The sequence below is a fragment of the Nonomuraea sp. NPDC050790 genome, assembly GCF_044456745.1.
Lineage (GTDB): Bacteria > Actinomycetota > Actinomycetes > Streptosporangiales > Streptosporangiaceae > Nonomuraea.
Genome location: NZ_JBITGF010000005.1, coordinates 843,774 through 897,175 on the forward strand (window position 1 = coordinate 843,774; position 53,402 = coordinate 897,175).

The 53,402-nt window shown below is 69.8% G+C and carries 62 protein-coding genes and 1 tRNA gene (2 of these 63 cut by a window edge); 33 read left to right on the forward strand and 30 right to left on the reverse strand.

The genetic code is table 11. The features are described 5' to 3' along the window. Positions 1-79: the beginning of a putative hydro-lyase gene (locus ACIBEJ_RS29115; protein WP_397186016.1), read on the reverse strand. Its footprint begins 713 nt before the window's first position; 79 of the gene's 792 nt are visible here — the first part of the coding sequence; the start codon lies at positions 77-79; its stop codon lies beyond the left edge, outside the window. A gap of 29 nt (positions 80-108) precedes the next feature. Here ACIBEJ_RS29115 and ACIBEJ_RS29120 point away from each other — a divergent pair, with 29 nt between their 5' ends. Both ACIBEJ_RS29120 and ACIBEJ_RS29125 read left to right on the forward strand, forming a co-directional pair. Further along, on the forward strand, positions 109-1,551 hold the full coding sequence (locus ACIBEJ_RS29120; RefSeq protein ID WP_397186017.1) for a hypothetical protein: 1,443 nt from the start codon (positions 109-111) through the stop codon (positions 1,549-1,551). 34 nt (positions 1,552-1,585) lie between these two features. Next, positions 1,586-2,017, forward strand: coding sequence for a PaaI family thioesterase (locus ACIBEJ_RS29125; RefSeq protein ID WP_397186019.1), 432 nt, complete (start codon positions 1,586-1,588; stop codon positions 2,015-2,017). Between the two features lie 9 nt (positions 2,018-2,026). Here ACIBEJ_RS29125 and ACIBEJ_RS29130 read toward each other — a convergent pair whose 3' ends face one another. The 4 genes from ACIBEJ_RS29130 to ACIBEJ_RS29145 all read right to left on the reverse strand — a co-directional run bounded on the left by ACIBEJ_RS29130 (position 2,027) and on the right by ACIBEJ_RS29145 (position 5,626). Further along, positions 2,027-3,253: a sugar ABC transporter permease gene (locus tag ACIBEJ_RS29130; protein WP_397186020.1), complete on the reverse strand. Its 1,227-nt coding sequence runs from the start codon at positions 3,251-3,253 to the stop codon at positions 2,027-2,029. Beyond that, the gene (locus tag ACIBEJ_RS29135) at positions 3,250-4,020 is read right to left on the reverse strand and encodes an ATP-binding cassette domain-containing protein (protein WP_397186021.1); all 771 of its coding nucleotides are present in this window, start codon (positions 4,018-4,020) and stop codon (positions 3,250-3,252) included. The genes ACIBEJ_RS29130 and ACIBEJ_RS29135 overlap by 4 nt, the downstream gene beginning before the upstream one ends. A 1-nt stretch (position 4,021) precedes the next feature. Then, a complete protein-coding gene (locus ACIBEJ_RS29140; RefSeq protein ID WP_397186022.1) occupies positions 4,022-5,137 on the reverse strand; it encodes a sugar ABC transporter substrate-binding protein in 1,116 nt (371 codons plus the stop codon). A gap of 78 nt (positions 5,138-5,215) precedes the next feature. Beyond that, a complete protein-coding gene (locus ACIBEJ_RS29145) occupies positions 5,216-5,626 on the reverse strand; it encodes a winged helix-turn-helix transcriptional regulator (protein WP_397186023.1) in 411 nt (136 codons plus the stop codon). A 66-nt stretch (positions 5,627-5,692) separates the two neighbouring features. Between ACIBEJ_RS29145 and ACIBEJ_RS29150 the strand changes: the two genes are divergently transcribed. From ACIBEJ_RS29150 to ACIBEJ_RS29165, 4 genes are all read left to right on the forward strand, one after another. Then, positions 5,693-6,610 carry an NADP-dependent oxidoreductase gene (locus tag ACIBEJ_RS29150; protein WP_397186024.1) on the forward strand — a complete coding sequence of 306 codons (918 nt, stop codon included), beginning with the start codon at positions 5,693-5,695 and terminating at the stop codon, positions 6,608-6,610. A 66-nt stretch (positions 6,611-6,676) separates the two neighbouring features. Beyond that, positions 6,677-7,837 (forward strand): ATP-binding protein, encoded by a 1,161-nt coding sequence (locus ACIBEJ_RS29155; RefSeq protein ID WP_397186025.1) that lies wholly within the window; start codon positions 6,677-6,679, stop codon positions 7,835-7,837. A 124-nt stretch (positions 7,838-7,961) separates the two neighbouring features. Further along, the gene (locus tag ACIBEJ_RS29160) at positions 7,962-9,110 is read left to right on the forward strand and encodes a VWA-like domain-containing protein (RefSeq protein ID WP_397186026.1); all 1,149 of its coding nucleotides are present in this window, start codon (positions 7,962-7,964) and stop codon (positions 9,108-9,110) included. A 488-nt stretch (positions 9,111-9,598) separates the two neighbouring features. Then, positions 9,599-9,802, forward strand: a complete 204-nt coding sequence (locus ACIBEJ_RS29165; protein ID WP_397186027.1) for a hypothetical protein — start codon at positions 9,599-9,601, stop codon at positions 9,800-9,802. Here ACIBEJ_RS29165 and ACIBEJ_RS29170 read toward each other — a convergent pair. Further along, on the reverse strand, positions 9,796-10,029 hold the full coding sequence (locus ACIBEJ_RS29170; RefSeq protein ID WP_397186028.1) for a hypothetical protein: 234 nt from the start codon (positions 10,027-10,029) through the stop codon (positions 9,796-9,798). The genes ACIBEJ_RS29165 and ACIBEJ_RS29170 overlap by 7 nt on opposite strands. A 121-nt stretch (positions 10,030-10,150) precedes the next feature. Between ACIBEJ_RS29170 and ACIBEJ_RS29175 the strand changes: the two genes are divergently transcribed. Beyond that, complete coding sequence (locus ACIBEJ_RS29175; protein WP_397186029.1) at positions 10,151-11,083, forward strand: LysR family transcriptional regulator; 933 nt, start codon at positions 10,151-10,153, stop codon at positions 11,081-11,083. Between the two features lie 83 nt (positions 11,084-11,166). Then, positions 11,167-12,612, forward strand: a complete 1,446-nt coding sequence (locus tag ACIBEJ_RS29180) for a S1 family peptidase (protein ID WP_397186030.1) — start codon at positions 11,167-11,169, stop codon at positions 12,610-12,612. 53 nt (positions 12,613-12,665) lie between these two features. On the opposite strand, the gene ACIBEJ_RS29185 is transcribed toward ACIBEJ_RS29180, so the two are convergent. Then, the gene (locus tag ACIBEJ_RS29185) at positions 12,666-13,193 is read right to left on the reverse strand and encodes a histidine phosphatase family protein (RefSeq protein ID WP_397186031.1); all 528 of its coding nucleotides are present in this window, start codon (positions 13,191-13,193) and stop codon (positions 12,666-12,668) included. A 129-nt stretch (positions 13,194-13,322) separates the two neighbouring features. On the opposite strand from ACIBEJ_RS29185, the gene ACIBEJ_RS29190 reads away from it, so the two are divergent. Next, positions 13,323-13,396 (forward strand) — tRNA-Ile (locus ACIBEJ_RS29190). A 487-nt stretch (positions 13,397-13,883) separates the two neighbouring features. Here ACIBEJ_RS29190 and ACIBEJ_RS29195 read toward each other — a convergent pair. Continuing rightward, entirely contained in the window at positions 13,884-14,327 is a 444-nt protein-coding gene (locus ACIBEJ_RS29195; RefSeq protein ID WP_397186032.1) for a hypothetical protein, read from the reverse strand. Between the two features lie 534 nt (positions 14,328-14,861). Here ACIBEJ_RS29195 and ACIBEJ_RS29200 point away from each other — a divergent pair. The 10 genes from ACIBEJ_RS29200 (at position 14,862) to ACIBEJ_RS29245 (ending at position 24,633) form a co-directional block, all read left to right on the forward strand. Beyond that, complete coding sequence (locus ACIBEJ_RS29200; protein WP_397186033.1) at positions 14,862-15,164, forward strand: ArsR/SmtB family transcription factor; 303 nt, start codon at positions 14,862-14,864, stop codon at positions 15,162-15,164. Further along, positions 15,154-15,684 carry a YbaK/EbsC family protein gene (locus ACIBEJ_RS29205; RefSeq protein WP_397186034.1) on the forward strand — a complete coding sequence of 177 codons (531 nt, stop codon included), beginning with the start codon at positions 15,154-15,156 and terminating at the stop codon, positions 15,682-15,684. The genes ACIBEJ_RS29200 and ACIBEJ_RS29205 overlap by 11 nt, the downstream gene beginning before the upstream one ends. A gap of 48 nt (positions 15,685-15,732) precedes the next feature. After that, positions 15,733-16,104, forward strand: coding sequence for a cupin domain-containing protein (locus tag ACIBEJ_RS29210; protein WP_397186035.1), 372 nt, complete (start codon positions 15,733-15,735; stop codon positions 16,102-16,104). An 899-nt stretch (positions 16,105-17,003) separates the two neighbouring features. Further along, positions 17,004-17,528 (forward strand): RNA polymerase sigma factor, encoded by a 525-nt coding sequence (locus ACIBEJ_RS29215; RefSeq protein ID WP_397186036.1) that lies wholly within the window; start codon positions 17,004-17,006, stop codon positions 17,526-17,528. Beyond that, positions 17,525-18,007: a hypothetical protein gene (locus ACIBEJ_RS29220; protein ID WP_397186037.1), complete on the forward strand. Its 483-nt coding sequence runs from the start codon at positions 17,525-17,527 to the stop codon at positions 18,005-18,007. Before ACIBEJ_RS29215 ends, ACIBEJ_RS29220 begins: the two co-directional genes overlap by 4 nt. After that, the gene (locus ACIBEJ_RS29225) at positions 18,004-18,699 is read left to right on the forward strand and encodes an ABC transporter ATP-binding protein (protein ID WP_397186038.1); all 696 of its coding nucleotides are present in this window, start codon (positions 18,004-18,006) and stop codon (positions 18,697-18,699) included. Before ACIBEJ_RS29220 ends, ACIBEJ_RS29225 begins: the two co-directional genes overlap by 4 nt. Next, positions 18,696-19,334: a hypothetical protein gene (locus ACIBEJ_RS29230; protein ID WP_397186039.1), complete on the forward strand. Its 639-nt coding sequence runs from the start codon at positions 18,696-18,698 to the stop codon at positions 19,332-19,334. The genes ACIBEJ_RS29225 and ACIBEJ_RS29230 overlap by 4 nt, the downstream gene beginning before the upstream one ends. 17 nt (positions 19,335-19,351) lie before the next feature. Continuing rightward, positions 19,352-19,567: a hypothetical protein gene (locus ACIBEJ_RS29235; RefSeq protein WP_397186040.1), complete on the forward strand. Its 216-nt coding sequence runs from the start codon at positions 19,352-19,354 to the stop codon at positions 19,565-19,567. Between the two features lie 328 nt (positions 19,568-19,895). After that, complete coding sequence (locus ACIBEJ_RS29240; RefSeq protein ID WP_397186041.1) at positions 19,896-21,344, forward strand: MFS transporter; 1,449 nt, start codon at positions 19,896-19,898, stop codon at positions 21,342-21,344. Between the two features lie 307 nt (positions 21,345-21,651). Next, entirely contained in the window at positions 21,652-24,633 is a 2,982-nt protein-coding gene (locus tag ACIBEJ_RS29245; protein WP_397186042.1) for a BTAD domain-containing putative transcriptional regulator, read from the forward strand. Here the strand turns inward: ACIBEJ_RS29245 and ACIBEJ_RS29250 are convergent. Continuing rightward, entirely contained in the window at positions 24,602-25,222 is a 621-nt protein-coding gene (locus ACIBEJ_RS29250; protein WP_397186043.1) for a DedA family protein, read from the reverse strand. The two genes, ACIBEJ_RS29245 and ACIBEJ_RS29250, sit on opposite strands and share 32 nt — an antisense overlap. A gap of 242 nt (positions 25,223-25,464) precedes the next feature. Between ACIBEJ_RS29250 and ACIBEJ_RS29255 the strand changes: the two genes are divergently transcribed. Continuing rightward, entirely contained in the window at positions 25,465-26,763 is a 1,299-nt protein-coding gene (locus ACIBEJ_RS29255) for a glycosyltransferase (RefSeq protein ID WP_397186044.1), read from the forward strand. Here the strand turns inward: ACIBEJ_RS29255 and ACIBEJ_RS29260 are convergent. Together ACIBEJ_RS29260 and ACIBEJ_RS29265 are read right to left on the reverse strand one after the other, a co-directional pair. Then, a complete protein-coding gene (locus ACIBEJ_RS29260) occupies positions 26,760-27,788 on the reverse strand; it encodes a methyltransferase (RefSeq protein ID WP_397186045.1) in 1,029 nt (342 codons plus the stop codon). The two genes, ACIBEJ_RS29255 and ACIBEJ_RS29260, sit on opposite strands and share 4 nt — an antisense overlap. Beyond that, entirely contained in the window at positions 27,785-28,153 is a 369-nt protein-coding gene (locus ACIBEJ_RS29265; protein ID WP_397186046.1) for a TcmI family type II polyketide cyclase, read from the reverse strand. Before ACIBEJ_RS29265 ends, ACIBEJ_RS29260 begins: the two co-directional genes overlap by 4 nt. Before the next feature lie 222 nt (positions 28,154-28,375). Between ACIBEJ_RS29265 and ACIBEJ_RS29270 the strand changes: the two genes are divergently transcribed. Both ACIBEJ_RS29270 and ACIBEJ_RS29275 read left to right on the forward strand, forming a co-directional pair. Next, the gene (locus tag ACIBEJ_RS29270) at positions 28,376-29,869 is read left to right on the forward strand and encodes a peptide MFS transporter (RefSeq protein WP_397186047.1); all 1,494 of its coding nucleotides are present in this window, start codon (positions 28,376-28,378) and stop codon (positions 29,867-29,869) included. A gap of 156 nt (positions 29,870-30,025) precedes the next feature. Continuing rightward, positions 30,026-30,853 (forward strand): BTAD domain-containing putative transcriptional regulator, encoded by an 828-nt coding sequence (locus tag ACIBEJ_RS29275; protein ID WP_397186048.1) that lies wholly within the window; start codon positions 30,026-30,028, stop codon positions 30,851-30,853. A gap of 14 nt (positions 30,854-30,867) precedes the next feature. On the opposite strand, the gene ACIBEJ_RS29280 is transcribed toward ACIBEJ_RS29275, so the two are convergent. The 12 genes from ACIBEJ_RS29280 to ACIBEJ_RS29335 all read right to left on the reverse strand — a co-directional run bounded on the left by ACIBEJ_RS29280 (position 30,868) and on the right by ACIBEJ_RS29335 (position 40,059). Next, positions 30,868-32,223 carry an acetyl/propionyl/methylcrotonyl-CoA carboxylase subunit alpha gene (locus tag ACIBEJ_RS29280; protein ID WP_397186049.1) on the reverse strand — a complete coding sequence of 452 codons (1,356 nt, stop codon included), beginning with the start codon at positions 32,221-32,223 and terminating at the stop codon, positions 30,868-30,870. A 23-nt stretch (positions 32,224-32,246) separates the two neighbouring features. Beyond that, complete coding sequence (gene accB, locus ACIBEJ_RS29285) at positions 32,247-32,681, reverse strand: acetyl-CoA carboxylase biotin carboxyl carrier protein (protein WP_397186050.1); 435 nt, start codon at positions 32,679-32,681, stop codon at positions 32,247-32,249. 14 nt (positions 32,682-32,695) lie between these two features. Then, the gene (locus ACIBEJ_RS29290; RefSeq protein ID WP_397186051.1) at positions 32,696-34,360 is read right to left on the reverse strand and encodes an acetyl-CoA carboxylase carboxyltransferase subunit alpha; all 1,665 of its coding nucleotides are present in this window, start codon (positions 34,358-34,360) and stop codon (positions 32,696-32,698) included. A gap of 132 nt (positions 34,361-34,492) precedes the next feature. After that, a complete protein-coding gene (locus ACIBEJ_RS29295) occupies positions 34,493-34,801 on the reverse strand; it encodes an antibiotic biosynthesis monooxygenase family protein (RefSeq protein ID WP_397186052.1) in 309 nt (102 codons plus the stop codon). Further along, positions 34,798-35,133 carry an antibiotic biosynthesis monooxygenase family protein gene (locus ACIBEJ_RS29300; protein ID WP_397186053.1) on the reverse strand — a complete coding sequence of 112 codons (336 nt, stop codon included), beginning with the start codon at positions 35,131-35,133 and terminating at the stop codon, positions 34,798-34,800. The genes ACIBEJ_RS29295 and ACIBEJ_RS29300 overlap by 4 nt, the downstream gene beginning before the upstream one ends. A 1-nt stretch (position 35,134) precedes the next feature. Continuing rightward, the gene (locus tag ACIBEJ_RS29305) at positions 35,135-35,872 is read right to left on the reverse strand and encodes an SDR family NAD(P)-dependent oxidoreductase (protein WP_397186054.1); all 738 of its coding nucleotides are present in this window, start codon (positions 35,870-35,872) and stop codon (positions 35,135-35,137) included. Between the two features lie 44 nt (positions 35,873-35,916). Continuing rightward, positions 35,917-36,378, reverse strand: a complete 462-nt coding sequence (locus ACIBEJ_RS29310) for an anthrone oxygenase family protein (protein ID WP_397186055.1) — start codon at positions 36,376-36,378, stop codon at positions 35,917-35,919. Positions 36,379-36,385: 7 nt separating this feature from the next. Then, on the reverse strand, positions 36,386-36,853 hold the full coding sequence (locus ACIBEJ_RS29315; RefSeq protein ID WP_397186056.1) for an SRPBCC family protein: 468 nt from the start codon (positions 36,851-36,853) through the stop codon (positions 36,386-36,388). A 2-nt stretch (positions 36,854-36,855) separates the two neighbouring features. Next, complete coding sequence (locus tag ACIBEJ_RS29320; protein ID WP_184970427.1) at positions 36,856-37,110, reverse strand: phosphopantetheine-binding protein; 255 nt, start codon at positions 37,108-37,110, stop codon at positions 36,856-36,858. Then, positions 37,107-38,351 carry a ketosynthase chain-length factor gene (locus ACIBEJ_RS29325; protein ID WP_397186057.1) on the reverse strand — a complete coding sequence of 415 codons (1,245 nt, stop codon included), beginning with the start codon at positions 38,349-38,351 and terminating at the stop codon, positions 37,107-37,109. The genes ACIBEJ_RS29320 and ACIBEJ_RS29325 overlap by 4 nt, the downstream gene beginning before the upstream one ends. Continuing rightward, a complete protein-coding gene (locus ACIBEJ_RS29330; RefSeq protein WP_397186058.1) occupies positions 38,348-39,619 on the reverse strand; it encodes a beta-ketoacyl-[acyl-carrier-protein] synthase family protein in 1,272 nt (423 codons plus the stop codon). Before ACIBEJ_RS29330 ends, ACIBEJ_RS29325 begins: the two co-directional genes overlap by 4 nt. Further along, positions 39,616-40,059 (reverse strand): cupin domain-containing protein, encoded by a 444-nt coding sequence (locus tag ACIBEJ_RS29335; RefSeq protein WP_397186059.1) that lies wholly within the window; start codon positions 40,057-40,059, stop codon positions 39,616-39,618. Before ACIBEJ_RS29335 ends, ACIBEJ_RS29330 begins: the two co-directional genes overlap by 4 nt. 177 nt (positions 40,060-40,236) lie before the next feature. Here ACIBEJ_RS29335 and ACIBEJ_RS29340 point away from each other — a divergent pair, with 177 nt between their 5' ends. From ACIBEJ_RS29340 to ACIBEJ_RS29355, 4 genes are read left to right on the forward strand one after another with little or no spacing between them, the layout of a single operon-like run. Continuing rightward, positions 40,237-40,692 (forward strand): DUF1772 domain-containing protein, encoded by a 456-nt coding sequence (locus ACIBEJ_RS29340; protein WP_397186060.1) that lies wholly within the window; start codon positions 40,237-40,239, stop codon positions 40,690-40,692. A gap of 49 nt (positions 40,693-40,741) precedes the next feature. Further along, on the forward strand, positions 40,742-41,215 hold the full coding sequence (locus tag ACIBEJ_RS29345; protein ID WP_397186061.1) for a pyridoxamine 5'-phosphate oxidase family protein: 474 nt from the start codon (positions 40,742-40,744) through the stop codon (positions 41,213-41,215). Between the two features lie 37 nt (positions 41,216-41,252). Next, a complete protein-coding gene (locus ACIBEJ_RS29350; RefSeq protein ID WP_397186062.1) occupies positions 41,253-42,461 on the forward strand; it encodes a cytochrome P450 in 1,209 nt (402 codons plus the stop codon). A 34-nt stretch (positions 42,462-42,495) separates the two neighbouring features. Beyond that, on the forward strand, positions 42,496-43,509 hold the full coding sequence (locus tag ACIBEJ_RS29355) for a methyltransferase (protein WP_397186063.1): 1,014 nt from the start codon (positions 42,496-42,498) through the stop codon (positions 43,507-43,509). A 63-nt stretch (positions 43,510-43,572) separates the two neighbouring features. Here ACIBEJ_RS29355 and ACIBEJ_RS29360 read toward each other — a convergent pair whose 3' ends face one another. Then, positions 43,573-44,847, reverse strand: a complete 1,275-nt coding sequence (locus ACIBEJ_RS29360; protein WP_397186064.1) for an FAD-dependent oxidoreductase — start codon at positions 44,845-44,847, stop codon at positions 43,573-43,575. 117 nt (positions 44,848-44,964) lie between these two features. Between ACIBEJ_RS29360 and ACIBEJ_RS29365 the strand changes: the two genes are divergently transcribed. Both ACIBEJ_RS29365 and ACIBEJ_RS29370 read left to right on the forward strand, forming a co-directional pair. After that, entirely contained in the window at positions 44,965-45,519 is a 555-nt protein-coding gene (locus tag ACIBEJ_RS29365) for an FAD-dependent oxidoreductase (protein WP_397186065.1), read from the forward strand. A gap of 66 nt (positions 45,520-45,585) precedes the next feature. Continuing rightward, entirely contained in the window at positions 45,586-45,987 is a 402-nt protein-coding gene (locus ACIBEJ_RS29370) for a hypothetical protein (RefSeq protein WP_397186066.1), read from the forward strand. Positions 45,988-46,004: 17 nt separating this feature from the next. Here the strand turns inward: ACIBEJ_RS29370 and ACIBEJ_RS29375 are convergent, their stop codons facing one another. After that, the gene (locus tag ACIBEJ_RS29375) at positions 46,005-46,220 is read right to left on the reverse strand and encodes a tryptophan-rich sensory protein (protein ID WP_397186067.1); all 216 of its coding nucleotides are present in this window, start codon (positions 46,218-46,220) and stop codon (positions 46,005-46,007) included. Between the two features lie 108 nt (positions 46,221-46,328). Between ACIBEJ_RS29375 and ACIBEJ_RS29380 the strand changes: the two genes are divergently transcribed. The 5 genes from ACIBEJ_RS29380 (at position 46,329) to ACIBEJ_RS29400 (ending at position 50,170) form a co-directional block, all read left to right on the forward strand. Beyond that, the gene (locus ACIBEJ_RS29380) at positions 46,329-46,934 is read left to right on the forward strand and encodes a flavodoxin family protein (protein WP_397186068.1); all 606 of its coding nucleotides are present in this window, start codon (positions 46,329-46,331) and stop codon (positions 46,932-46,934) included. A gap of 28 nt (positions 46,935-46,962) precedes the next feature. Beyond that, on the forward strand, positions 46,963-47,190 hold the full coding sequence (locus ACIBEJ_RS29385; RefSeq protein ID WP_397186069.1) for a DUF2188 domain-containing protein: 228 nt from the start codon (positions 46,963-46,965) through the stop codon (positions 47,188-47,190). A 437-nt stretch (positions 47,191-47,627) separates the two neighbouring features. Then, a complete protein-coding gene (locus ACIBEJ_RS29390; RefSeq protein ID WP_397186070.1) occupies positions 47,628-48,755 on the forward strand; it encodes a glutamate--cysteine ligase in 1,128 nt (375 codons plus the stop codon). Next, entirely contained in the window at positions 48,752-49,777 is a 1,026-nt protein-coding gene (locus ACIBEJ_RS29395) for an iron-containing redox enzyme family protein (protein WP_397186071.1), read from the forward strand. Before ACIBEJ_RS29390 ends, ACIBEJ_RS29395 begins: the two co-directional genes overlap by 4 nt. 198 nt (positions 49,778-49,975) lie before the next feature. Next, positions 49,976-50,170, forward strand: coding sequence for a CDGSH iron-sulfur domain-containing protein (locus tag ACIBEJ_RS29400; protein WP_397186072.1), 195 nt, complete (start codon positions 49,976-49,978; stop codon positions 50,168-50,170). A 38-nt stretch (positions 50,171-50,208) separates the two neighbouring features. Here ACIBEJ_RS29400 and ACIBEJ_RS29405 read toward each other — a convergent pair whose 3' ends face one another. The 5 genes from ACIBEJ_RS29405 to ACIBEJ_RS29425 all read right to left on the reverse strand — a co-directional run. After that, positions 50,209-51,087 carry a MerR family transcriptional regulator gene (locus tag ACIBEJ_RS29405; RefSeq protein WP_397186073.1) on the reverse strand — a complete coding sequence of 293 codons (879 nt, stop codon included), beginning with the start codon at positions 51,085-51,087 and terminating at the stop codon, positions 50,209-50,211. Between the two features lie 93 nt (positions 51,088-51,180). Continuing rightward, complete coding sequence (locus ACIBEJ_RS29410; RefSeq protein ID WP_397186074.1) at positions 51,181-51,645, reverse strand: SRPBCC family protein; 465 nt, start codon at positions 51,643-51,645, stop codon at positions 51,181-51,183. A 73-nt stretch (positions 51,646-51,718) separates the two neighbouring features. Continuing rightward, complete coding sequence (locus tag ACIBEJ_RS29415) at positions 51,719-52,075, reverse strand: hypothetical protein (protein WP_397186075.1); 357 nt, start codon at positions 52,073-52,075, stop codon at positions 51,719-51,721. A gap of 434 nt (positions 52,076-52,509) precedes the next feature. Beyond that, the gene (locus tag ACIBEJ_RS29420) at positions 52,510-52,860 is read right to left on the reverse strand and encodes a CBS domain-containing protein (protein WP_397186076.1); all 351 of its coding nucleotides are present in this window, start codon (positions 52,858-52,860) and stop codon (positions 52,510-52,512) included. A gap of 316 nt (positions 52,861-53,176) precedes the next feature. Then, positions 53,177-53,402 carry the end of a cation:proton antiporter gene (locus ACIBEJ_RS29425; protein ID WP_397186077.1) on the reverse strand. 1,046 nt of this gene lie beyond the right edge of the window, so 226 of the gene's 1,272 nt are visible here — the last part of the coding sequence; the start codon falls outside the window, past its right edge; the stop codon is at positions 53,177-53,179.

The following is a 53,402-nucleotide window of genomic DNA, read 5'->3' on the forward strand; positions in this document are numbered from 1 at the left end:
CCCGCTCCCCCCGCCTGAACCTGGCCCGCGCCCGCTCCGGGCTCAGCTCCGATTCCCGCACGTCATCTCCCCTGGGCATTTGCGCCGGGCGCGAGTAGAAAGTGACTCGTGCCCCCAACGGACTGGAACCCCGCCGAGACCCGCCTCTGGCACGCGTTCCGCCAGGGCGCCGAACTCGACCTCGGCGCCCTGGACGAGGCCGAGCGCAAGGTCCGCGCCGACGTCGTCGCCGAACTCCTCCTGCACGGCCCCGAGGCGCTGCCGGGCCGGGTCACCGCGCTGAAGCTCGCCGGAGCCGAGATCCAGGGCCGCCTCGACCTGGAGGGCGCCGTCATCGAGCCCGCGCTGGCCCTGGTGGGCTGCACGTTCGAGCACGGCGTGAACCTGACCACCGCGAGCGCGGGATCGATCTGCCTCAACGACTCCCACCTCCCGGAACTGTCGGCGGAGCTGTTACGCGCCCGGACGTTCATGATGCGCGACGCCAAGCTCGACGGGAACCTCTGGATCCAGGGCGCCCGCGTCGAGGCCGACATCGACCTGGACCGTACCCGGGTCGCCGGGTTCCTCAACGCCAACCTCGCCGTCACCGGCGGCTGGTTCAACGGCCGCGGCTCGCCCCGCCACGACCACGTCGCGCGCGGCCTCACGGTCGGCGGCGAGCTCGACCTGGTCGGCGCCCAGCTCGCCGGCCTCGACCTGCACGGCGCCAGGATCGGCGACGGCGTGTGGGCCAGGGGCGCCGTCATCGGCTACGCCTGCCTGGCCACCGCCGAGATCGGCGGCCCGCTCAGCCTGCGCGCCGCCAGGATCACCGGGGAGCTCGACCTCGACGCCGTCGTGATCCGCCCGCCGTCCGGCGCGGTGATGATCGACCTGTCGGACGCGGAGGTGGTCAGCGCCGTCGTCACCCCCTCACCCGCCGGATCCGGCCGCCTGTCGCTGCGCAACGCCCGCATCACCGCGTACGCCGACGAGCCGGCCGCCGGGCACGAGAGCGACCTGGACGGCTTCGCCTACCAGCGGCTCGACCCCCTGTCACCGGAGCACGCCGACGAGCGCCTGGCCTGGCTGGAGCGCGGGAGCGCGCCGGGCACGCCGCAGCCGTACGAGCAGCTCGCCGCCGCCTACCGCGCCGCGGGCCTGCACCGGGAGGCCGGGCGCGTGCTGCGGGAGAAGCTGCGCCGCGCCGCGCGGGCGCGCGGCGGCCTGGCGCGGGCGTGGGGCGCGCTGCAGGACCTCGTGCTCGGGTACGGCTACCAGCCGTGGCGGGCGGTCGTCGCCTTCGCGGCGGTCCTGGTGGCGGGGACGCTCTACTTCGCCACGGTGAGCTGCCCGACCCTGTGCCCGATCAAGGCGGACGAGCATCCGGCCTGGGATCCGTTCCTGTACACGCTCGACCTGCTGATCCCGCTCGCCAACCTGGGCCACGACGGCGTCTGGAACCCGCTGGGCCTGGCCAAGGCGGTCAGTCTCGTGGTGGTCGTGGCCGGCTGGGCCCTGGTCACCACCATCGCCGCCGCGGCCGCCCGTGCCCTGACCCGGCCGTGAATTCTGTCGGTGGCCCGGTGTTCAATGGCGAACCATGCGACCTCGCACGGGCCCCTTCTGGGACTTCCTGGCCGGCCGGGCCAAGCCGCCGCCGGCCGCCGCGCTGCTGGGCTGGGAGCTGATCGCGATCGACGCCGACGCGGGCACCATCTCGGTGGCCTTCGAGGCGGGCGAGCGGTTCACCAACCCGGTGGGCGCGATCCAGGGCGGCTTCCTGGCCGCCATGCTCGACGACACCCTGGGCCCGGCGCTGGTCGCCACGCTCGCGCCCGACCAGTTCGCGCCCACGCTCGACCTGCACGTGCAGTTCCTGCGCCCGGCCCGTCCAGGCCGCCTGGTGGGGCACGGCCGGGTCGTCAGGCGCGGCGGCGGCGTCGCGTTCCTGGCCGGTGAGCTGCTCGCGCCCGACGGGGAAGCGGTCGCGGTCGCCACCGCCACCGCCCGCATCCAGACCGTCAGGAGCTGACCGGCGCGTTCAGGCCCGGCCGCTGGCCTTCTGGCTGCGGCGGCTGACCGAGTCGATGACCACGGCCGCCAGCAGCACCGCTCCGGTCACGATGAACTGGATCGCGTTGCTCACCCCCTGCAACGCCATCCCCGAGGCGATCGACTGGATGACCAGCATGCCGAGCAGCGCCGAGTACGTGCTGCCCCGGCCGCCGAACAGGGAGGTGCCGCCGATGACGGCCGCCGCGATGGCCATCATGAGCACGTTGCTCTGCCCGGTGGCCTGGCTGGCGCTGGAGATGCGGGAGGCGGCGAAGATGCCGCCGAGCGCCGCGAAGGCGCCGGAGATCGCGAAGACGGACATGCGGATGAAGGCCACGTTGATGCCCGCGCGCCGGGCGGCCTCGATGTTGCCGCCGACCGCGAAGACGCTGCGGCCGTACTTGGTGCGCCGCAGGACGAAGTCGGTGACGACCACGACGGCCAGGAAGATCAGCAGCGCCAGCGGCAGGCCCCGGTAGAGGTTGAGCACGTAGGCCACGCCGAAGGCCACGACCGCGAGCACCGCCGTACGCAGGACGATGTCGCCGGTCGAGCGGAACGGGACGCCGGCGGCGCGGCGGCGGGCGTTGCCCACGAGCGAGACGAGCAGGAACCCCGCGGTCGCGGCGGCGGCCAGGCCGTAGGCGGCGATGACGTAGGCGAAGTAGGTGTCGGTCAGGCCGGCGATCAGGCCGTCGGGCAGGTTGATGGTGCCGTTGGGGCCGAGCACCCACAGTTGGAAGCCGGTCCAGGCGAGCATGCCGGCCAGCGTGACCACGAACGACGGCACGCCGATCCTGGCGAAGAAGAAGCCGTGGAACAGGCCCATCGCGGCGCCGACCGCGACCGCGACGATCATCGCGGCCAGCGGGTCCCAGCCCTGGCCGACGCTGAGCACGGCCAGCACGGCGGCGCAGGCGCCGCTGACCGCGCCCGCCGACAGGTCGATCTCGCCCAGCAGCAGCACGAACACGATGCCGACCGAGATCAGGCCGGTGGCGACGATGTCGACGCTGAGGTTGGACAGGTTCTGCGCGGACAGGAAGCGGTCGTTGAGCGTCTGGAAGACGAGCCAGATGACGACCAGCCCGACGACCACGGGCAGCGGGCCGAGTTCGCCGCCCTTGATCCGCCGCCTGAACTCGCCGAGGTATCCGGCGAAGCCCTCCTCGCGTACCACCAGCCGCGGGTCCACCTGCGCGTCCCGCGTCATTCGTCCTCCTCGGAACGGGCCCGGCGGCGCGAGACCGCGTTGTCCGTGGCGCCGGTGATCGCGGCGATGATCTCCTCCTGCGTGGTGCTCCTCGCGTCGAAGACGCCGTTGTTCCTGCCGAGACGCAATACGGCCACGCGGTCGGCGACCGCCTTGACGTCGACCATGTTGTGGCTGATCAGGATGACGCCGAGTCCTTGGGCGCGCAGCCGTTCGACCAGGTCGAGGACCTGGGCGGTCTGCTCGACGCCGAGGGCGGCGGTGGGCTCGTCCAGCAGCACCACCTTGGGCTCGCCGAGCAGCGAGCGGGAGATCGCCACGGTCTGGCGCTGGCCGCCGGAGAGCGAGGCGACCGGGATGCGCACGCTCGGGATCTTGATCGACAGCGTGTTGAGCAGGTCGCGCGAGCGTTTCTCCATGGCGACCTCGTCGAGCACGCCGAGGCGCCTGATCTCGTTGCCGAGGAACAGGTTGCCGACCACGTCGAGGTTGTCGCAGAGCGCGAGGTCCTGGTAGACGGTTGCGATGCCGAGCGCCTGCGCCTCGCTCGGGCTGTGGATCGTGACCGGCCGGTCCTGCCAGCGGATCTCCCCCTCGTCGGGCGGGCCGACGCCGGCGATGACCTTGATCATCGTGGACTTGCCCGCGCCGTTGTCGCCCACGAGCGCGAGGACCTCGCCCGCGTTGACCTCCAGCGAGACGTCCTTCAGCGCCTGGACGGCGCCGAAGCGCTTGGAGACGCCCTCCAGGGCCAGGACCGGTGCCACGTCATTCCAGCCCGGCGGCCTTGCAGGCGGCCTGGACCTGCGGGGTGCAGATCTCCTTGACGGACCAGAACCCGTCCTTGACGACCGTGTCCTCGATGTTCTGCTTGATGACGACGATCGGCGGGATGATCTGGGCGGGGATCGAGGTGTTCGTACCGTTGTCGACCGTCGCGGTGCCCTTGACCGCCTGGCCGGTGCCGAGCGCGATGGCCATCTCGGCGGCGTTGCGCGCCTCCGGCCGGATCGGCTTGTAGATCGTCATGGTCTGGGTGCCGAGCAGGATGCGCTGGATGGCGGCGAGTTCGGCGTCCTGGCCGGTCAGCGGGGTGCCCTGCTTGACGCCCGAGTTCCGCATGGCCTTGGCGATGCCGCCGGCCATGCCGTCGTTGGCGGCGTAGACGCCGATGACGTTCTGCGCGCCGAGGGCGGTGAAGGCGCCGTTGGCCTCGGTGTTGGCCTGGTCGGGGCTCCAGTCCGGGGTGTCGTACTCCTTGCCGATGGTCACCTGGCCGTCGAGCACCGAGTGGGCGCCCTTCTTGAAGTCACCGGCGTTCGGGTCGGTGGGCGAGCCGTTGATCATGACGATCGGGCCGCGCTTGGGGTCGCCGCCCGCCTTGACGGCCTCCAGCAGCGCCTGCCCCTGCATCTTGCCGACTTGGATGTTGTCGAAGGAGGTGTACGCGGCGACGGGCCCGCCGGCCAGCCGATCGTAGGCGACCACCACGGCGCCCTGGTCGGTCGCCTTCTTGACCGCGCCCGCGATGGCCTTGGCGTCCACGGCGTCCAGGATCAGCACCTTCACGCCGTTGGTCAGCATGGTGTCGACCTGCTGCTGTTGCAGGTTCGGGTCCTGGTTGGCGTTGTTGTACACGACCTCGCACTTGGGGCACAGGGCCTTGATGCCGGCGGTGATGTACGGGCGGTCGAACTTCTCGTACCTGGCGGTCTTCGACTCGGGAAGCAGCAGGCCGATCCTGAAGCCCTGCTCAACCGTGCCGATCGCGGCGGGGCTGCCCGGAGCGGTGCCGCCTGTGCTGCCGCCGCCCGACTGGCCTGCCGTACCGCAGGCCGCCAATCCCAGGACGGCCAGGAGACCGCCGATGACCAGTGCTTTCACAGGGCGAGCCGTACCCAGGGCGGTTGCTAGGCGCGCGGTGGGTTGCCAATCCTTGGCCGGGTGATGTCGGGGTCTTGATCAGATGGGGCGGACGGGCTCGGCGGCGCGCTCGTCGTAGGCGCGGCGGGCGGCGAAGACCTCGTCCGCGTGCTCGGCCGACCACTCCGCGATGGCCGCGAGCAGACCCCCGGCGCTGCGGCCTAGGTCGGTGAGCTCGTAGTCCACGCGCGGCGGGATCGTCGGGTAGACGGTGCGCGTGACCAGGCCGTCGCGTTCGAGGGCGCGCAGGGTCTGGCTGAGCATCTTCTGGGTGATGCCGTCGAGGATGCGGCGCAGCTCGTTGAAGCGGCGCGGGCCGTCCAGGAGCGCGCCCATGACCAGCGTGGCCCACTTGCCGGTCAGCATGTCGAGGACCGCGCGGGGCTTGCACGCCCGCAGGAACGCCTCGGCGCCGCCGTAGCGGCGCAGATCTGGAAAGATGGTATCCATCAGGAACCTGGATATCAAAAGGGTGCCTTCTTCACAAGCGATACCGCCTGCGGCCACGCTGTCCGCATGAGAACGATCGTTTACCGCTCCTTCGGCGGACCCGAGGTCCTGGAGCCCGCGCAGGCCGCCAAGCCCGTCCCGGAGCCGAACGAAGTGCTGGTCAGGGTGCACGCCGCCGGTGTGAACCCGCCCGACTGGAAGCTGCGGCGCGGGCCGTACCCGCCACACTGGGTGACGCCGCCGCTGGTGCCCGGATTCGACGTCTCGGGCGTGGTGGAGTCCTCCGGGGCCTACCAGGGCAGGTTCGTGCCGGGCGACGAGGTGTTCGGCATGGTCCGGTTCCCCGCGCCCGCCGGGGCCTACGCCGAGTACGTGGTGGCCAGGCCCCGGCAGTTCGCCCGCAAGCCGGCCGGCCTCAGCCACGTGGAGGCGGCGGCGCTGCCGATGGCGGGCCTCACCGCCTGGCAGGGCTTCGAGGACTCCTGGGACGTACGGCCCGGCCGCCGCGTGCTCGTGCACGGAGCGGCGGGCGGGGTCGGTCATCTGGCGGTGCAACTGGCCAAGCGGCGCGGGGCGTACGTGATCGGCACGGCCGGCGCGGGCAAGCACGACTTCGTCCGGCGGATGGGCGCCGACGAGGTGATCGACTACCGCGCCGTGGACTTCGCGCGGGCGGTCGAGCCCGTGGACATGGTCTTCGACGTGGTCGGCGGCGACTATCCGGAGCGCTCGCTGCCGCTGGTGCGACCGGGCGGCGCCTACCTCGGCGTGGCCGACATCTCCGACGAGACCGGCGCCCGGTACTCGGCTCGCGGCGTGCGGTGGCGGCGGTTCCAGGTGGAGCCCGACCACGCCTCGCTGGCCGCGCTCACCGAGGTGCTGTCCGTGCACGTCGACCGTACCTTTCCGCTGGAGGAGGCGGCCAAGGCGCACGAGCTGGCGGAGAGCTCCGGCTTCGTCGGCAAGATCGTCCTGGAGGTTTGACAGATCGGTTCGCGTCAATCTACGTTGACGTAGGTCAATTGAAGTTGACGCGAGAGGAGCTGTCGCATGCATGCGCTGGCCATGGCCGTGCGGGCCAATCTGCCCGTGATCCTTTGGGGGGCGCCGGGGACCGGGAAGACCTCGGCGGTGCTCGCGCTCGGGGAGCGGCTCGGGTTGCCCGTCGAGGTCGTCGTCGGGTCCGTCCGGGAACCGAGTGACTTCGCCGGGTTGCCCGTCGTCCGGGACGGTGGGACCTGGTTCGCGCCGCCCCGGTGGGCCGAACGGCTCGCCTCCGCCGGGGGCGGGATCCTGTTCCTGGATGAGCTGACGACGGCGCCGCCTGCCGTACAGGCGGCCATGTTGCGGGTGGTTCTGGAGCGGGTGGTCGGGGATCTCGCGCTGCCCGCCTCGGTACGCGTCGTTGCGGCGGCCAATCCGCCCGCCTTGGCCGCCGATGGGTGGGATCTTTCGGCGCCTCTGGCCAATCGGTTCGTGCATCTGGACTGGGTGGTCGGTGCGGCTTCCGTGGCCGACGGGTTCACCGGGGGGTTCGTGGTGCCGGAGCTTGCCGGGGTGGGGCCGGGTGGGTCTCTGGGGGTGGCTCGAGCTTTGGTGGGGGCGTTCTTGCGGGTACGGCCTTCGCTGGTGCTGGCGGTGCCGGAGGACAGTGGGCGCGCTTGGCCCAGCCCGCGTACCTGGGAGTTGGCGGCGGCCGCACTCGCCTGCACCACCCCCACGTCCCCAGCCGCCACCGTCGACGGCCGTGGAGGCCGTGCGGGCACCACCACGCCGCACGACCTTCCCGGGACCGCCACCCCGCACGGCGGTTCCGGCGGCTCACGACCGGAGTGGCTCGAACGGGTGCGGGCCGAACTGGTGGTGGGCGCCGTGGGCGAGGCTGCCGGGTTCGAGCTGCTCTCGTGGGTACGCGACCTCGACCTCCCCGACCCCGAGACCTTGCTGTCCGACCCGGAGGCGCCACTGCCCGATCGGGTGGACCGGCTCCATGCCGTGCTCGGCTCGGTCGTGGCCCACGTTCATGCCGACGGCGGCGGCGAGTCCTGGCAACGCGCATGGACCCTGGTGGCCCGGGCGGCCCGCCGTACACCGGATGTGGCCGCAGGCGCGGCCCGTACCCTGGCCACCCGCCGCCCGGCAGGCACCCCACTCCCACCCGCCATGCTGGAGCTGGCCCCGATCCTCCGCGCCGCGGGCCTCATGCCATGACCGCCACGCCGCCCACCACAGGCGCCGATGCCGTGACCACGACCCCACACGTTGCACCATCCGACGCCACTGCCGGCACCGGCCGGGACGCCATGACCACCCCGCGCACCACGGGCTTGATCGCATGAGCGCCATCGCCGCCGCCCGACTTTGGGCCGTCACCCGAGCGCCGTACCTGGCCTCCGCCCTGTTCGCCCTGCGCCCCATCGAGCACCCCGACCGCCCGCCCGGCGTGAGCGTGGACGCGAACTGGAACGTCCACCTCTCCGGCGACCTGCCCACCGAGGAGGCCGGATGGTGGCTGATCCACCACGTGAGCCACCTCCTGCGCGACCACCCCGCCCGCGCCCACGGACAAGCCTGGCCGCTGGCCTCCGACGCCGAGGTCAACGACGACCTCCCGCGGCCCGCCTTCCCCGCCGTCTCCCCCGACGCGCTGGGCCTGCCCCCGGGCCTGCTGGCCGAGCGCTACCTGGAACTGGTCGACCTGATCGACGTTCCCCCGGACCTGGTCGCGTGCTCGGCGCCGCCGTACACCGCCCCCGCCGTCATGACGGACGTAGAACGCTCTCTGCTGGTACGCGCGGTCGCCGCCGAAATCGACGCCACCAGGGGCAACACCCCCGGCGGCTGGCGCAGATGGGCACAAGAGGTACTCCGCCCGACCGTGAACTGGCGAACCCTCCTCGCCACCCTGATCCGCCACGGCCTCACCCGAGCCACCGGCCGCATCGACTACAGCTACGCCCGCCCGTCCCGCCGATCCGTCCCGCCCGTGATCCTGCCGTCACTGACCCGGCCCACCCCCCGGGTGGCCGTGGTGGTGGACACCTCGGGCAGCATCCGCGAGCAGACGCTGCGCCACGTACTGGCCGAGGTGGACGGCGTGCTGAGGGCCCGCGCCCAGGTGGACGTGATCTGCTGCGACGCCGCCGCCCACCCCCCTCAGCGGGTACGGCGGGCCGCCGACGTCACCCTGATGGGCGGCGGCGGCACCGACATGCGCGAGGGCCTGAAGGCAGCCGCCAAACTCCGCCCCGACCTGACCATCGTGCTGACCGACGGCGAAACCCCCTGGCCCACCTCCCGCCCCCGCCACCCGGTCGTGATCTGCCTGCTCACCCCCTCCCCCACCTCGTCATCCCACAGCCTGACAACCTCCAGTCCAACCACCCCAGGGCCCACAACCCCCGGTCTGACGGACTCCGGTCTGACATCCCCAGATTCGGGCTCACTCCCGAAATGGGCACACGTGGTGCAGGTGATGACATGAGCGCATGGCAAGGCTTCACACAGGGCGAGACGCGAAGATGGCGGCGAGCTGGGTTCAGTGAGACAGAAGCCGCAGCCTGGCGAGAAGCAGGCGTGGGAGAGCCGGGCGACGCCAAGCTCTGGCGCACCACCGGCGCCACCCCAGAAACAGTCCTGTCCTGGCAACGAGGCGGCCTGACCCCGAGGGAAGCGGTTCGCTGGCACGAGCACGGAGTACGACCGGAGGAGGCCGCCACCCGCCACCTGACAGGCGAACCCCCACACCGCCCACGCCTGAGCCGCCTCCGATCAGCCCTGGGCCCGATCCTGCGACCCCCCAGGGCAACCGAACTCACCCCGAACCAGGCAGCAGCGCTCCGCACCCTCCTCAGAGCAGGAATCCCGGCAGAGAAAGCCCGCGCCTACACAGACGCCGGCTGGACCGGCGAAGAGGCATGCCCCTGGGCCAAGCACCAGTTCGAACCAGCCCAAGCGGCGACATTCCGCGCGATGGGCTTCACCCCCCGAGAGGCGGCAAGAGCAGCACGGCCCGCCATGGAGGTGCTGGCCGCCTGGTGGGGCGCGGTCCCGCTGGAAGAGGTCGCCGCCTGGTCCGCCGCCGGACTACGGCCGGAGGAGGCCGCAGCCCAGCGAGCGACAGGCGTCACCGCCGAGCAGGCGGCCGTCCTCCGCGCCCTGAGGGCTGATCAGTAGTCGACCTCGAAGTCATGGCTGCCGAGTGCGAACCCGTCGCCGCGGGGCACGATGTGCCCGTGCGCGACCAGGGTGGCGAGGCTGCGCCGTACATCTGACTCATCTAGACCACTGCTCTGGACAACGGCTTCGCGGCCGGCAGTTTCGTGCGCGATGGCAAGTGACGCCACCGCTTCGTAGACGTGAATGTCGACGTCGGACAGGGCCTGCACGTCATGCCCACTCATGTCTCAAACCTCCCCGTATAGTCGTGCTTAACCCCCTACCCAAGGAGGCTCCGACAATATCTGTCATATTTCCTGACTTATCCCCATTGCGACGCTTGAAAGGCCGTCTTACCTTCCCGTTATGGACCTCGAGCTCAGGCACCTCAGAATCGTCCGCGCCGTCGCCGACGCGGGCAGTGTGAGCAAGGCCGCGAACCTGCTCGGCCTGGCGCAGCCCGCGTTAACCGCCCAGCTCAAACGGATCGAGAGGGTGCTCGGCGGCGCCCTGTTCGAACGCGACAGACGCGGCGCCAGGCCAACCCTGCTGGGCGAACTGGTACTCGAACGCGCCCGCGTCCTCCTGCCCGCCGCCAAGGAACTTCAGGACGAAGCACTGCGTTTCGCCAGCACCCCCTCCGTGCGCTACCGCATCGGCGCCACCAACGGCCCCGTGCTCGGCGGGCTCGTCGACCGCCTCGCCGCCGAGCGCCCCGTCACCACCCACACCTCCTGGTCGGAACACGAGCTGACCACCATGGCCGACCTCGGCCGCCTCGACTACGTGCTGATCGGCGCGTGCGGCGACAGCGGCGCGCCCACGGGCTCGCTGGAGTGGGAGACGATCAGCGTCGACCCCGTCTTCGTCCTGCTCGGCGCCGGCCACCGGCTGTCGGAGGAGAAGGAACTCGAGCTCGGCGACCTCGCCGGCGAGCAGTGGGGGGTGACGCCCGGAGACGGCTGCTTCGCCGACTGCTTCGCGATGTCGTGCGCGCGGGCCGGCTTCACCCCCGGCACCATCTACGAGACCGACGTCTCGACCTGCGCGCACCTCGCGCAGGTCGGCCGTGCCGTCGTGCTCTGCCAGGCCACCCATCAGCCCGCCGCCGGCCTGGTGATGGTCCCGCTGACCGGCGCGCCCCTGCGCTGGCGGCAGCTCCTCGGCCGCCATCCCACCGCCCCCGACCCCGCGTGGGTCCTCGCTCAGGCCAAGGCCGCCCATGCCGACGCGGTACGGCGCAGCCCCGTCTACCAGGATTGGCTGGTGAGAAACCCGGGTTTCGGTACCGCGCCATAACCCGCCGGTATAGGCAAGCTGATACTCCTCGCTCCCTGGGGCCCCGTCTACCGTGACGGCACCCCCAGCAGCGAGGAGACACCATGCTTCGTCGCACCCCGGCTCTGGTCGCGATCGCGATCGGGGCCCTGGTCGTCACGACCATGCCCGCCGTCGCCAAACCCCCGGCCGACGGCATGATCGGCGCCCTCCAGCGCGACCTCGGCATCACCAGGGAACAGGCTCTCGACCGCCTGGCCAACGAGGCGCGCGCGAGCCGTACCACACCGTCCTTGGAGAAGCGGCTCGGCGAGCGCTACGCCGGCGCCTGGCACGAGGGCCCGCACGCGACGCTCGTCGTGGCCACCGTGGACCCGGCCGACGCGCGGACGATCACCTCCGCCGGCGCGCTGGCCAGGGTGGTCCCGAGGACGCTCGCCCAGCTCACCGCGGTCAAGAACACCCTCGACCAGGCCAAGCCGCCGGCCTCCGTCCACGCGTGGGCGGTGTCGCCGAGCGACAACGCGGTCCTGCTCCAGACCGCCTCAGAACAGGAGGCCCACGACTGGATCACCGCCACCGGCGTTGACGCGAACGCGGTGCGCGTCGAGCACTCGGCAGAGCGTCCCAAGCCGCTCTACGACATCCGCGGCGGCGACGCCTACTACATCCCGTCGAAGGGCTACCGCTGCTCCGTCGGCTTCGCCGCCCGCCGCGGCACGACCCTCGGCTACACCACCGCCGGCCACTGCGGCGACGTCGGCGACGCCACCCAGGGCCACAACCGCGTCGACCAGGGCGTCTTCCGCGTCTCGTCCTTCCCCGGCGACGACTACGCGTGGGTCGAGACGAACTCCCAGTGGACCGCCCCCGGCGTCGTCAACGGCTACAGCGCCGGAATCCTCCCGGTACGCGGCTCCGCCGTCACGCAACCCGGCGGCTCCGTCTGCCGCTCCGGCTCCACGACGCAATGGCACTGCGGCACGGTCCAGGCGCTGAACGCCACCGTCAACTACCCGGAGGGCACCGTCCGCCAGCTCACCCGCACGAACGTCTGCGCCGAAGGCGGCGACTCCGGCGGCGCGTTCATCTCCGGCGACCAGGCCCAGGGCATGACCTCCGGCGGCTCCGGCAACTGCACCAGCGGCGGCACCACCTACTTCCAGCCCCTGGCGGAACTGATGTCAGCCGCCGGCCTGACCCTGGTGACGGCAGGCGGCGACCCGAACCCACCCACAGGCTGCGCGAGCTACAGGGAGAAGTACACCGGCTCCCTCACCGCCAACCAGAACCAGATCCAGCCGAACGGCTCCTACTACCAGTCGACCGCCTCCGGCACCCACGCCGGCTGCCTGGACGGTCCGGACGGAGTTGACTTCGACCTGTACCTGGAGAAGTGGAGTGGATCGTCCTGGTCCATCGTGGCCCGCGGCGACAGCCCCAACCCCGACGAGAGCCTGAGCTACAACGGCACCTCCGGCTACTACCGCTACCGCGTCCACGCCTACAGCGGCTCCGGCGCCTACACCATGGGCCTAAACCGCCCATAACCCCTGTACGAGTACTCGCTCGCCCGCGCCACGATAAGCGCAGGTCGTCCGGCTCAGGCGAGCGAGTACTCCCACCCCGGCCGCCAGTCGAACGGCGCATCCACCAGCTCTTCCAGCGGCACCCCGTCCAACAGGTGCTGCAACGCCCACCGATTAGCCGAATGCGCGATGACCAGCACCGTCCGCCACGCCCACAGCTCCCTCACCTCTGCGAGAAACGCCGCCATCCCCTCGACAACCTGCCGATAACTCTGCCCACCCGGCCAGGGCACATCGATGTGCCGCCGCCGAAGCCGCGCCAGCTCGTCCACAGGCCGCCCGTTGTAGATCCCGTAGTCACACTCCCGCAACCGAACATCCCGCAGCAGCTCCCGCCCCTCCCCAAAGGCAACCTCCGCAGTCTGTACGGCCCGCCGCAGGTCAGAGCAGTAGACCACGTCCACGTTCTTCCGCCGAACCCCCAGCTCCACCGCCAACTCCCGCCCCCGAGCCGACAACTCCCCCGGCAGCCAGCCGGTGGCGATCCCTGTCTCGTTGTCCACGGTGATGGCATGCGTCTCATAGATCAGCTTGACGGCCATAGGTCCGAAACTACCTCTGCTGAGCGCGGAGAAAGCCACGAATGTGATCGCCTTGGACTCCATCTAGGCTGCGGGGCATGGAATGATGTCCCAGGCGGTGCTACAGGCTCCGCCGTACAACTCCATCCAGGGGCGGTAGCTCAGCCGGTCAGAGCATCGGACTCATAATCCGTGGGTCGTGGGTTCAAGTCCCACCCGCCCTACTCTCTTACACCGTGCCCGACCTGGGCTTTCTCGAAGTTCAGCCTGCTGGAACCTCAATGTTGATCATGTTTGGTCGCTCGGTGGCTGCTCGGACGAACAGGCTGTGGCTATCGGTAGATCATTTAGACCACCAATCTCATCTCAGGCCCCTAAGACGACCACGTGAAGGTCCCGCCGGAAGGCCCGTCGACGGTGGACGATCAGAATTGTCCTGCCGCTCGGTCCCGCATCCGCCAAGCCTGTACCGCTCGAATATTGAGTTACGCGCCCTGAGCTGTGGTTAAGCGGCGTGGTGGTATTCGCTGATCATGCCTGCGACGACAGGTTTTCGGCGGATGGATCGATGGTCGTTGAGTTCGGTCACGTCGCGGGCGGGCTGCGTTGTGGTGTCCGGGGGACGTTGGAGCCGGGACTGGTGTGGCCGGTGACCGTTGTAGTGGATCAGGTATTCGTGGAGCACGAGGGCCAGGCGGCGTTCATTGAGGATCAGGATCCGGTCCAGGAGTTCGCGGCGTCCGCGGCAGCGTCGTGATGATCCGCAGCCCTTCGGCTTGGAAGACCTCCTTGAAAGCGGAGGTGAAGAGCGGATCCCTTGTCGTGGATCACGAACCGCAGTCCGGCAATGCGCTCACCCAGGTCGATCGCCAGGTTGCGGGCCTGCTGCACCATCCATGCCCCGGCCGGGCGGGCGGCCACTCCGGCCAGGTGCACTCTGCGGGTACCGTGCTCGATGAAAACCAGCACATACAACCGTTTGAGCATTATGGTCTCGACCACCAGGAAGTCACACGCGATGATCGCGTGGGCCTGAGCGGTCAAGAACTGCCGCCAGGTCGGTGAGGCGCCCCGGCGAGGCGCCGGATCGATACCGGCGGCACGCAGGATCTCCCCGACCGTGGAGGCCGCGACCTGGTAGCCCAGCCGGGCCAACTCGCCTTGGACTCTCCTGTGACCCAGGTCGGATTCTCCCGCGCCATCCGAACAGTCAGTGCCCTGACCGGCGGACGGGTGCGGGGCCGTCCCGGGCGCCTCCTGTCGGTGAAGGTTCACTTCCGCGCCACAAGGCTGCGATGCCAGCACAAGATCGTCGCCGGGGTGACTGGAACACCTCCACCCACCGGCGACGGCGAATCAGCCTCGACAATGCCGCAAGCCAGAGCCGGTCGGCGTGACTCCACCGCGGCCGATCACCGAGCTGACGGCGCAGCACCTCATTCTCGTGACGGAGCACCAGCAGCTCAACGTCCTTGGACCGATCAATGCGGACTAGCACCGCCAGCAAGCCGAACGAGCACCTCATCAACCGGTAGAGCGGCGATAGCAACACCTTGCGATGGCCGCAGCCACCGATCCTGCAGCAAAACCCCAGCTCAGAGCACAAACCGCATTTCCGAGCGGGACACGCCGGCCCGGGGGAATGACCATGCTCTAGACAGGTATTTAGCTAATTGCCATAATGCCTTTGTGTTGGACGTTGATCTAGTGAAGGCCCTGGCCAACGACAAGCGTCTGCTGATCTTGGAGTGGCTGCGTGACCCTGAACGTCATTTTCCGCCGCAGCGTGACGGCGATCTGGTGCGCGACGGGGTCTGCTCCTTGTTCATCGCCCAGAAGCTGGGGGTGAGCCAACCGACCTGCGGTGAGCATCTGAAGGTGCTCACCCAGGCCGGGCTGGTGCACAGCAAGAAGATCAAGCAGTGGGTGTTCTACCAACGCGACGAGGATCGCATTTCCGAGGCGAAGGAGCTGCTGAGCGGTGAGTGGTGAGCCGAGCGGCGGCATGGCCGCGCCCGCGAGTCTGGACGCAGGGCTCTATGAGCGGTTGATCGCCGATCTGGAAGCAGCCGGAGCGCTCTACCGTGTGATCAGCCACCCGCCCGAGGGACGCACCGAGGTGGTCAGCGCTCTGCGCGGACACGACGTCGCGCAGGCCGCCAAGTGCCTGATCGCCATGGTCAAGATCGGCAAGAAGCAGACCCGGTACGTGCTCGCCGTGGTGCCCGGCGCTGCCCGCCTGGATCTGCAGGCGGTGAAAGCCCTGCTGGAGGGCACCTACGCGGCCTTCGCCGACCGAGGCAAGGCCGAGGAACTGGCGGGCAGCATCAGCGGCACCGTACTGCCCTTCAGCTACCACCCCAAGCTGGAGGTGATCGCCGATCCCGCACTGCTGCGCGTCCCGGAACTGTTCTTCAACGCCGCCCGCCTGGACCGCTCGATCGCCCTGGCCACCGACGACTACCTACGGCTGGCCGCCCCTCGCGTCGCCCCCATCATCAGCGCTTTCTGACTCCAGCGCCCTCTGGGGCTTCGACTGCCGTCCGCACGGAGAAAAGCCATGTCGCAGGCCGACTACGCCATTCACTACCAGCCGCTGTTCACCGCCCTGCAGACCATGGACGTCCAGGGCCTGATCGACCAGACGGACGATCCTTGGTACAACCAGACCCTCATCCAGGTGGGGGACGTATGGGTGCGCCTGGGAGTCATGCAGGGCCAGTTCCACTGGCACAAGCACGAGGAGCAGGATGAGTTCTTCTTCGTCCTCGACGGATTGTTCCGCATCGAACTGGAGCACGCCGACACCGTCGAACTCGGCCCTCGGCAGGCGTTCACCGTCCCCGCAGGAATGCTGCACCGGCCCGTCGTCCCTGTCCGCAGCGCCGTCCTGATGATCGAAAAGGCCGGCGTCATCGCGACCGGCGACTGACCCGCCACTCCCCGTGCTCGGCGCCCTGGCCGCCGCCGGACGGGGTCACCGCCCTGCGTGAGCACCCCCATCCTCAGCCCCGCACCGACGGCGGCCACTGAGCACCCGGGACGCCGCGGACAGGTTTCCGTGACCAAAGCAACGAAGTCGCTGGATTGCGAGACGGTATGATGCTGGATCGCATCGTGGTCACCGTCACGCGGTGCCTACCACCAGGCCGCCTGGCGGCAGGCCACCGGCCCGGCCGCCACCTCTCGCCCCGCGCCCCCGGCCGAGAAGGACGCGCTGGCGCTGGCCGTGCGCGAGCGCGCCGAGCACCTGGCCACCGCCGCCCGCCAGATAGCCGCCCTGCCCGCCGGCGACCTGGACCGCGCGCCGGTGCTGCGCCCGCTGCCCCGGCGTCGGTCAGAGCGAGGTCCGGGCCGTGCGGGCCGCACCAGACGTCACTCCCCCGCCGCCGCCGGAGGGCTCCCCCGCCGGACGACGAACTGAAGCCGGGCAGACGAACTGAAGCCGGGCACCGGCTCAGACAACCCCGGACAGCCTGGACGGTCCCGCCCCGGCGTCGCCGTACCGGGAGGACCTCGACCCCCAGCAGCGCCGCGGCTGATTCACCGCCGCGCAGCTCGCCGCCGTCCAGGTTGCGCCCACCGGCCGCGGCGACGGCTCGCACTTCGTGATCCTCGCCAAGTACCTGCTGGGCACCGTCGAACCGGCCCTATCGGCCACGACCGGCCGCCGAGTGCGTGAGCTTACCGGCCATTGACAATCGGCTCGGCGTCAGCCGTGCCACGATCTATCGGCACCTGGATCGCAGCTTGCGGTGACCATGCTCCATAGGTGGAACCGTGAACCTTCTTGGCTTCTCGCCCGACTGTGCAAGATGACGGGAGGACGAGATGACCGATGAGCTGCTGGTGGTGCGCGCTCAGCTGGGCGAACGCGCGGCGCTGGCCGAACTGCTGGCTCGGTGGCGGATACCGGTGTGGATCTATGTGTGCCGCATGCTGGATGCTGACCGGGCCGACGACGTGACGCAGGAGATCTGGCTGGCCGTCGTCCGCGGCCTGCCCCGGCTCAGGGAACCCGGCCGGTTCGCGCCGTGGCTGTTCACGATCGCCCGGCGGTCGGTCACCGACCGGCTGCGCGGCGAGTACACGCAGGCGGAGAAAACGTCCGGATTCGGCGACGTGGTCGTCGAAGACCCCGCCGAGGCCATGGTGGATCGCGCCGCGCTCGTGAGCGTGCTGTCAGCTCTGCCGGTGCTGGAGCGGGAGATCCTCGTCCTGTTCTACCTGGAGGACCTGCCGGTGGAGGCGTGCGCCGACATCTGCCAGATCCCGGCCGGAACGGTCAAGTCCCGGCTCAACCGCGCCCGTCGCCTGCTGCGTGAACACCTTGAGGAGAAGGGATACCGCCCATGACAGACGAACCGCGCCTGTCGGCGCAGGACATGATCGAGCACCTGGCTCCGGTGCTGTCGCCGAGAGTCCGGGTCCGGGCGGTGACGATGCTGCTGGCCGGTGTAGCTGGCGCGGTGTTCGTGGGCACGTTGTGGTGGTCGGAGCCAGGGCCGCTGCCCGGGCGCACGCATGTGGCGTTCGCGTTGTTCACCATCTTCTGCCTGGCCTGGGCCGCCTACGGAGGGTGGCTGCTGACGCGCCGGGTTCCGCTGTTCGCCACGGATCGGGTGATCGCCGCCTGGATCGGCCTCGCCGCATCGCTGGCCACCACGGCGCTCGTGACCGTCGTAGCCGTGCAGCGCGGCACCGGGGCGGGGCTCGCCCTGGCGGTCGGGGGCCTGTTCGTCGCTGTGGCCCTGGCACTGGCGCTGCGCGCCCATGCCCGGCGCGCAGCGCTGCTGCGCCGCATGCACGAGCTGGCCGGCCGGGAAGAGCGGTGAACGCGCTGCAGACCAGCGGCCTGGGCAAGCGCTACCGGCAGCGTTGGGCGCTGCGCGAGGCCACCATCGCGGTGCCCGCCGGGGCCAGGGCCGCGTTGGTCGGGCCGAACGGGGCAGGCAAGTCCACGCTGCTGAACCTGGTAGCCGGCCTGCTGACGCCCACCTCGGGACGGGCAGAGGTCTTCGGCCGGCCGCTGGAGACGGCCGCGGTCGCGTTCGTCGCCCAGGACAAGCCGCTGTATCGCCGGTGGAGCGTCGCCGACCTGCTGCGCTTCGGCTCCGCGACCAATCCCCGCTGGGATCGCGCGGCTGCGCAGTCACTGCTGGCCGGGCACGACATAGGCCCGCGCGAGCGGGTGGACCAGTTGTCCGGCGGCCAGCGCACGCTCCTCGCGCTCGCGCTGGCCGTCGGCAAGCGCGCCGACCTGGTGGTGCTGGACGAGCCGCTGGCCGAGCTCGATCCGCTGGCCCGCCTGCGGGTGATGAGCGTGGTACGCGAGCTGGAGGCCACCGTGCTGCTGTCCTCCCATATCCTGGCCGACCTGGCCGAGGTGTGCGATCACCTGATCCTGCTCGGCGCCGGCAGGGTCCGGCTGTGTGGCAGCTTCGCCGACCTGCTGAGCAGCCACCCCGCCACCGATCTGGAGAACCTCGTACTGCACTACCTACGCAATCCCGAGGCGGTTCGATGAGCGGCCTGCTGTGGGTGGCCTGGCGCGGGCAGCGCGCCCAGGCCGCGGCCATCGTCATGCTGCTCCTGCTGTACGGCGCCGCTGCCGCGGTCGAGCGGCTGGAGCCGGACCTGACCGGGCTCACCTTCCAACTGGCGGGATTCCTGGCCGGCGCGATCTGCCTGATCTGGGGCGCTCCCCTCATCGCCCGGGAGTTCGAAGCTGGTACCCACAAGCTCGCCTGGACCCAGAGCCTGTCGCGGGGCCGCTGGCTGGCCGCCGTCCTCGCCGTGGCGGCGGCCGGCGCCCTGGCCGCGACCGCCGTCCTCGCCGCGGTGCTGACCTGGTCCCTGCCGGACAGCGCGGATGATCCGATGGCTTGGCCGTACTACGAAAGCCACGGCCCGCTCCCCTATGGCAGATCGCTGTTCGCACTGGCACTCGGCGTCGCACTCGGCGCGGTCACCCGGCACACCCGCATCGCCATGCCGCTGTCAGTGCTCCTGGTCGGTGCCGGCCAACTCGCCGGCCGGGCCCTGCGCGGACGATTCGATCTGCCCTTCTGGACCGCGCAGTGGACCGAAACGGCCGTCTACCTGGCACTCACCCTCGCCCTGACCGGTATCGCCTACCTGGCGATCCGTCGCCAGGCCTAGCCATAAAGGAGATCACGATGGCCCACAACCCGAAATTCATCCGCCGCCGGCTCGGTACGACGGTCTTGGTCGCAGTGGCCATGCTCGTCGCCGCGATACTCCTCGCTGGTGTGATCGCGCTTCTGGGCTCGCCGAGCAGCGCGGCCGCGCCCGCCCGCTCGACGACTTCCTCACCGACCTGGCCAACGCCGACTCCTCTGTCCACACCCGGCGCGCCTACCGCGGCGACCTGATCGCCTTCGCCGCGCACCACGATGGCGAGGTCGCCGCCGCCCGACGCTGCCACTAGCCAGGCAGGCCCTGCCGTAGCGGCCGATCAGGAGCGGCCCTTCGGAGAGCCTCCTAAACCAGCGGAAACCAGATTAGACAATCATTCAGAAAAACACCATTTCTCCCTTAGCGCACCATTCAGGAGTATTGCCACTTTTCACGCTCCGAGCCCAGTGGCGGCGAAGGCTCCAGCGGGGTTTGAGCCGGGCACTAGTTACCCACGCCACTATAGGCAGATATGTCCGAAGTCCCGCGTCGATGAACCAGTGCTCCGTAGCAGGAGAGGGTCACATGGCCACCGAAAGTCGCCCGGCATTCCCCCACAGGTGGCTCGCGCTGCTGATTGTGCTCACGGCCATGTTCATGAACCAGCTCGACGTGACGATCGTCAACGTCGCCCTGCCGTACATTCAGCGTGATCTGAGGGCGGGTGTCTCGCTGCAGCAGTGGATCCTGGCCGGGTTCGCGCTCGCGTTCGCGTTGCTCCTGGTCACCGGGGGGCGTCTTGGGGACATCGCGGGCCGTAAGAAGGTCTTCCTCGTCGGCGTCGCGGGGTTCACCGCCGCGTCGGCGCTGGCGGGGCTCGCCCAGAGCGGCGAGATGATGGCCGGCGCGAGGGTGGCGCAGGGGGTGTTCGCGGCGCTGATGGTGCCGCAGGTGCTGTCCGTGATCCAGGTGATGTTCCAGCCGCCCGAGCGCCTCAAGGCGATGGGCCTGCTGGGTGTGATCGTCCCGATCGCCTCGGTCGCCGGGCCCGTCGTCGGCGCCCTGCTCACCGCCGGGCCCGGCTGGCGCTGGATCTTCTGGGTGAACGTCCCGATCGGTGTGCTCACGTTCGCCGGCGCGGCGCGCATGGTGCCGGAGTCGAAGTCCGACCGGCCGCTGCGCCTCGACATCCCGAGCGTGCTGCTGCTCGGGCTCGCCTCGGTCATGCTGATGTTTCCGCTGGTGCAGGGGCACGAGCTGGGCTGGCCGCAGTGGGCAGTGGTCTCGATGACCGCCTCGCTGCCGGTGTTCGTCGTCTTCGGCCTCCACCAGTTCCGCCGGGAGGGTCTTTCCCCGCTGGTACCACCGGCGCTGTTTCGCAACAGGTCGTTCGTTGCCGGCTCCATCCTGATGGCGCTCGTCTTCTCCGGCATCATGTCGTACATGATCGTGCTGGTTTGGAACTTCCAGATCGCGCACGGCTGGACTCCCCTGCGCATGGCCCTGACCGGCCTGGGCTGGACGATCGGCCTCGGCCTCACCGCCACCCTCGCGATCAGGTACGGCGCCATCGCCGGCCGCAGGCTCATCGCCCTCGGTCTGGCCGTCATGGCCGCGGGAATGGGAGCACTGATCGTGCTGCTCCGGCTGCACGGCGGCGCCCTGAACTCCTGGCAGGTCTTCGCCTGCCTCCTCGCAGCCGGCATGGGCTCCGGCTTGGTCGTCCCCATCCTGGTGGACCTGGTGCTGGCCGGAGTTCCCGCCCGTGACGCGGGGGCCGGGTCCGGCGTGGCCAATGCCACTATCCAGCTTGGCACCGCCGTGGGCGTGGCGGTCGTCGGCGCGATCTTCTTCGGCCTGGTCGGTACTGGACCGCGCGATCCGGTGGCATGGGCGGGCGCCACCTGGCAGACCCTGCTGTACAACGCCGGGGCGTTCCTCGCCGCAATCCTGCTGGTCCCGCTTCTTCCCCGGCGCACCAGGACGCGTGGAACGCCGGTGGGTGACCAGCAATTGCCCACGGGCACTTCCTGAATTTTTTCCGCCCTTAACAGGCGTAGGCGCATGCACAAATACGGGAGTGAAAAACGTTTTGCGCTGTCGAAAGGATCTCGACATAATCGTTAGAGATTCTTGTCAAGGCGGTTTAAGTTTGTAAGACTGTCCGAGGGGGCGTCGGGGGCTCCGCGGTCCGGCGACGCGTGCACCAAGCGGGAGCTGGCGGGGAACCACCCCGCGCGTAATGGTCGAGTGCACATCACCTGCCATTCATTACATTCCTGCACGGGGGGCAATATCAATGGAGAAGGGGATAAGGTTCGCAATCTTGGGGCCGTTGGACGTGCGGCGTGGAAGTCGGGCGATCGCGGTCAACGCCGAGAAACAAAGAGCGATCCTCGCCACACTGCTGCTGTCGGCGAACCGTGTGGTACTGGCGGACGACCTCATGGAGCGGCTCTGGGAGGATCGGTTGCCGCGCTACGCGCGCGCCTCGTTGCAGACACATCTGGCCCGGTTGCGCCGCACGCTCGGCGACGTGGAGGTGATCCACACAAGCCCCGGCGGATACCTCATCGAGTCCGACCAGGACCATCTCGATCTGCTGCGTTTCCGCGCACTTGTCGATCGAGCCGCGAGGATGGAGAACGCAGGCGACCTGCCGGGCGAGCTCAACCTCCTGCGCGAGGCGCTGGCGCTGTGGCGCGGGACCGCGCTGGCCGGCATCCGCTCCGACTCCATCCTGCGCGACGAGGTGCCACAGCTCACCGAGGAGTGGTTTCGGTGCCTGCATCGGCGTTTCGACGTGGAGCTCATGCTGGGAAACCATGACGGCGTCGTCCCCGAACTACGCAGACTCGTCCGCAAATACCCCTTACGCGAACGATTGTGCAGCCAATTGATGATCGCGTTGTTCCGCTGTGGTCAGCAAGTGGAGGCGTTGAAGGCGTTCGCGTCCGTTTCCGCCGTGCTGCGGCACGAATACGGGCTCGATGTCGGCGACGAATTGGAGCGCCTTCAACATGCCGTGCTGACCGGCGACCCCGACCTCGTATCCGTAAACGGTTACAGAAGAGGAGGCAGGGATCTGAACACGGCCGTCTCCTCATGGACGACGCCGCGCCAGTTGCCTGTCGGCATCTCCGATTTCGTTGGACGGACCGAACTTCTGAATCGCGTCGACACGGTCCTGGACCCCGACCGGACCGGCTCGATGGCCATCGTCACGCTGACGGGGCCCGCCGGCGTGGGCAAGACCACCACGGCTGTCCGGATCGCCCATCATGTCCAGGACCGGTTCCCCGACGGCCAGATGTACGTCCGGCTGAACGGGACGGGCGAGCATCCGCGCACGCCCGTCGAGGTGCTGGGCGAGCTGCTGGAGGCGACGGGGCTGAGCCGGTCGGTGATCCCGGGGGGCCAGGAGCAGCGATCGGCGCTCTTCCGGTCCCGGCTGGCCGATCGCCGGGTCCTGCTCGTCTTCGACGATGTACAGGACGTCGAGCAGGTACGCCCGCTTCTTCCCGGCACGCCGGCCTGTGCCGTGGTCGTCACCAGCCGCCGCCTGCTGTCCGCGCTGGCCGGAACCGTATCGGAACGCCTGGTCTGCCTGTCGAAAGGCGAGTCGCTTGACCTGCTGACCGTCCTGGCCGGGCGCAGGCGGGTCCAGCAGGAGCCCCAGGCGGCCGAGGAGATCGCCGCCGCCTGTGGATACCTGCCGCTGGCGCTGCGGATCGCGGGGGCGCGGCTCGCCGCCCAGCCGCTGGCGCGCCTGGCCTCCTTCGCCGCCCGGCTGCAGGACGGGCACCGCCGTCTCGACGAGCTGAGGATCTGCGATCTCGACCTGCGGCGCAGCCTGGAGCGCAGCTACGTCGCACTGGATTCGCCGGCTCGTGCCGCCTTCCGGCGACTTGGGCTACTGTCCGACGCCGTGGTCACGCCCCTGAGCTTGGCCGCGCTGGCCGATCCCGACGACGAGCGGCTGGCCGACCGGCTGATCGATCACAACCTGCTCGAACCCGTCGGCCTCAACACGATGCTCGACCCGACCTACCGTCTGCACCCCCTGTCCTCCCTCTACGCGGCCGGGCTCGCCGAACACGACGACCCGGTGATCACGGACGCCGCACTGCGCCGCTACACGGACTCCATCCTGGCGTTCGCGGAACGGGCGTCGGGGCAGCTGCCCCGGGCCGTAGGCCAGCTCCCGCCGGAGAGCGGTTTCGGGGCGCCGGTCCCCGCGCACGACATCTCCCGCATCGACGAGCGTCCCTGGCGGTGGCTCGCCGCCGAGCGCGACCATCTCCGGGCGATGGTCATCCGCTGCTGCCAGTACGGCTGGCACGAGCGCGCCGCCCGCATCACCGAGATCATCGCCCAGCTCGCCAGCCACAGCGACGACCTGGCGACGCTCATCCGCTTGTGCATCGTGGTCCGCGACACCGCGTGGGCCAACGGTGACGAGCGGACCGGGTGGCGGGCCGAGCACTGCCGCGCCCTGTTGCTGCTCAGGCAGGGCCGGGTGAGCGAGTCACACAGGCTGATCGTCAAGTGTGTGAGCAGCTTCGAACGGCTCAAGGCCGCCGCGGAGCTGCCGTACAGCATCGCGGTCCAGGCCTTCGTGAGCGTGACGCAGTTGAAGGCGAGTGACGGGCTGACGCTGGCGAAGCGCGCGTACCATCTGGCCAGGAGGCGCGCTGACCCGTACGCCGAGGTCCTCGCGCTCGGCACCACCGCCGACGCGCTGTTGGGCCTGCGGCGCAAGGTCGAGGCACGCGCCACGCTGGAGAGAGTACTGCGGCAGTCGCGCGAGCTGGGCGAGACCCGTCTGGAGGCGGTGACGCTCAATCGGCTCGGCTGGTCGTCGCTGCGCGTCGGTGATCTGCGGTCAGCGCCCCTCAGGGCCCACGAGGCCAGGAAGCTCACCGGCATCGGCGACCGCTACGGCAGGGCGCGTCCGCTCGCGCTGCTCGGCGCCATCGCGCTGGAGCAGGGACAATTCGCCGAGGCGATGCGGCTGGCCGAGGAGAGCCGCCGCACCTTCGCCCGGCTCGGGGACACCAGCGGCGAAGCGGAGGTCGCCTGCCTCGAAGGAGAGATCCATCTGCAGGCGGGGCGGGCGCGAGACGCCGTCGCCCTCCTGGTTCCGAGCCTGAGCCGGCTCAACGAACTGGGCGCGTACCGTGTGAGGGAGCGCGCCTCGCGCGTCCTCGTCGAGGCCAACATCGCGCTCGGCGAGCACCAGGAGCGCAAGCGGGGCGGCCGGTGGGCCGGGGAATTACCGGCGCGATCGCTCAGGCGGGATGGTCGCAGCGGCGCCGCCTGAGCCGGGCACGCACGACGCGGACCGCCACGACGGCGCCCACGATCGTGGGCGGGATCAACGTGCCCCACAACCCCAGTTCGGAGCCGAACTCACGATAGGAGGCGCCGACGGCCGCCCCCACACCCACGTAGAGACATGACCAGGCCACGGCCGCCGGCAGAGCCCAGCCGATGAAGCGCCGGTACGGCATGGCCAGCGTGCCCGCCGCGATCGGCACCAGGGAGTGGACCACGGTGACGAACCGCGACCCGAAGACGGCGGGTCCGCCCCGACGGCGTAGAAAGTTCTCGGCCCTGTCCCATTTCCGGGCACCGATGCGCCGCCCGGCCCAGCTGTGCCGGATCGACGGGCCGAACCGGCGCCCCAGCACGTACCCGAGCGTCTCCCCCGCCAGGCATCCGACGGTGGTGGCAACGACGAGCAGGCCGAACCGCAGCGGCGAGTCGACGGTGGTCCCCGCCAGCAGGACCACCGCGTCGCCCGGGACGAAGAGCCCTACCAGCAGCGAGGTCTCCACGGACATGAACAGCAGCGCGGCTCCGCAGAGCAGCAGGGGGTGGGCGTCGGTCAAGAATTCGATCAGCCCCATCGTGGGCGATCTCCTCTGAAGGCATCGTTTTGCCTCATCGTGCCGTTGACCGCGGCCAGCAACCAGCCGATCGCCACATTGTCAGGGTCATCTCAGGGACGGCCGGACGAACGTCAGGGTTGTTCCTGATGGCATCCGTCACCGTGGCTGCAGAGCATGGTGGTATACGCCAGACCGACGCCCACCCCTCCCGTACGAAAGACAGCTGCGAAGCATGATTCCGACGTAGAAGGAGTGGCACCATGATCTCCGCCACGCGGGGACGATTCCGTCCTTCGGGATATTCGATCGACGGAGCCGGGGGCGAGCCACGAGCGCTGCGGCTACTCATCGGCACCGACACCTACCCGCCCGACGTGAACGGCACCGCCGGCTCCGCCTACCGGCTGGCTCACGCCCTGGCCGCCCGGGGGTACGAGGTCCACATCGTGTGCCAGTCCGAGCACGGGCCGCCCCGGGTGGAGAAGGTGGGCGGCGTGACGGCGCACCGGCTGCGGTCGGTACGCACGCGGGAGCCGAAGACGAAACGCGTCACCGCGCCGCTCCTGCTCATGGGCACGGTCACGAGGTTGCTGCGGCGGATCGCCCCCGACGTGGTCCACGTGCACAGCCACTTCCTCGTCGGGCGCACGCTGATCAACGCGGCCCGCCAGTTGTGCATGCCCGTGGTGGCCACCACCCACGTCACGCCGCCGATCCACCCGCCGCACCGCACGCCGTCGCCGGCCGGGCTGGGGTCCGTGGCGGGGAACGCGGTGGACGATCTCGTGAGGGCGCTGGCCTGGCGCGATCTCGCCCGGGTGTTCGGGCGCGCGGACCACGTCGCCGTGCCCACCCGGAGCGCCGCGGAACTGCTCGCCGGCAAAGGCCTCACCCGGCCGGTCGAGGCGTTGCCCTGCGGCGTCGACCTGAGCCGGTTCCGGCCGCGGGAGGAGCCGAAGACGTGGGCGCGCACGAAACTCGGCCTGCCCGACCGTGAGACCGCCTTGTTCGTCGGCCCGCTGGACGCGCAGAAGCGGCTCGACGACCTGCTCCGCGCCCTCCAGTACGTGTGCCGGCAGGCGGACGCGCAGGCCGTACTGGTGGGCGTCGGGCCTGCGCGGCCGCAGCTGGCGCGGCTGGCGAAGACGCTCGGCGTGGGCCGCCGCACCCACTTCCTCGGCCACGTCGCGGAGGACGACCTGCATCTCGCCTACGCTTCGGCCGACGTGTTCGCCATGCCGAACGTCTCCGGCCTCGAGAGCGTCGCCACCCTCGAGGCGATGGCCAGCGGCCTGCCGGTCGTCGCGGCCGAGGCGAACGCGCTCACACACCTCGTCCAGCAGGGCAGGACCGGATATCTGTACCGCACTGGCGAGGTGCCGGCGTTCGCCCGCCTCCTCACCCGCGTGCTGACCGACTCCGAACTCGCGGCGACAATGGGCGGGATCGGCCGCGCCGTCGCGGTCACACACGACCATCTACGCTCGCTGGCCAGGCTGGAGGAGATCTACACCTGCCTCACCCAGACGTACGGCCGGCGGATCCAGCGGCTGGCCTAACCGGCGGCCTTGTCAGCCACCAGAACGCGGAAGGCCAGGCCGGGGACCTTGTGCCGATGGCTGTTGGTGAACCCGGCCGCGGACAGCATCCTTGTGTAGGACTGGACGGTGTGCACCTCGCCCTCGAATGTCCAGGTCAGCATCAGGATCGAGAACAGGTGCGGGGCCGGGTCCTCGGCGGGCGGCGCGTCCAGAGTGAAACCGACCAGCACGATCTTGCCGTCGGGCTTGACCGCCGGGGCGAGCCTGCGCAGCAGTTCACCCGCGCGTTCCTCGGAGAAATGATGCAGCACGTTCGTGACCAGGACCACGTCGTACGGCCCGCCGAGCGGCACCTCGAACATGTCGCCCGGCAACCGGTGGACGCGGTCGCGTACCCCCATGCGCTCGGCGTGCTGCTCGGCCAGCGGGAGCACGTTGGGCCAGTCGAGCGCCCACATCTGCGCCTGTGGGTTGCGCTGTGCCAGGGTCAGGCCGTACATACCGTGGCCGCAGGCCACGTCCAGCACGTCGAGGCTGTCCCGCCCGGCCGCCCAGGGCTCCAGCGCGTCGGCCACGACCTGGGCCGTGGGGCGGGCAACCGCGACCGCGTAGGACGCGAAGTCCTCCCAGTACTCGTAGCCCGGAGTCTCCGCGTGGACCTCCATGACGGTCCCGCCGTGGCGTACCGCCTGGTCCAGCTTCTTGAGCGCGTCCCACTCCCAGTCGCTGGCCATGACCCGGACCATGTCGCCGAAGTACGCCGGGCTCTTGCTCACCAGGAACTGCTCGGCTCCGGGGAGCAGGGCGAAGCGACCGTCGTTCTCCTCGGCCAGGCCGACGGCGGCGAGGGCGTTCAGCAGGATCCGCATGCCGCGCACGTCGCTGCCGAGGCGGCCCGCCACGGTCTCGGCGTCGGCCGGCCCCTCGTCCAGGCAGTCGAACACGCCCATCGAGACGCCTGTCCTGAGCAGGCTGGTCGTCTTGTACGCCTGCATCATTCCGAGCAGCGACTCGCGGGTGATGGATTTCTTGCTGGTGCTCATCGTCCCTCCCTGTCGTCCACGAGGTGGACGGGAGAGCCTCCCGGCTCGGTCTCCCACCGGTAGAACTCCCGGGCCATCGCATCCCGCGGGGAACGCCAGGTCTGCGGGTCATACGGCTCGATGAACTCCGTGAGCCGCTCGCTCAGCCGCCGGAACTCCGGGTGCCGGCGGATCTGGCTCATCGTGTGCTGGGCGTTCTCGCGTACCTCCATGAGCTGGAAGTACAGGTCGTGGAAGGAGAAGAGGCTGCGGCTCACGGCGCCGCCGAGCCGGGGCAGCTCGGTTTGGTCCGATTCGGCGAACAACTGGGCGACCTCCGCTTCGGCGGAGGGCCGCATTCGCGCGACGACCAGGATGCGTTCCATTCGGTTTCTCCTCGACGTTTCGCTGACGGCCCTTGGCCCGCCGCCCGCCCGCGTCAGGGAAAGCAGGGACCGGAAACCAGATAACGATCTGGCCGTCAGTCTGCATCGGCGGGCTAGCACGCGGCTCGAAACCACCTCGAGAGCCGGGCCTCGACCAACCTTCGATCTGTGCTCTAGTCGCGGCCAGGAGCATGACAGGTGTCCGGAAGTCTTGGAGGCGTCATGTACCCCCCTTCCAGCACCCCGAAGCTGCGCCGAAGGCCGCGCTGGCTCGTCACGCTGTTCCTGACCGACATGTGGGAGAGGTTCAGCTTCTTCGGGATGCAGGCGATCTTGATCTTGTTCGCGGTCGCCCCCACCGGGGAGGGCGGGCTGGGGCTGCCGCACTCGACCGCGGTCGCCCTGTACGGCGCGTACGTGGGCCTGATCTTCGTGCTGTCCCTGCCCGGCGGCTGGCTCGGCGACCGGGTCCTGGGCGAGCACCGCGCGACGCTGTACGGCGGGATCGTCATCGCGCTGGGCCACTACCTGCTGATGCTGCCGACCCGGCCCACCGCCTACCTCGGGCTCGTGACGATCGCCGTGGGCACCGGGCTGCTGAAGCCGAACATGCTGGCGCTGCTGGGGCGCTTCTACGGCCCTCACGAGAGCAACCGGCGCGAGGCCGCGCTCGTCGTCTTCTACGTCGGCATCCAGATCAGCGCGCTGCTGGCGCCGCTGGTCACCGGTTTCCTGGGCGAGCGCATGAACTGGCACCTCGGGTTCGGGGCCGCCGGGCTCGGCATGACGTTCGGGGTGATCCAGTACGCCGTCGGCTCGCGGAGGTTCGGCGAGGTAGGCCGTGCGCCGGCGCACCGGGCGAGCCGGAGCGAGCTGCGCACCGTGGCGTCCCGGGTGGCGTTGGCGGCCGGCGTCCTCGGCGTGCTGCTTTCGGTCGCCGTCCTGTCGGGCGGCTTCGCGATCACCTACGGGATCGCGCTCGTGGGGCTCGTCACCCTGGTCGCGCCATTCGCCTACCTCGCGATCCTGCGCCGGCGGGCGCGGCTCAGCCGGGCCGAGAACCGCCGGCTGTCGGCGTTTCGATGGATGCTGCTCGCGGTGGCGCTCTTCTGGATGTTGGTCATCCAGGCCGGCTCGACGCTCAGCCTGTTCGCTCAGCGGCATACCGCGCGCGAAGTGGGCGGTTTCCTGATCCCGGCGAGCTGGTTCCAGGCGGCCATCCCCTTGTTCATCCTCCTGACCGCGCCCGTCGCGGCGTGGTTGTGGACCCGCGGCGGCGGACGCATCGGCGTGATAGACAAGATCGCCTTCGGGCACGGGCTGGCGGCGACCGGCTTCATCGCGATCAGCGTGGCGGCCGTGCTGGCGGCGGGCGGGCAGGCGGTCTCGCCCGCATGGCTGCTGTTCGTGCTGCTCACGCTGGCGATCGGGGAAGTGATCCTCGGGCCGACGGTCATGAGCGCGACGGTGGATCTGGCACCTTCCGCGTTCGCCGGCCGGACCATGGCGCTGTACTGGATGTTCGCGGGTGTCGGGGGCGGTCTCGGGAGCCTGCTCGGCAGGGTGGTCTCCGCTGGGGATCCGCAGCCCGGGTACTTCCTCGGCCTCGCCGTACTCGCGCTCGTGACGGCCGTGGGATTCGCCGTGGCCAGGCGGCGGCTCGCGGACGCGATGGCGCCCCCGGCCCCGGCCGCCGTTCCCTCGGCGGTCTCCTGAGTACCTGTTCGTGCTTCCAGGATCTCACGCCAGATAAAGCGCGAAAGAAAGACGAAAGCGGCAGTTTAGGAGCATCGACTACAAAGGGTGAAGGGACCGCACTCCCACCGAGAACCCCGAACGAGCCGACGCCGCTACGTGAGGAAACGATGCGACATGCGCTTTCAAGTGCTCGGAACCCTGGAGGTACAGGCTGGTACACGTCGGTTGACACCGAGTGCGCCGAAGCAGCGGACCGTGCTCGCACTGCTGCTGTCCTCGGCGAATGAGGTCATGCCGACCGAAGCGCTGGTCCAGGAACTCTGGGAGGGGCACCCACCGGTGAGCGCGCCGACCACTCTCCAGACTTACGTCTACCAACTGCGCAAACTGCTGTCGCGGGGCGACCGGGAGGCCGACAGGCCGCGGCTCGTCACCAAACACGGCGCATATCTGCTGGCCATCGAGGACGACATGCTGGACGCCGTCCGCTTCGAACGGCTCGTCAACGCCGCACAGCGGGATCTCCGGGCGAACAGGCTTGAGCCCGCGTCGGCGGCGCTGTGCCAGGCCCTCGGCCTCTGGCACGGATCGGCGCTCGCGGACGTGGTCACCGGGTCCCGGCTGGCGATCTACACGACCCGGCTGGAAGAGCTGCGTGTACACGCCACCAAGCTCAAGATCGAAGCTTGGCTGCGGATGGGCCGCCACCACGAGGTGATCGCCGAGCTCAAGCAGCTCACCGCGGTCCACCCGCTCGACGAGTGGTTCCACCTGCGGCTGATGGAGGCGCTCTCCTTGGCCAGCCGACGGCATGAGGCGCTGGAGGTCTATCACCGGCTTCGCTACATCCTGCGTGAGGAACTGGGCCTTGAGCCTGGCTCCGAGATGCAGGAGCTGCAGCGGATGGTGCTGGCCACCGGCCACGGTCCCGTTCTCGGCCGCGCCGCGCCGAACGGGCGCCGCGGGCCGGCGTTGCCGCAGAAGGCCGACTGCGTCCTGTGAGCAGCGCCCGGAGCTCACGACCTCATGGCCACCATGAGGTCGGCGAGCGACGTGGTGTGCCGGGCGTCACGAAACCGTGGATCCGCCAGCACGTCCTGTAGGAAGCCGATCGTCGTGCAGATCCCGCGTCCCGTGACCTGGAACTCACTCAGCGCACGTTCCATCCGGGCGATCGCCTGGTCGCGGTCGGGCGCCCACACGATGACCTTGGCCAGGAGGGAGTCGTACTCGGCGCCGATCGTGACACCGTCGGCGCCGTGGGTGTCGACCCGGGTGAACGGTCCCCCGGGCGGCACGAAGTGCTCGACGACGCCCGGCGTCGGGAGGAACCCGCGCCGCGGGTCCTCGGTGTTCACCCGGCACTCGATCGCCACGCCGCGCAGCACCGCGTCTTCCTGTCGGAGGGAGAGCGGCCGGCCGGCGGCGATCAGCAACTGCTCCCTGACCACGTCGACCCCGGTGACCATCTCGGTCACGGGATGCTCGACCTGGACCCGGCAGTTGGCCTCGATGAAGAAGAACCCGCCCGCGTCGTCGACGAGGAACTCGAACGTCCCGGCGCTCACGTAGCCCACGCGCCGGGCCAGGGCCACGGCTGCCTCGCGGATGCGCCCGACCAGTACGGCCGGCAACCCGGGCGCCGGGGACTCCTCGATCAGCTTCTGCCTGCGCCGCTGGACGGTGCAGTCGCGCTCGCCCAGGCTCAGGATGCCGCCGTGGAGGTCGCCCAGAACCTGAACCTCGATGTGGCGAGCGTGCTCGACGTACTTCTCGACGAAGACCCGTGCGTCGCCGAACACCGCCTGGGCGTTCGCCCTCGTCTCGGCGAACGCCTGCGGGAAGTCTCGCGGGTCGCGGACCACGGCCATGCCGCGGCCGCCGCCACCGGCCACGGCCTTGATGATGATGGGGTATCCGATCGTGTCGGCGACCTCCTTGGCCTCCGGCCCGCTTTGGAGCGGGCGCGGGCTGCCCGGAAGGACGGGCAGCCCCGCGGCCGCGGCGAGGTTGCGCGCCTGCGTCTTGTCCCCCAGGGAGGCGATCACCGACGGTGACGGGCCGATGAAGGCCAGCCCCTTCGACTCGCACATCTCGGCGAAGTCGGCGTCCTCGGACAGGAAGCCGTAACCGGGGTGGACGGCCTGCGCCCCCGTGCTCAGCGCCGCCTCCAGGATCGCGGGCGGGTAGAGGTAGCTGCGCTTGGCCATCGCCGGGCCGATCTGCACCCGCTCGTCGGCCAGCCGCAGCGCGGGCGAGTCGCGGTCGGCCGTCGAGTGGATCATGATCACGCGGACGCCGAGCTCGCGGCTGCTCCGGGCGATGCGCAACGCTATCTCGCCCCGGTTGGCGATGAGGACCGACGAGAACATGGAGCCTCCAGGCGCGCGATCGTTCACTGTGTGGAGAGCGGGGCGACGGCGAACAGCTTCTGCCCGTACTCCACCGGTGTTCCGTCGGATACGAGGATGTCGATGAGCCGGCCGGAGGTGTCGGCTTCGATGGGGTTCATGAGCTTCATGGCCTCAAGGATTCCGATCTGCTGCCCCTTCTCGACCGAGTCGCCGATGCCGACGAACGGCGCCGCCCCAGGCTCGGGGGCCCGGTAGAAGGTGCCCACCATCGGTGCGCAGACGTGGCGCAGGTCGTCGTGCTCGGCGGGCGCGTCGGGCACTGGGGCCGAGACGGGCGCCGGGACCCCGGCGGCCTCCGGCCGTTCCAGTTCGACGACCATGTCGCCGGAGCGCAGCCGCACTCTGCGCATGCCGCCGCCGACCGCGATGAGCTCGGCGGCGTGGCGGCACAGCTCGGAGATCAGCGGCCGTTGCATGGGATCCTCCGCGCTCATCGTGACCCCGCGTCGAACTGGCGGAACCGCTGGCGGCGCTCCGCGATCAGCTTGCGCGGCTCATGGATGGCCAGATCCTCGAACGCCTCGGACACCGCCGCCGCCAGCAGCCGCGCGGTCGTCGCCGGGTCCGAATGGGCGCCCTCTCCCGGCTCGGGGATCACGCCGTCGACGATCCGGTGCCGCAGCAGTTCGCGGGCGTCCAGGCGGAGCGCTTCCGCGGCCAGCGGTGCCGCCGTTGAGCTCTTCCACAGGATGGACGCGCACCCCTCGGGGCTGATCACCGAGTACACGGCATTGGACAGGGCCAGGACGCGGTTGGCGACGCCGAGCGCGAGCGCACCTCCGCTACCGCCCTCGCCGGTGACGACGGTGACGACCGGCACGGGCAGCGTCGACATCAGGCGCAGGTTCTCGGCGATCGCCCACGCCTGGCCGTCCTCCTCCGCCTCGATTCCGGGGTACGCGCCGGGCGTGTCAACCAACGTGAGAATCGGATATCCCAGCTTGGCGGCCAGCCGCATCAGCCGGGCCGCCTTCCGGTATCCGGCGGGCGTGGGCATGCCGAAGTTGCGCTCGACGCGCTCCCTGGTGGTGTGGCCCTTCTGGTGGCCGATGAAGACGATCGGTCTGCCGCCGAGCCGGCCGAGACCGCCGACGATCGCGGGGCAGTCACCACTCAGCCGATCACCGTGCAGCTCCACGAACTCCTCCAGCATGTAGCCGGCGTAGTCGAGCGTGGTGGGCCGGTCGGCGTGCCGGGCGAGCTGAACGGCCGTCCAGCCATCCCTGACCGGCAGCCGCTCCGGCTGGAAGAGGAGCTGGGACGGCTCGGCGGTGGGCGGGCGCTCGGCCATCCGCCGCAGGGAGCAGAAGCGGGCGAGCGTGGATCGCAGCGCGGCGCGGGGCCGTACGTCGTCAATGAGCCCCTTCGCCCGCAGGAACTCCGCTGTCTGGAATCCGTCGGGCAGCTCCTGGCCGATCGTCTGCTCGATCACCCGCGGGCCGGCGAACCCGATGTGGGCGCCCGGCTCGGAGAGGATGACGTCGGGAAGCGTCGCGAAGGACGCCGCCACCCCGCCATACGTCGGATCGGTGATCACCGCGATGGTCAGGATCCCGGCCTCGTCGAGCTCGGCCAGGGCCTGGCTGGTCTTGGCCATCTGCATGAGCGACAGCGCGCCCTCCTGCATACGCGCTCCGCCCGAGGCCGTCACCAGCAGGAAGGGCACCTGCTCCACCAGCGCGACCTCGGCCGCGGCGACGATGCGCGCTCCCACGCCGACGCCGAGGCTGCCGCCCATGAAGCGGAAGTCCATGGCGGCGGCGACGGCGACGTGGCCCTCGATCGTGCCGCGCACGCACAGCACGGCCTCGTCCATTCCGGTCTTCGCGCGCGCCTCGCGCAGCCGGTCGGGATAGGACCGGCTGTCGACGAACCCGAGCGGATCCTCGGGAGTCGGCGGCGCGTCGATCGTCCGCACCGATCCGTCGTCGAAGAGATGCTCGATCCGCTGCCGGGCGGTGAGCCGGGTGTGCAACGCGCACCCCGGGCACACGCCGAGATCGCGGGTGAACCGCTTGCCGTACACGATCTCCCCGCACCGCGTGCAGCGGATCCATTCGGCGACTTCGGCCGTGGGGGGAAAAGTGATGGTCATCGTCGCTCCTCCTTTTCCTCGCTCGACCACCCGTCGGCGAAGTTCGTCCGCCCGATTGCCTGCAAACCGGCCCATACGTGCTGCCCCACCGCGTGCATGATCTGCCGCAGGTCCCCAGGGCCCGGCCGTCCTTCAGAACTGGTCCACGACTTCATAGATCCCGTAGCCTTTGCCGCTGTCGTCGTCGCGGTATGACCGGAGCGCTGACGTCTGCTTTTTGTGCCGCGAGCCCTGCTCCCAGGAGTTGAACTGCGACAGGCTCGTCCACTCGCTGAGCACGGCGAACTCGCTCGGGTCCAGCGCCGACTGGAGGAGCTGGCTGCTCAGCAGGCCCGCGGTGCCGCGCATTCCCATGCTGACCCGCCTGTAGGCGTCGATCACCGAGCTTTCGTGACCGGCGGCGGCCGAGTAGAAGACCAGGACGCGGACCGCGCCGCTCATCGGCCCGCCTCTGAGCGTTCGCGGCCGAGGTCGTACACCACGTGCAGGGTCGTCATCGTGCCGTGCGAGCGGTAGGGGTGCAGCTTCTTGCGGTGCTCGACGTGCGCGTCGCTGCGCTCGAACGCGCGGAACCTGGCCTCGTCGACCCAGTCGCTCATGATGTAGTAGACGCCCTCTTCCTCTGCGCTCTTCGACAGCCACTGGCCGACGTTGGCCGGATCGCCGCCGACCACGTCCGCGACGGAGTACCAGACGCGCTCGAAGTCCTTCTCCTTGCCCGGGATGATCTGCATCCTCAGCATCACCCGGAACACCTGCGCGTTGTCGCCCATCTCAGATCCCTCCGTCGACGTGGACGGTCTCGCCGGACATGTAGCGGGAGCGGTCGCTGGCCAGGAACAGCACGACGTCGGCGATCTCCTCCGGCTCGCCGAGCCGGCCGAGCGCGGTCATGTTGCGGTAGCGCTGCTCCTGCTCGGGGGTGAGGCCCTCCGCGGCGTGGGTGGAGATGATCCCGGGCGCGATCACGTTGATCCTGATGCCGCGCGGGCCGAGCTCCTTGCACAGCGATCTGGCCAGGCCGAGGACTCCCGCCTTCGAGGCCGTGTAGTGCGTCCGCAGGGGTACGCCGACCATCGCCGCCTTGGAGCCGATCGCGACCACGGAGCCGCCCTCCGACATCAGCGGTAGCGCGGCGCGCACCACGAGGTACATGCCGGTGAGGTTGGTGTCCAGCACCCGCTGCCACTCCTCCGGCTCGAGCTGGGCGAACGGTATGTGGCTGATGGCGCCGGCGTTGTGCACGACGACGTCCAGCGTGCCGAGTCGCGTACGGCATTCGTCGATCAGCCTGACGACCTCGTCCGCCTTACCCACGTCGGCCTGGATGACGCCGTGCTTGCCCGGTGTGACGGACAGGTCGTGCTCCAGCCGTGCCGCCGCCTCGGTGTCACCGCGGTAGCACGCGACGACGTTGCAGCCCTCCTGGGCCAGGCTGAGCACGACCGAACGGCCGATCCCTCTCGTCCCTCCGGTGACCAGGACGTTCTTGCCCTCAAGCCGGAAGCTCATGATGGGTCTCCTCTGGGTTCGCGGTTGGTGTCGCGGGCTGCGGTTCAGAGCAGCGCGGCTGCGGCGCCGGTGTTCAGCGTGAGAGCGAGTACGGCCAGCCCCGTCCGGGTCTTGTTCCACCGCGCCCACCGGCGGCGGAAGGCATCCATGTCCCAGCCGGGTGGCAGCGCGTCCGGATCCTGCGCTTTGACCCAGCGGTTCATCGGAACGTTCCGGGTGAGTGAGATGGCCACCACCGAGCCGGCCGCCAGGGCGGCGGCCGCGCACAGCAGCCGCCCCGCCGAGCGCGGCTCCACCGCCGCGACGAGCACGTCGGCGAGGAGGGTGACCACCAGGCAGGCGGGCTGGAACGGGTCGTACCGTCCGACGGCGAACGCGTGGGCCCTGACGTAGTTGCCGGCCGTGAGCGTCATGTAGAACGGGACGACCCCCAGCACGGTGGCCATCAGCACGCCCGCGGCAAGGCCATTGGCCAGCAGGGCCAGCGGCAGCGCCACCTCGGTCATGGCCGGCTCACGACTTCCCGGCCTGCTGTGCCGCCTGCTCGACCTTCTCCTTGATCAGTTTCATCTGGCCGGGCGAGCTGCCGTTGATCCGGTTGGTCATCTGCTCCAGGTTCACCGGGGAGTCCGGCTTCATGCGGAAGTCCTGGATCCACCGCATCTCCACGCCGCCGGGCACCTCCACGTACTCCCAGTGCAGGTGCATGTACTCGAACCAGCCCAGCTCGGTGCGGTGCGCCTGGACCGTGCGCGTCTTGGCGTTGGCGGTCCGCTCCGACACCCACGACCAGGCGTTGCCGTCCTTGTCGGGGTGCATCGTGAGGCGGAAGCGGACCATGTCGCCCTCGCGGTGCAGGACCTCGACCTTCGCGTACTCGCTGAACAGGTTCGGCCACGACTCGACATCGTTGGTCATGGTCCAGACCAGCTCCATCGGCGCCGCGATCACGATCGAGTTCTCGGTGTGTCCTCCGGCCATGGCTAGTTCACCGCCGCCCGCTCGTTGACGTAGTCGAGCACCGCGCGCGGCGTCTCCAGCGTGGCCGCCACCTCGTCGGGCACGATCACGCCCCAGTCCCGCTCCAGACGGCTGGCCATTTCGAGCACGGCCAGGGAGTCGTAGGCGAGGTCCTTGAACGTGGTGTCGATGATGTCGCCGTCGAGGTCGATCGACTCGTCCTCACCGGCGCTGAGCCGCATCAAGCTTCGCAGGTCGTCAAGCGTGAGTTCTTTCATCGGTCTCCTCCTGTCGCGGGTGCTGTTGGGTGCGCGAGCACGAGCGCGGCGTTGAACCCGCCGTAGCCGCGGGCGATGATCAGTGCGCAGCGCACTCGGCAGGGGCGGGGCTCGTCCCTGACCAGGTCGATCTCGTAGTCGGGGACGAGCTGGGACACGCCGACCGTCGGCGGCAGCACCGAGTCGCGCATGGCCAGCAGCGCGGTGGCCACGTCCAGGGACGGCCCGCCCGCGTACAGCCGGCCGGTCATGGTCTTGGGCGCCGTCACCGGCACCCCGTAGGCACCGAAGACGGCCGCGATCACCTCGGCCTCCGCCCGGTCGAGCTCCGGAGTGCCGGCGGCGTCCGCGAAGACCACATCGACGTCCCCCGGTGCCAGACCCGCCTCGGCGAGTGCCAGCTCGACGGCCCGTCGCAGCGCGGGCGGGCGTCCGGTGGCCGGGGCCGGATCGAACGTGGCGGCATGGCCGGCGATCACTCCGTAGACCTTCTCCGCCCCGCGCGCTCGGGCGCTCGCGGCGTCCTCGACGATGAGGATGGCTCCGCCCTCGCCGGCCACGTAGCCGTTGGCGCCGGTGTCGAAGGGCCGGTAGGCGAGAGCGGGATCGCCCTGGGTGCTCATCAGGCCGTTGGAGATCTGGCACGTCAGGCCGTACGGGCTGAACGGAGCCTCGGTGCCGCCGCTCACGACCAGGCGGGCGCCGTCCTCCAGTACCCGGCGGGCCTGCGCGAGCGACTCCAGGGCGCCGGCCTGCTCGGCGACCACGACCCCGCATGGGCCGCGCATGCCGTGCCGGATCGAGATCTGACCGGTGGTCGCCGCGTAGAACCAGGCGATCGACTGGTAGGCGCCCACATGCCTCGGGCCTTTGCTCCACAGTTCCTGGATCTCGCGCTGGCCGAACTCCACCCCGCCCGCGGAACTCGCCGTGACCACGCCCATCTCGTACTCGGGCAGGGCCGACGGGTCCACACCTGCGTCGGCGAGCGCCATGTCGGTGGCCACCAGCGCCATGTGGGTCCAGTGGTCGGTCTGCGGGATCAACCGGCCGGGCACATGACCGGTCGCGACGAAGTTCCTGGCCTCTCCGGCCACGCGCACCGGGTAGTAGCCACTGTCGAATCGCCTGATCGTGTCGATCGCCCTCGTCCCGCTCAGCGTCGCGGACCAGTGCGCCTCCGCGCCGAGACCGGTGGGGGCGACGACCCCGATCCCGGTGATCACGGGGGCCGTCGTCATGCGACCTCCAGTCCGGGAGCGGTGAGCACCATCGCCGTCTGGAAGCCGCCGAAACCGCTGCCCACGCTGAGCACCACGTCGACGGGCTGCTCGCGCGCCACGTTGGGCACATAGTCGAGGTCGCACTCCGGGTCCGGCGTCTCGAGATTGGCCGTCGGCGGCACCGTGCCGTGCTCGATCGCCAGCGCGCTTGCCGCTATCTCGATGGCCCCGATCGCGCCGAGCGAGTGGCCGACCATCGACTTGATCGAGCTGACCGGGGCCCGGTAGGCGTGTTCACCCAGGCTGCGCTTGAACGCGGCCGTCTCGTGCCGGTCGTTCTGCTTGGTGCCGGAGCCGTGGGCGTTGATGTAGCCGACGGCGTCCGGGTTCAGCCTGGCCTGGTCGAGGGCGACCCGGATGGCCTCCGCCATCTCCCGCCCGTCCGGCTTCAACCCGGTCATGTGGTACGCGTTGCCGCGCGTGGCGTACCCGGCGATCTCGCAGTAGACATGAGCCTCGCGGCGACGGGCGCGCTCCAGGTCCTCCAGCACGAACACGGCCGCACCCTCGCCCAGCACGAAGCCGTTGCGCTCGCGGTCGAACGGGCGGGAGGCGTGGGCCGGATCATCGTTCCTGGGCGAGGTCGCCTTGATCGCGTCGAAGCAGGCCACGGTGATGGGTGAGATCGGAGCATCTGTCGCACCGGCCAGCACGACGTCCGCCGAGCCCTCGGCGATCAACCGCGCCCCGTACCCGACGGCGTCGAGTCCAGACGTACAGCCGGTCGAGATGAGCGTGACCTGGCCCTCCGCGCCGCACGCCCAGGCGACCTCGGCGGCCAGCGAGCTCGGCACCAGGTGCCCGTACAGGTGCGGGACGCCGTAGGAGGAGTCGACGAGCCAGCCTCGACCGGAGTCGCTGACGACCACGTACTCCTCTTCGAGGCTCATGGTGCACCCGACGGCGCTGCCCAGGGTCACGCCAGTGCGCGTCGGCTCCAAGTCGGAGGGGTCGAGTCCGCTGTCGGCCAGCGCCTCGCGGGTGGAGACGACCGCGAACTGCGCGGCGCGGTCCATGCGCCGGATCTCGCGCGCGCTGAGCCCCTCCACGGCCGGGTCGAAGTCGCATTCGGCCGCGATGCGCGACCGGAACGCACCGGCGTCGAACATCGAGATCGTCCGCGTCGCGGTACGGCCGGCCGTCAGCAGTTCCCAGAACGCCTTGCGGCCCGTGCCGCCAGGAGCCACGACACCGATGCCGGTGAGGGCCACCCGCCTGCGGTTCATCGCTTCTCCCCCACATCGAGCGAGGGCTCGGCGGGGTTGGGCTGCGGCTCGGTGTCGACGTGGCCGAGGTCCGGCCGCGGCGCGAGCGGGCTGAGGTGGAACACAATCATGGCCTGCGCGTCGCCGGTGTTCTCGACCCGGTGCCTGACATCGATCGGAATGTGGAGCGCCTCGCCCGGACTGAGCCGGACCGGCGCGCCGTCCACCAGAACGGTCAATTCACCCCGAATGACGCAAAGGAATTCCTCCGAGTAAGGGTGGTAATGCTCGGACACGAACTCCCCCGGCTCCAGCGTGAGCATTCCCATGAATCCGGACTTCGCGCCCACCGTCGCGGGGCCGAGCAGAACACGAATGTCACCGCCACGCCGCCGATTAGGTGTGATCTCACTGGCGATGATCTTTGATGCCCGAGTAATCGTCACGTCGAAGCCTCCCATTCAGGCGGACGACTCTGCTGACAGCAGCATGGCGGCGCCGGCTAGAGGAATACTCGAAGCGTGCTCAAGGCCCACCGCAAATGGTGCTCGGCGCTATTCCCCCACCGATATTCGAGTCCGCCTCAAGGTGCCGGCGGGATACTTCGGGTGGCGACAGAGGAAGGAGCGACATACGTGATGGCCCAAATTCTCACCGCCGCCGTGCTGGTCACCAGCGGGCTCGCCGCCGGGGTGCTGTTTACCCACGCCATCGGCGTGTGGCCGGCCATGCAGGCGATGACACCGGAGCGCTACGTCGCGGCCCACAAGTTGCTCGGCCGTGCCTACGACCCCATGATGCCGATCATCGTCGGCACGTCGACGGTCCTCGACATCAGTTTGGCCTTTATCGCCGAAAACAGCCTGACCCAGAATCTGTTCATCGCCTCGGCCGTGTGCCTGGTCGGCGTCGGCGCGGTCTCGCAGACCAGGAACGTGCCGATCAACCGGCGGGTCAAATCACTCGACCCCCAGGCCATTCCAGCCGACTGGAAAGACCCGAGAAGCGCCTGGGGAAAATGGAACATGGTCCGGACGACATTCGCCGTGCTCGCCCTCGTGGGAAATGCCGCGGCGGCGGTCTCCGCGTTCTGAAACAGAGCTCTGCGCGTTCTGATACCAGATCTCAGCCGAAGGGATTCACATGTCCGCGACCGGCACCGCGCGGGGCGTCGGCCTCACCCCGCCCCGCGACCTCGCCCAGCGCAAGGCCGACGTGCTCGGCAAACTCGAAACGGAGAGATACGCCTGGCTGGCGACCGGCGGCGAGTCCGGCGCCCACCTCGTCCCGCTCGGCTGCGTGTGGGACGGCGCCCGCCTGGTGATGGCCACGCGGAAGCAGCACGTGACCGTGCGCAACCTGCGCCGGCGCGCCGAATGCCGCGTCGCGCTCGGCGATCCCACCGACGTCGTCCTCATAGACGGCACCGTGGAGATCATCGCGCATCGTGACCTGCCTCCCGACGCCCCGAGCGTGCTCGGGGACCTCCCGGTGAACCCGACCCGCGTTCCGGGCTGCGTCTATCTCTTCCTCACGCCCCAGCGCGTCCTCGCCTGGCGGCACCGTGGCGAAATCCCCGGCCGCACCGTGATGGCCCACGGCCGCTGGGTCGTCTGACCTGCTTTGAGAAACCTCTCAGACCTGAGGAGCGCAGATGCCAGAGGCGACGGTGCCGATCGGCGACATCCCTCATTCGGCCCTGATCGACCCCTACCCCTTCTATGAACTGTTGCGCGCGCGGGGGCGGGTACACCACCTGGACACCCCCATCGGACTGAAAGCGTGGTTCGTCCCGCATTACGAGGACGCCCGCCCTCTGCTCAGCGATCCCCGCTTCAGCAAAGCGGCGCACCACTCCGACGTGGTCAAGGAGGACGGGCAGAAGGCCGAGAGCTCGTTCGCCGACAACATGGTCAGCACCGACCCTCCCGAGCACACCCGGCTGCGCAAGCTGGTGCAGAAGGCGTTCACCCGCCGCCGGATCGAGCTCCTGCGCCCCCAGGTGGAGCGGTTCACCGACGAGCTGCTCGACAAGATGGAGAAGGCGGGCGAGGTGGAGCTCATGGAGGACTTCTCCTTCCCGTTGCCCATGATGGTCATCGGGGAGCTCCTGGGACTGCCCCCGGAGGACCTCGCCGCCCTGCGTGAGAAGAGCATCTTCTGGTTCATGGAGGAGGAGTTCACCGGCAGCCCGGTCGACGTGTTCCGGGCTCGGCAGGCCAGCATCGGGGCGTACGTGCGCGATCTTATCGAGCATCGGAGGGGCACCCCCGGCGACGACCTCATCCAGGGGCTGATCGAGGCCCGCGACGGCGAGAACCAGCTGTCGGAGCGGGAACTCGTCGCGACGGTGATGCTGCTCATCTTCGCCGGCTTCCTGACCACCGTGAACCTGATCACCAACGGCATACACGCCCTGGTGCGCAACCCCGGCCAGCAAGCCTTGCTCGCCGCGCGCCCCGACCTCATCGGCTCGGCCGTGGAGGAGTTCCTCCGCTACGACAGCTCGCTGGCCCTGATCGAAGGGCACGCCAAGGAGGACATCGAGATCGCCGGAACCGTGATCCCGGCCGACGCCCTGATCATCGTTCCCGTGCACTCGGTCAACCGCGACCCGGAGGCCTTCCCCGACCCGCACCGGCTGGACATCACCCGCAATCCCAACCCGCACCTGGCCTTCAGCCACGGTGTGCACCACTGCCTGGGCGCGCCGCTGGCGAGGCTCGAAGCGCAGGTGGCCATCACCGCGCTGCTGCGCCGGTTCCCGAACATGACGCTCGCCTGCGACCCCGCTGAGGTGCGCTGGCACCGCGACTTCTTCCAGCGTTCCCTGCACGCGCTCCCCCTGCGGCTCAACCCCTGACCGTTTCCTCTGGATCGTTGAGAAAGGACGCCGGATGTCCGCAACACCCCTTGTCAGGACAGCGACGGGATTCTTCCAGGCGCAGGCCCTGTTCGCCGGGATCGAGCTGGGACTGTTCGCCCGCATCTGCGGCGCGCCGTCCACCGCCGAGGAGATCCAGCGCGAGTTCGGCCTGCATCCCAAGCTGACGAGCGACTACCTGGACTCGCTGGTCGCGATGGACCTGCTCGAACGGAACGGTTCCGCGTACAAGGCGGGGCCCCTGACCGCGACCTACCTCGACCCGCGCCAGCCGGAGTACATCGGCGGCTTTCTTGCCCACAACCAGCGCCGGCTCTACCCGGCGTGGGGCAAGCTGCCCGACTTCCTACGCTCAGGCGAGAGCCTGGTACAGCAGTTGTCGGAAGCCGACTTCACCGAGGGCCTGTACGCCGACCCCGCGCGCACCCGCCACTTCGCCGACGCGATGGACGGGTATGCGGTGCTGCTCGGCCGCCCGCTGGCGGAGAGGTACGCGTGGGACACGGTCAAGTCCTTCACCGACCTCGGCGGCTGCCGCGGGCTGCTCACCATGCGGCTGGCCGCCGCCCACCCGCACCTTCGCGGGGTGACCTTCGACCTGCCCCCGCTGAAGCCCCTTTTCGACGAGCTCATCGAAAAGGAAAGCGGTGAAAGCGACCTGCGTGACCGGGTCAGCTACCAGGCGGGCAGCTTCTTCACCGACGACCTGCCCGACACCCAGGTGTACATCCTCGGCCACGTGCTGCACGACTGGGTGGACGAGCGTCGGCGGGCGCTGGTGAACCGGGCGTTCGAGCAGTTGCCCCCCGGCGGCACCTTGCTGATCTACGACAGCATGATCGACGACGAGCGGCGCGACGCGGCCTTCGGGCTCCTGATGAGCCTCAACATGGCGATGATCAGTGGATCCTCGGAGTACACGGTCGCTGAGGGCCTCGGGTGGCTGAAGGAGGCCGGATTCGAGGTCCGGCAGCCGGTCGCGCTGAACGAGCTCAGTACCCTGCTCATCGGCGACAAGCCGGTCTGATGACACCGCGCCGCCCGCTCGACGCCTATGGGCGCCGAGCGGGCGGCGTCTTATGGCCGGGGTTCAGGCGGCTCCGGCCGCGAAGGCGCGTTCCTTTAGCTTCGGGATCCGCTGCGCCGTGCGCAGAAAGGTGCGGAAGCCAAGACGGGCCAGCGGGCTCCTGGTGACGAACCGCCGGGCCGTGTTCAGGGAGTCGCGCACCGCGGCGAAGCCGTACACGGTCATCTGGCTCTCGTAGGCGGCGATCGCCGCGACGACGTCCTTCGCCTGAGCAGCGGTCAGTTCCTGACAAAGCAGCCGGGCGTCGCGCAGCGCGGTGTTGGCCCCGAGGCCCAGGTGGGGGGCCATGGTGTGGATGGCGTCACCGAGCAGCGTGATGTTCGTGGCGGCCCATGGCCCAGTCGGTACGGCGCTGCGGATCGGCAGCAGCGACACCGTCTCCGGAGGGGTCATGTCGATCATCCGGAGCAGGTCCGGGTGCCAGTTGCCGATCATGCCGGTGACGAGGTCGCGGATCTCGGCGCCCGGCATCTCGGCGGCGTCCGCCGGGAACTGCCGGGTTTCGGCGCCGAAAGCCCACAGGATGTAGCTGCTGGTGTTGTCGTGCATCGCGCCCCCGCGTTCGCTGGCTCCGATGCCGCTGGGCAGCACGACCGGATCGCCACCGAAGTCGTGCGGCGCGCAGAACATCGAGTAACCCCTGGCCGGGACGATGTTGGTCAGGCCCTCGTAGAGGTGAGCCGGAATGAGCCGCTTCGTCTCCTCGGTGAGCGGGAACTTGCCGGCGACACGGGTGATGCCGGTGTCGATCCGCTCGGCCTGCGGAAGGTACTGCTGCCGCACCCGCGAGCCGCTGCCGTCGGCGGCCACCAGGACGTCGGTGGTCGCGGTGGAACCGTCCGCGAAGTGCAGCGTGATCCGCCCGTCTTCCCTGCGCTCGTACCGCTCGAACGTCCGGTCGAAGCGCACCACCTCGTGCAGGCCGGTCAGGAGGATCTGGCGCAGGGTGATCCGGCTGACCGAGTGGTGGTCGCGCCAGTTGGCGTCCCGCTCGCCGGCCTCCAGCTTGATCAGCGGCCGCAGCCGCTCGGTCATGAACACGAAGTCGAGCCCGCCCTTGCCTGTGGTGGCCAGGAACGCCTGCCACAGCTCTCGAGGCATGCACTCGCGGAGCGCTTGGGCACCGAGGGGGTTGATGTGCAGGCGGTAGCCCTGAAGGCGGTTGGTCGGTGTGCGGTCGCGCTCGTACACGGTGACGTCGACACCCGCCTTGTGCAAACCCTGGGCCAGACAGAGCCCGCCCACCCCTGCGCCGATGACTGCTACGTGGAAGGTCATGCTTCCCCGTCCCCGACAGTCATCCATTTGGATGACTATCAACCAAAATGGATACTCAGAAGGCAACCCGGGGCCGTGCACGCGGCATGGGCTCGCCATCCGGCCGGAGGCGCCGGCGTGAACAGCACGCTCAGCTCTATACCCGCCGACGATTACTTCCACCCCCGCGCCTACCTCCTCGGTCTCGCCGAGGCCATGACCGCGCAAGGCGCGCTCGTCTTCGAAGACACGCGCGTGGTCGATTTGAAGGAGGGCGAGCCCTGCCGCCTCACCACCGAGCGCGGGCAGAGGGTGACGGCGGCCGACGTGGTCATCGCCACGCACTATCCGATCTTCGACCGGTCCCTGCTGCTGGCCCGGCTGCGTCCCCATCGCGAACTCGTCGTCGCCGCGCCCATCCCGGCCGGACGCGACCCGGGCGCCATGTTCATCACCACCGAGCAGAACACCCGTTCCGTACGTACCGCCCCGTACGAGGACGGGCAGCGGCTGCTCATCGTCACCGGCGAGTCCTTCACCCCAGGTGCGGGCCGGGTGAACGAACGCCTGGACCGGCTGCGCGCCTGGACCACCGAGCGGTTTGAGACAGGGACGGTGACGCACTGGTGGGCGGCCCAGGACAACAGCACCACCGACGGCCGCCGAAAGCCTTTCGCTTGCAGGACGTGGTGACGCTGAAAGCCTCTGGTCCATGCCAGGTGTCGCGTTTGTCGGCGGTGGCGTGGGTACGAGCAGCCCATGGCATACGAGCCCGATCCCGAACACAGGCGGCCCGAGCACGCCGACGACACTGCCGTGGAGGCCGCCGGCAAGCTGACGGAGGCACTGGAACTGGTCGAAAGGGCCCGCGGCCACCTGTACACCTTCCATCAGCTCACCGGCAGGGCGGATTTCGCGCTGGACACGGTGACGGAACTCCTGGACAAGGCCGGTCAGGGCGATCTCGCCGAACGGATCCGGCGCGACCTGATCGGCCTGGACGTGATCAAGGATCGATGGACGTTCCAGATCGTGGAGGACTACGACGCGGGCTACTACGCCACCTTCCGCGCGCTGGAGTCCGAAGTCCGCGACCGCCTGATGGACGGGCGCCGTCACGTCGCGGAAGCCGAGCTGAAGCAACGCCGCACTTCGTCCTGAGCCCGCCCCGCCGGGTTTCAGTTGAGCTGCCAGATGGCGAGGTTCAGCGCCGCCGCGTAGATCACCCACAGCAGGTACGGCACCCGCAGCAGCGTCACGCGGCGGATGCGCCCGAACAGCACGATGGTGGCGACGATCAGCAGAAGGAGCGCCACGACGGCCACGAGCGCGACCGCCACGACGAACACCGGCAGGACGGCCCAGGTACGAACCGGTGACTCATGACCAAGCACACCTGACGCATCACCATCGCGCTTTCGGGCCAGCGATGCGGCGGTGGGCGACCCCGTTTGTCCGCCTCTCGCAGGGTAGCTCCCCCTTTCCCACTGAAGGAGGCCACGGTGCGAGCTCTCGTGATCAACTGCACGCTCAAGTCCTTTCCCGCAGCGTCCAACACCGAGGCGCTGGCCGGCGTGGTCGTCCAGGAACTCCGGGAGCGGAAAGTCGAGGTCGAGATCGTGCGGGCCGTGGACGTGGACATCCGGCCCGGCGTGCAGACCAACATGGGACACGGCGACGAATGGCCGCAGATCCACCGCAAGCTCCTGAACGCCGAGATCCTGGTGATCGCCTCGCCGACCTGGGTCGGACGGCCGTCCTCGCTGGCCCAGCGGGTCATCGAACGGATGGACGCCATGATCTCCGAAACCGACGACGAAGACCGGCCCGTGGCCTACAACCGCGTCGCGGGCGTGGTGGTCACCGGCAACGAGGACGGCGCCCACCACGTGATCAGCGAGATCGCCGGCGCACTCGGCGACATCGGCTACACCATCCCCGGCCAGGCCTGGACCTACTGGCACCTCGGCCCCGGAGCCGGACCCGACTACCTCGACTCCGACCAGGGCCGCGAGTGGTCCCACAAGACCGGCCGCGCCATGGCGGCCAACCTGGTGGCCGTCGCCGAAGCCCTCGCCGCACGCCCCATCCCCGCACCACCTCAGTGAACGCCGCACGAGAAGACAGGAGAAGCAGATGAGCGACCGCCAGGTACTGCCCCACGCGAACGGCTGGCAGGTGCTGGCCCCCGGCGCCACACAGGCGAGCGAGGTGTTCGCCACGCAGGAAGAAGCGATCGAGCGCGCCCGCGAGATCGTGCACAACAGCGGCGGCGGAGAGCTGGTCATCCACGGCACCGACGGCAAGGTTCGCGACAAGCGCACCATCACCCCCGGCTCCGACCCCTTCCCCCCGACCGGCTGAGCCGCGGTCCGATGCGTCCCGCCTCCGGGCACGAGGCGCCGCCCCGGCGGGCGATGACGGCACCGGACGCGGCCTTCCTCACCCCGTTTCCGGTGCAGCCGCGGAAGTCGCGCGTTGCTGGCATTCCGCACTTCCGTTCCCTGGGACAGACGTGAAGGTTTGCGTCGTTTGTGCGTCGTTACAGACTCGATGGCGAGGGCAGTTGCACTTCATGACGCATACTCGACGGGCACGCTTCGGGTTCGACTTCGACCCGCGCTCGCTGCTGGGCATCCGACCCGGAAACCGCGGGCTGATCGTGACCGAGCGGGTCCCATGAGCGAGATGGATGCGCGCGTCAGACATGATACCCGCCTGCCGGGCAGGGGTCAGGGCAACTGCGCCGCAGCTCACGGGGGTTCCAGCCGTCTCCTTCGGCGCCGGGCGAAAGGGGTGGGATGGCGACGACCATGGGAGTAGAAGAGGAATTCCTGCTGCTGGAGGCCGGCTCGGGTGAGCCTGCCCCGCTGGCGAGCAAGGTACTCGCGGCGGCCGGGGAGCATCCCTGGCGCCGCAGCGGCGGAGGTCTGCACGGGGAGTTGTTCCAGACCCAGGTCGAGGCGGCCACCGGGATCTGCACGACGCTCGGCGAGCTGCGAACCCAACTGCGCGAGGCCCGCGTCATGCTGAACGCGGCTGCCCGGGACGAGGGACTGGAACTGGTGTCGGTGGGCACTCCGGTACTGGCCGGTACCGAGCCCGTGCTGACGGAGGGCGAGCGGTTCGCCCGGATCGGGCAGATGTATGCCGGTGTGATCGCCGACTATCAGAGCGCCGGCTGCCACGTGCACATCGGCATCGCCGATCGCGACATGGCCGTCGCGGTGATGAATCATCTGCGTCCCTGGCTGCCGACGCTGGTGGCGCTGTCGGCCAACTCCCCGTTCGATCGGGGACGTGATTCGGGGTATGCGAGCTGGCGCATCGTGCAGCAGTCACGCTTTCCCGGTTTCGGGGTGCCGCCCTGGTTCGACTCGGCCGCCGCCTACGACCGGCAGGTGGACAAGCTCGCCGAGTGCGGGGTGCTGGTGGACGAAGCGATGTCCTTCTGGCTGGCCAGGCCAGGCGTCGGGCTGGCGACGGTGGAGGTCCGCGCGGCCGACGCGGCCGCGACAGTCGGGGAGGCGGTACTGCAGGCTGCCCTGACCAGGGCCCTGGTCAGCACCGCGGAAGCCGCCCTGGCCGAAGGCCGGCAGGCGCCGAGAGTGGGCGAGCAGGTGTGCGCCGCAGCGGTATGGAACGCGGCCCGCCACGGGCTCGACGGGCCGGGGATCGACGTGTTCGCCGAGCGCGCCGCGCCCGCCGTACAACTGCTCGGCCGACTGCTCTCTCACGTGCGCGACGCCCTCGCCGACAGCGGCGACCTGGCCGAGGTCGAGGAACTGCTGGCCTGGGTACGGCGAGCCGGCACGGGTGCCGCACGACAGCGCCGCGCCGCCGAAGGCGCGACAGGGGCGGTGCTTGAGCTACTGCGCGAGCAAACCACGCGGGAAGAGCCGCACCGGGCGTACGAGGCGAGCGCATGAACGAGCCGAAGCTGCCGCCCGCCCGCGGACCGGTGTCGGCCGGGGTGATCTCGACACTGACGCTCGGCGAGTCGCCGCCGCGGGTGGCCGGGGGCGACCCGCTCGGGCAGGACCTGCAACTGGCCCTGTACCTCTGCTACGAGCTGCACTATCGCGGCTTCGACGGCGTCGGCGGGGAGCTGGAGTGGGATCCCGACCTGTTGCGGACGCGCGGCGAGCTGGAGCGGCTGTTCCTGGCCGCGCTGCGGGAAGGGGCCGGAGGAGGAGACGACGTCGGCGGCGTGCTGGAGGACCTGCTGGTCGAGCCGGTCGACGCCCAGGGGATCTCCCACCATCTGCGTGACAACGGGCAGCTGTGGCAATTGCGCGAGTACGTGGCTCACCGGTCGGTCTACCACCTCAAGGAGGCCGACCCGCACGCCTGGGTCATTCCCCGGTTGCAGGGCAAAGCCAAGGCGGCGCTGGTGGCGGTGGAGTTCGACGAGTTCGGCGGCGGACGGGCCGAGCGCGTGCACGCCCAGCTGTTCGCCGACCTGATGGACGAACTCGGGCTCGACTCCGCCTATGGGGCTTATCTGAAGGTCGCGCCCGCCCAGATGCTCGCGGTCGTCAACATGATGTCGCTGTTCGGCCTGCATCGCAGCCTGCGGGGAGCGCTGGTCGGACACTTCGCCGCCGCCGAGATCACCACCGCGCCCAGCGCGCGACGCATGGCTCAGGCTCTGACCCGCCTCGGCGTCGACCCGCTTTTCTTCACCGAGCACATCGAGGCCGACGCCGTGCACGAACAGGTGCTGCGCCGCGACGTCATCGGCGACCTGCTGCAGCGGGAGCCGGACCTGGCCGCCGACGTCGTGTTCGGCGTGCGGGCCACCGACTGGCTGGAAGAACGCTTCGGCGAGCTTGTCCTGAGCCGCTGGCGCTCCGGCGGCAGTTCGCTGCTGGCGCCGTTGTCCGAGACGCTATTGGGGGCAGGGGATGTTTCTGCTGAGACCGCCGGGGGTGTACCGGCCCCAGGGTGACACCGCGCTGCCGGCAGCGGCGTTCGAGCTGGTCGAGCTTCAGCCGGGGGCCCGGGTGCTCGACGTGGGCACGGGCACGATGGCCGTGCTCGCCGCGCGCAGGGCCGGGACTCGACGACGAGGAAGTGGTGGTCATCCGTGCCGACAAATCCGACAGCGTCACAAGGTGGCAGGCCGCCTGAAGCCCGCAGGGTCACCATGGTGCCCGGCGGGCCCGTGCTGATCGAAGGGCCGGTCGAAGTGGTTCAGGAGGATGGCTCAGTGGCCAGGTCCGACCGGTTCCTGGTGGCATTGTGTGCCTGCCGCCGCAGTCGCTCCTACCCGTTCTGCGACACCAGCCACCGTCGCCGCGCCCGCCTCCAACACGCCGACGAACCTCCCGGCGACAGCTAGAACAGTCCATCGGGCTCCCCGCAACCCGCGAGCGAAGGTCAGCGGTTCTGCGCGCCGTCCATGATCAGGCCAACGGCCTGTGACAGATCGTTCACGGCGATCACGGGGCCTGACAGAGGCGTCCGCGCCCAGCCTGGCCCCGCGGCGAGCACCATGATCGATGCGTCGTCGAATATCCGCAAAGCGCTGGGCGAGGCGGTGGCCGGCGCTTGCGACCACAGCACCACGACCTTCGGCCGGGCACGGCCTGCCGCGTCGGCGAGTGCCCGCTCGGGTACGTCGGCGCCGAGCGTGGCAGCGGGCACTCCTCGTTCGGCCAGGGCGGCGTTGAGGGCCTCCAGCGGCAGCGCGTGGTGTTCACCGGCCGGACAAGCGAGCATCGCGACCGGCGCTCCCACAGGGGTGGCGACCACCTGGTGCAGGCTGGTGGTGATCGACCAGGACAGCAGGTGCTCGACCTCAACGCAGTCGCCCTGACCGGATACCCGCTCCTGTACCTGGTTCAGGGCCGGCACGCACAGGTGCTGCCAGGTGTCGACGACCCCGTGTGTCGTCAGGGCCTGGCAGATCGTGGTGATCGTGGTGTGGCTGTCGAGCCGGTAGGCCGCCCCAACCAGGTGCTTGACCAGCGGGCCGTCCAAGCGGACGTTGTTCGGCCGCCGGTCCCGGGCCGCGCGTGCGGCGGCCGCCGGCGGGCTGCCCTGGGCGACGAGCCGCTGCATGACGGCCAAGACGGCGATGTCGGTTTCGGTGTAGCGGCGGTGCCGGCCGCGCTGGTGATCGCTGGGCCCGATGCCGTAGCGGTTGTTCCAGCTGCGCAGCGTGGAGACCGGCAGACCCAGCCGACGTGCCACCGCGCCGGCGGCGAACGTCGGCGGACCCCCAGCGGGCTGGGCCGGATGGACGTGCTGTGTCACCGTCCTATCGTGGCACTCCGCTCGGGCAGACAGGGGCCTGGGCGATGCGCCCGCTCTAGACGGCGCCTCGGCCCAGGCCCGGAAGTGCGGCGCTCAGCTCTGGTGCGGGCCGTTGACCTCGCCCCGCCACGCACCGGTCTGGCCGCCGCGCTTTTCGATGAACTCGCCGAAGCGCCGCAGGTCTCCCTTGACCCGATGGGTCAGCAGGCCGACGGCGTCGGCCACGTTCTCGGCCACCCCCTCGGGGTCGGTGTCCATCTGCAGGGTGACCCGGGTGTGGTCGTCGTCGAGCCGGTGGAAGGTGACGACGCCGGCGTGCCGCGGGCCGTCGAGCGACTCCCACGCCACCCGCTCATCGGGATGCTGTTCGGTGATGCGGGCGTCGAACTCCCGGTGCACCCCGCCGACCTTGATCTGCCAGTGGGTCATGGTGTCACTCTGCTGGGTGATCGACTCCACGCCCTCCATGAACTCGGGAAAGGTCTCGAACTGGGTCCACTGGTCGTAGGCGGTCCGGACGGGGACCGCGACGTCGATGGATTCGGTGATGGAGCTCATACAGGTGGTTCCCTTCTCGTCGTGACGGACATACCGCGGCGCGACGTTGCCGCCTCCCTTCCGTCGGGCGCGTCTACGTCAGCGCGCTCAGGGCGCAAACCGTGGCCCAGCCCAGAGCGAAGCCTGCGATTCGCGCGCGGGCGCGGCGGCTGGTCAAGGCGCTGCCGAACACCGCGGCATCGCCCAGGTCTGAAGCCACCCGCGCGGCGATGGCCGTGCGCAACGCCACTCCCTCGGGTGCGGCCATCATGGCCGCGCCGATGGCCAGATCACGCGCGCCCACCGCAGCGATCAGCGTGGAGACGCCGGGCAATGGCTCACCCGCCGTATCGACCAGGTCACACGGCCCGGCCAGCAGCCTGGGCCGCACGATGATCGCGGCCGAGTAGAGCATGGTGATCGCGCCGAGAACGCGTGGCAGCAACGTCATAACCTCACGCCTGCCCTCACCGACGGCGCTAAACAACGCATAAACGACGCAGCGCGGGTGCCGCCTGCTTACGTGCCGCGGGCACACGCCCCGGCCGTCATCTCCCGGAGAGGCAGACACCATGGACCACGCCACACGCGGGCGTAGCCCCACCAATGGACAGCACCCCGTAGGTCGGGTGATCTTGACTGCTTGAGCGCGAGCACCAGCAGGGCTGCTCTCGCCTTCTGGTCCGACGACGGCTCCGTCTGGATCGCCCACGGCACCGGCAAGCCGGGAACATGCCACCTCGGCCAGATCGCCGTGAATGTGGGCCACGCAGTCTTCCGCCACGCGGACGGCGACCTCGCGCACGTAGGCGTCCAGGGCCGTGTACAGCAAGCATTGCCACGCCCGCTACGGAGGGGCGGCGAGGTCGGCCGCGAACGGCGAGATCACGCTCGTGCCGACTTTGCCAGCTCGTGCCCGTCGATCACCGGCAGACGGCGGACCTGGTGTCCGGCCATCGTGCGGAGAATCTCGCGGGCATCGTCGTCGGCGCCGATGGTGACCGGCTTGCCCTGGGCGAACTCGCCGGCCGTACAGGAAGCGGGGTCCTTGCCCTGAGCCAGGGACTTGATCACGATGTCGCGATCGGTGAGCATCCCCTTGAGACGGTTGTCGGAGCCGCAGATGGGCAGCGACCCGACGTCGAGCCTGGCCATCTTCTCAGCGGCGACGACGAGACTCTCACCGACATCCACGCATTCGGCGTTCGGGGTCATGATCTCTCGCGCGGTGGGCATGAGCCCTCCTTCGGGTGGGTGTCGGCTGCGGGTGCCACAAGCGCAGTTCGGCCCGATCAAGGTGCCGCCAGGGCAACCGGACGAGCGGTTCGTCTACCTGTCGGACGTGTTGCCCAACGCCTGGCAGGCCGTCGAGTACGCCGACCTCCCCGGCTGCGGCAGCGTCACCGTCCTCGGACTCGGCCTCGGGCCTCGGCCTCGGCCCGATCGGGCACATGGCCGCCCGTATCGCCCGCCACCGCGGTCACCGGGTGATCGCCGTGGACGGCGTACCCGAACGGCTGGAGATGGCCCGCGCCACGGCGGCGCGGACCGATCATGACCCGTGGCGTTGTCCCACCGGTGTCGGCTCGGGGACGCCGCGCAACCTATCCAGGTATCTCATGACCGGTGTCGCGGTGATTCCGTGCAGCGCGACGGAGGCGAGCACGGTGAAGGCGACCACCGCCCACAGCTCCTGTGCGGGCACGCCGAAATCGGCATGACCCAGTGCGTACGCCAGGTAGTACAGGGAGCCGATCCCGCGGATGCCGAACACGGAG

Bases quoted from the DNA above. Each gene is read 5' to 3' on its own strand.
- ACIBEJ_RS29125 (WP_397186019.1), top strand. From the start codon at position 1,586: ATGCGACCTCGCACGGGCCCCTTCTGGGACTTCCTGGCCGGCCGGGCC.
- ACIBEJ_RS29130 (WP_397186020.1), bottom strand. From the start codon at position 3,253: ATGACGCGGGACGCGCAGGTGGACCCGCGGCTGGTGGTACGCGAGGAG.
- ACIBEJ_RS29145 (WP_397186023.1), bottom strand. From the start codon at position 5,626: ATGGATACCATCTTTCCAGATCTGCGCCGCTACGGCGGCGCCGAGGCG.
- ACIBEJ_RS29150 (WP_397186024.1), top strand. From the start codon at position 5,693: ATGAGAACGATCGTTTACCGCTCCTTCGGCGGACCCGAGGTCCTGGAG.
- ACIBEJ_RS29155 (WP_397186025.1), top strand. From the start codon at position 6,677: ATGCATGCGCTGGCCATGGCCGTGCGGGCCAATCTGCCCGTGATCCTT.
- ACIBEJ_RS29160 (WP_397186026.1), top strand. From the start codon at position 7,962: ATGAGCGCCATCGCCGCCGCCCGACTTTGGGCCGTCACCCGAGCGCCG.
- ACIBEJ_RS29165 (WP_397186027.1), top strand. From the start codon at position 9,599: ATGGGCTTCACCCCCCGAGAGGCGGCAAGAGCAGCACGGCCCGCCATG.
- ACIBEJ_RS29170 (WP_397186028.1), bottom strand. From the start codon at position 10,029: ATGAGTGGGCATGACGTGCAGGCCCTGTCCGACGTCGACATTCACGTC.
- ACIBEJ_RS29175 (WP_397186029.1), top strand. From the start codon at position 10,151: ATGGACCTCGAGCTCAGGCACCTCAGAATCGTCCGCGCCGTCGCCGAC.
- ACIBEJ_RS29180 (WP_397186030.1), top strand. From the start codon at position 11,167: ATGCTTCGTCGCACCCCGGCTCTGGTCGCGATCGCGATCGGGGCCCTG.
- ACIBEJ_RS29185 (WP_397186031.1), bottom strand. From the start codon at position 13,193: ATGGCCGTCAAGCTGATCTATGAGACGCATGCCATCACCGTGGACAAC.
- ACIBEJ_RS29210 (WP_397186035.1), top strand. From the start codon at position 15,733: ATGTCGCAGGCCGACTACGCCATTCACTACCAGCCGCTGTTCACCGCC.
- ACIBEJ_RS29215 (WP_397186036.1), top strand. From the start codon at position 17,004: ATGACCGATGAGCTGCTGGTGGTGCGCGCTCAGCTGGGCGAACGCGCG.
- ACIBEJ_RS29220 (WP_397186037.1), top strand. From the start codon at position 17,525: ATGACAGACGAACCGCGCCTGTCGGCGCAGGACATGATCGAGCACCTG.
- ACIBEJ_RS29230 (WP_397186039.1), top strand. From the start codon at position 18,696: ATGAGCGGCCTGCTGTGGGTGGCCTGGCGCGGGCAGCGCGCCCAGGCC.
- ACIBEJ_RS29235 (WP_397186040.1), top strand. From the start codon at position 19,352: ATGGCCCACAACCCGAAATTCATCCGCCGCCGGCTCGGTACGACGGTC.
- ACIBEJ_RS29240 (WP_397186041.1), top strand. From the start codon at position 19,896: ATGGCCACCGAAAGTCGCCCGGCATTCCCCCACAGGTGGCTCGCGCTG.
- ACIBEJ_RS29250 (WP_397186043.1), bottom strand. From the start codon at position 25,222: ATGGGGCTGATCGAATTCTTGACCGACGCCCACCCCCTGCTGCTCTGC.
- ACIBEJ_RS29255 (WP_397186044.1), top strand. From the start codon at position 25,465: ATGATCTCCGCCACGCGGGGACGATTCCGTCCTTCGGGATATTCGATC.
- ACIBEJ_RS29260 (WP_397186045.1), bottom strand. From the start codon at position 27,788: ATGAGCACCAGCAAGAAATCCATCACCCGCGAGTCGCTGCTCGGAATG.
- ACIBEJ_RS29265 (WP_397186046.1), bottom strand. From the start codon at position 28,153: ATGGAACGCATCCTGGTCGTCGCGCGAATGCGGCCCTCCGCCGAAGCG.
- ACIBEJ_RS29270 (WP_397186047.1), top strand. From the start codon at position 28,376: ATGTACCCCCCTTCCAGCACCCCGAAGCTGCGCCGAAGGCCGCGCTGG.
- ACIBEJ_RS29275 (WP_397186048.1), top strand. From the start codon at position 30,026: ATGCGCTTTCAAGTGCTCGGAACCCTGGAGGTACAGGCTGGTACACGT.
- ACIBEJ_RS29280 (WP_397186049.1), bottom strand. From the start codon at position 32,223: ATGTTCTCGTCGGTCCTCATCGCCAACCGGGGCGAGATAGCGTTGCGC.
- accB (WP_397186050.1), bottom strand. From the start codon at position 32,681: ATGCAACGGCCGCTGATCTCCGAGCTGTGCCGCCACGCCGCCGAGCTC.
- ACIBEJ_RS29290 (WP_397186051.1), bottom strand. From the start codon at position 34,360: ATGACCATCACTTTTCCCCCCACGGCCGAAGTCGCCGAATGGATCCGC.
- ACIBEJ_RS29295 (WP_397186052.1), bottom strand. From the start codon at position 34,801: ATGAGCGGCGCGGTCCGCGTCCTGGTCTTCTACTCGGCCGCCGCCGGT.
- ACIBEJ_RS29300 (WP_397186053.1), bottom strand. From the start codon at position 35,133: ATGGGCGACAACGCGCAGGTGTTCCGGGTGATGCTGAGGATGCAGATC.
- ACIBEJ_RS29305 (WP_397186054.1), bottom strand. From the start codon at position 35,872: ATGAGCTTCCGGCTTGAGGGCAAGAACGTCCTGGTCACCGGAGGGACG.
- ACIBEJ_RS29310 (WP_397186055.1), bottom strand. From the start codon at position 36,378: ATGACCGAGGTGGCGCTGCCGCTGGCCCTGCTGGCCAATGGCCTTGCC.
- ACIBEJ_RS29315 (WP_397186056.1), bottom strand. From the start codon at position 36,853: ATGGCCGGAGGACACACCGAGAACTCGATCGTGATCGCGGCGCCGATG.
- ACIBEJ_RS29320 (WP_184970427.1), bottom strand. From the start codon at position 37,110: ATGAAAGAACTCACGCTTGACGACCTGCGAAGCTTGATGCGGCTCAGC.
- ACIBEJ_RS29325 (WP_397186057.1), bottom strand. From the start codon at position 38,351: ATGACGACGGCCCCCGTGATCACCGGGATCGGGGTCGTCGCCCCCACC.
- ACIBEJ_RS29330 (WP_397186058.1), bottom strand. From the start codon at position 39,619: ATGAACCGCAGGCGGGTGGCCCTCACCGGCATCGGTGTCGTGGCTCCT.
- ACIBEJ_RS29335 (WP_397186059.1), bottom strand. From the start codon at position 40,059: ATGGGAGGCTTCGACGTGACGATTACTCGGGCATCAAAGATCATCGCC.
- ACIBEJ_RS29340 (WP_397186060.1), top strand. From the start codon at position 40,237: ATGGCCCAAATTCTCACCGCCGCCGTGCTGGTCACCAGCGGGCTCGCC.
- ACIBEJ_RS29345 (WP_397186061.1), top strand. From the start codon at position 40,742: ATGTCCGCGACCGGCACCGCGCGGGGCGTCGGCCTCACCCCGCCCCGC.
- ACIBEJ_RS29350 (WP_397186062.1), top strand. From the start codon at position 41,253: ATGCCAGAGGCGACGGTGCCGATCGGCGACATCCCTCATTCGGCCCTG.
- ACIBEJ_RS29355 (WP_397186063.1), top strand. From the start codon at position 42,496: ATGTCCGCAACACCCCTTGTCAGGACAGCGACGGGATTCTTCCAGGCG.
- ACIBEJ_RS29360 (WP_397186064.1), bottom strand. From the start codon at position 44,847: ATGACCTTCCACGTAGCAGTCATCGGCGCAGGGGTGGGCGGGCTCTGT.
- ACIBEJ_RS29370 (WP_397186066.1), top strand. From the start codon at position 45,586: ATGGCATACGAGCCCGATCCCGAACACAGGCGGCCCGAGCACGCCGAC.
- ACIBEJ_RS29385 (WP_397186069.1), top strand. From the start codon at position 46,963: ATGAGCGACCGCCAGGTACTGCCCCACGCGAACGGCTGGCAGGTGCTG.
- ACIBEJ_RS29390 (WP_397186070.1), top strand. From the start codon at position 47,628: ATGGCGACGACCATGGGAGTAGAAGAGGAATTCCTGCTGCTGGAGGCC.
- ACIBEJ_RS29395 (WP_397186071.1), top strand. From the start codon at position 48,752: ATGAACGAGCCGAAGCTGCCGCCCGCCCGCGGACCGGTGTCGGCCGGG.
- ACIBEJ_RS29400 (WP_397186072.1), top strand. From the start codon at position 49,976: ATGGTGCCCGGCGGGCCCGTGCTGATCGAAGGGCCGGTCGAAGTGGTT.
- ACIBEJ_RS29410 (WP_397186074.1), bottom strand. From the start codon at position 51,645: ATGAGCTCCATCACCGAATCCATCGACGTCGCGGTCCCCGTCCGGACC.
- ACIBEJ_RS29415 (WP_397186075.1), bottom strand. From the start codon at position 52,075: ATGACGTTGCTGCCACGCGTTCTCGGCGCGATCACCATGCTCTACTCG.
- ACIBEJ_RS29420 (WP_397186076.1), bottom strand. From the start codon at position 52,860: ATGCCCACCGCGCGAGAGATCATGACCCCGAACGCCGAATGCGTGGAT.